The sequence below is a fragment of the Nonomuraea monospora genome, from assembly GCF_039531895.1.
Taxonomy (GTDB): Bacteria; Actinomycetota; Actinomycetes; order Streptosporangiales; family Streptosporangiaceae; genus Nonomuraea; species Nonomuraea monospora.
In genome coordinates, this window is sequence record NZ_BAAAQX010000008.1 from 115,344 (window position 1) to 173,014 (window position 57,671).

Annotated in this window: 46 protein-coding genes (2 of these 46 cut by a window edge); 32 read left to right on the forward strand and 14 right to left on the reverse strand. The window is 72.6% G+C overall.

Translation table 11 applies throughout. The annotated features are described in order from the left end of the window. From ABD331_RS17695 to ABD331_RS17715, 5 genes are all read left to right on the forward strand, one after another. Window positions 1–50, forward strand: partial view of an aldo/keto reductase gene (locus tag ABD331_RS17695; protein ID WP_344475952.1) — the final stretch only. Its footprint begins 925 nt before the window's first position; the window shows 50 of its 975 coding nt (coding positions 926–975); its start codon lies off the left edge, out of view; it ends in the stop codon at window positions 48–50. 472 nt (window positions 51–522) lie between these two features. Then, on the forward strand, window positions 523–729 hold the full coding sequence (locus ABD331_RS17700; protein ID WP_344475953.1) for a ferredoxin: 207 nt from the start codon (window positions 523–525) through the stop codon (window positions 727–729). Then, window positions 726–1,997: a cytochrome P450 gene (locus ABD331_RS17705; RefSeq protein ID WP_344475954.1), complete on the forward strand. Its 1,272-nt coding sequence runs from the start codon at window positions 726–728 to the stop codon at window positions 1,995–1,997. Before ABD331_RS17700 ends, ABD331_RS17705 begins: the two co-directional genes overlap by 4 nt. A 126-nt stretch (window positions 1,998–2,123) precedes the next feature. Further along, window positions 2,124–3,545: an aldehyde dehydrogenase family protein gene (locus ABD331_RS17710; RefSeq protein WP_344475956.1), complete on the forward strand. Its 1,422-nt coding sequence runs from the start codon at window positions 2,124–2,126 to the stop codon at window positions 3,543–3,545. Between the two features lie 20 nt (window positions 3,546–3,565). After that, the gene (locus ABD331_RS17715) at window positions 3,566–4,633 is read left to right on the forward strand and encodes a Zn-dependent alcohol dehydrogenase (RefSeq protein ID WP_344475958.1); all 1,068 of its coding nucleotides are present in this window, start codon (window positions 3,566–3,568) and stop codon (window positions 4,631–4,633) included. Between the two features lie 27 nt (window positions 4,634–4,660). Here the strand turns inward: ABD331_RS17715 and ABD331_RS17720 are convergent, their stop codons facing one another. Continuing rightward, window positions 4,661–5,335 carry a TetR/AcrR family transcriptional regulator gene (locus tag ABD331_RS17720; protein ID WP_344476493.1) on the reverse strand — a complete coding sequence of 225 codons (675 nt, stop codon included), beginning with the start codon at window positions 5,333–5,335 and terminating at the stop codon, window positions 4,661–4,663. 174 nt (window positions 5,336–5,509) lie between these two features. Between ABD331_RS17720 and ABD331_RS17725 the strand changes: the two genes are divergently transcribed. From ABD331_RS17725 to ABD331_RS17740, 4 genes are all read left to right on the forward strand, one after another. After that, a complete protein-coding gene (locus ABD331_RS17725) occupies window positions 5,510–6,724 on the forward strand; it encodes an oxygenase MpaB family protein (protein WP_344475960.1) in 1,215 nt (404 codons plus the stop codon). Between the two features lie 125 nt (window positions 6,725–6,849). Further along, window positions 6,850–8,073: an oxygenase MpaB family protein gene (locus ABD331_RS17730; protein ID WP_344475963.1), complete on the forward strand. Its 1,224-nt coding sequence runs from the start codon at window positions 6,850–6,852 to the stop codon at window positions 8,071–8,073. Further along, window positions 8,070–10,367: a molybdopterin cofactor-binding domain-containing protein gene (locus ABD331_RS17735; protein ID WP_344475965.1), complete on the forward strand. Its 2,298-nt coding sequence runs from the start codon at window positions 8,070–8,072 to the stop codon at window positions 10,365–10,367. The genes ABD331_RS17730 and ABD331_RS17735 overlap by 4 nt, the downstream gene beginning before the upstream one ends. A gap of 15 nt (window positions 10,368–10,382) precedes the next feature. Beyond that, on the forward strand, window positions 10,383–10,859 hold the full coding sequence (locus ABD331_RS17740) for a (2Fe-2S)-binding protein (RefSeq protein WP_344475967.1): 477 nt from the start codon (window positions 10,383–10,385) through the stop codon (window positions 10,857–10,859). 43 nt (window positions 10,860–10,902) lie between these two features. Here the strand turns inward: ABD331_RS17740 and ABD331_RS17745 are convergent, their stop codons facing one another. Further along, on the reverse strand, window positions 10,903–12,051 hold the full coding sequence (locus tag ABD331_RS17745; RefSeq protein WP_344475969.1) for an acyl-CoA dehydrogenase family protein: 1,149 nt from the start codon (window positions 12,049–12,051) through the stop codon (window positions 10,903–10,905). A 2-nt stretch (window positions 12,052–12,053) separates the two neighbouring features. Further along, on the reverse strand, window positions 12,054–13,859 hold the full coding sequence (locus ABD331_RS17750; protein WP_344475971.1) for an AMP-dependent synthetase/ligase: 1,806 nt from the start codon (window positions 13,857–13,859) through the stop codon (window positions 12,054–12,056). 173 nt (window positions 13,860–14,032) lie between these two features. On the opposite strand from ABD331_RS17750, the gene ABD331_RS17755 reads away from it, so the two are divergent. Next, window positions 14,033–15,211 (forward strand): TetR/AcrR family transcriptional regulator, encoded by a 1,179-nt coding sequence (locus tag ABD331_RS17755; protein ID WP_344475973.1) that lies wholly within the window; start codon window positions 14,033–14,035, stop codon window positions 15,209–15,211. 9 nt (window positions 15,212–15,220) lie between these two features. Here ABD331_RS17755 and ABD331_RS17760 read toward each other — a convergent pair whose 3' ends face one another. From ABD331_RS17760 to ABD331_RS17770, 3 genes are all read right to left on the reverse strand, one after another. After that, window positions 15,221–15,883 carry a TetR/AcrR family transcriptional regulator gene (locus tag ABD331_RS17760; RefSeq protein ID WP_344475975.1) on the reverse strand — a complete coding sequence of 221 codons (663 nt, stop codon included), beginning with the start codon at window positions 15,881–15,883 and terminating at the stop codon, window positions 15,221–15,223. Next, window positions 15,880–17,082, reverse strand: coding sequence for a cytochrome P450 (locus tag ABD331_RS17765; protein ID WP_344475977.1), 1,203 nt, complete (start codon window positions 17,080–17,082; stop codon window positions 15,880–15,882). Before ABD331_RS17765 ends, ABD331_RS17760 begins: the two co-directional genes overlap by 4 nt. A 223-nt stretch (window positions 17,083–17,305) precedes the next feature. Then, window positions 17,306–17,860: a quercetin 2,3-dioxygenase gene (locus ABD331_RS17770; protein ID WP_344475979.1), complete on the reverse strand. Its 555-nt coding sequence runs from the start codon at window positions 17,858–17,860 to the stop codon at window positions 17,306–17,308. Between the two features lie 128 nt (window positions 17,861–17,988). Between ABD331_RS17770 and ABD331_RS17775 the strand changes: the two genes are divergently transcribed. From ABD331_RS17775 to ABD331_RS17795, 5 genes are all read left to right on the forward strand, one after another. After that, window positions 17,989–18,225: a hypothetical protein gene (locus tag ABD331_RS17775; RefSeq protein ID WP_344475981.1), complete on the forward strand. Its 237-nt coding sequence runs from the start codon at window positions 17,989–17,991 to the stop codon at window positions 18,223–18,225. A 76-nt stretch (window positions 18,226–18,301) separates the two neighbouring features. Then, window positions 18,302–20,203, forward strand: coding sequence for an ATP-binding protein (locus ABD331_RS17780; protein ID WP_344475982.1), 1,902 nt, complete (start codon window positions 18,302–18,304; stop codon window positions 20,201–20,203). 11 nt (window positions 20,204–20,214) lie between these two features. Beyond that, window positions 20,215–21,372 carry a metallophosphoesterase family protein gene (locus ABD331_RS17785; RefSeq protein ID WP_344475984.1) on the forward strand — a complete coding sequence of 386 codons (1,158 nt, stop codon included), beginning with the start codon at window positions 20,215–20,217 and terminating at the stop codon, window positions 21,370–21,372. Next, the gene (locus ABD331_RS17790) at window positions 21,369–24,050 is read left to right on the forward strand and encodes an AAA family ATPase (protein WP_344475986.1); all 2,682 of its coding nucleotides are present in this window, start codon (window positions 21,369–21,371) and stop codon (window positions 24,048–24,050) included. Before ABD331_RS17785 ends, ABD331_RS17790 begins: the two co-directional genes overlap by 4 nt. Then, window positions 24,047–25,141, forward strand: coding sequence for a hypothetical protein (locus ABD331_RS17795; protein WP_344475988.1), 1,095 nt, complete (start codon window positions 24,047–24,049; stop codon window positions 25,139–25,141). The genes ABD331_RS17790 and ABD331_RS17795 overlap by 4 nt, the downstream gene beginning before the upstream one ends. A gap of 2 nt (window positions 25,142–25,143) precedes the next feature. Here the strand turns inward: ABD331_RS17795 and ABD331_RS17800 are convergent, their stop codons facing one another. Beyond that, window positions 25,144–25,518, reverse strand: coding sequence for an STAS domain-containing protein (locus tag ABD331_RS17800; RefSeq protein ID WP_344475990.1), 375 nt, complete (start codon window positions 25,516–25,518; stop codon window positions 25,144–25,146). An 83-nt stretch (window positions 25,519–25,601) separates the two neighbouring features. Between ABD331_RS17800 and ABD331_RS17805 the strand changes: the two genes are divergently transcribed. From ABD331_RS17805 to ABD331_RS17835, 7 genes are all read left to right on the forward strand, one after another. Then, on the forward strand, window positions 25,602–26,489 hold the full coding sequence (locus ABD331_RS17805) for an SseB family protein (protein WP_344475992.1): 888 nt from the start codon (window positions 25,602–25,604) through the stop codon (window positions 26,487–26,489). Beyond that, window positions 26,486–26,893, forward strand: a complete 408-nt coding sequence (locus ABD331_RS17810) for a hypothetical protein (RefSeq protein ID WP_344475993.1) — start codon at window positions 26,486–26,488, stop codon at window positions 26,891–26,893. Before ABD331_RS17805 ends, ABD331_RS17810 begins: the two co-directional genes overlap by 4 nt. Window positions 26,894–26,983: 90 nt before the next feature. Next, window positions 26,984–27,388, forward strand: coding sequence for a YbaB/EbfC family nucleoid-associated protein (locus ABD331_RS17815; protein WP_344475995.1), 405 nt, complete (start codon window positions 26,984–26,986; stop codon window positions 27,386–27,388). After that, entirely contained in the window at window positions 27,385–27,726 is a 342-nt protein-coding gene (locus ABD331_RS17820) for a hypothetical protein (protein WP_344475997.1), read from the forward strand. Before ABD331_RS17815 ends, ABD331_RS17820 begins: the two co-directional genes overlap by 4 nt. Window positions 27,727–27,737: 11 nt before the next feature. Beyond that, window positions 27,738–38,201, forward strand: a complete 10,464-nt coding sequence (locus tag ABD331_RS17825) for a WXG100-like domain-containing protein (RefSeq protein WP_344475999.1) — start codon at window positions 27,738–27,740, stop codon at window positions 38,199–38,201. A gap of 27 nt (window positions 38,202–38,228) precedes the next feature. Then, the gene (locus tag ABD331_RS17830) at window positions 38,229–38,753 is read left to right on the forward strand and encodes a hypothetical protein (protein ID WP_344476002.1); all 525 of its coding nucleotides are present in this window, start codon (window positions 38,229–38,231) and stop codon (window positions 38,751–38,753) included. Further along, window positions 38,746–39,294, forward strand: coding sequence for a hypothetical protein (locus ABD331_RS17835; protein WP_344476004.1), 549 nt, complete (start codon window positions 38,746–38,748; stop codon window positions 39,292–39,294). Before ABD331_RS17830 ends, ABD331_RS17835 begins: the two co-directional genes overlap by 8 nt. Here the strand turns inward: ABD331_RS17835 and ABD331_RS17840 are convergent. From ABD331_RS17840 to ABD331_RS17855, 4 genes are all read right to left on the reverse strand, one after another. After that, window positions 39,237–39,875, reverse strand: coding sequence for a hypothetical protein (locus ABD331_RS17840; RefSeq protein ID WP_344476007.1), 639 nt, complete (start codon window positions 39,873–39,875; stop codon window positions 39,237–39,239). The two genes, ABD331_RS17835 and ABD331_RS17840, sit on opposite strands and share 58 nt — an antisense overlap. A gap of 137 nt (window positions 39,876–40,012) precedes the next feature. Then, a complete protein-coding gene (locus ABD331_RS17845; protein ID WP_344476010.1) occupies window positions 40,013–41,179 on the reverse strand; it encodes a sensor histidine kinase in 1,167 nt (388 codons plus the stop codon). A 27-nt stretch (window positions 41,180–41,206) separates the two neighbouring features. Continuing rightward, a complete protein-coding gene (locus tag ABD331_RS17850; protein WP_344476012.1) occupies window positions 41,207–41,749 on the reverse strand; it encodes a hypothetical protein in 543 nt (180 codons plus the stop codon). 217 nt (window positions 41,750–41,966) lie between these two features. Further along, entirely contained in the window at window positions 41,967–42,389 is a 423-nt protein-coding gene (locus ABD331_RS17855; RefSeq protein WP_344476013.1) for a hypothetical protein, read from the reverse strand. 247 nt (window positions 42,390–42,636) lie between these two features. On the opposite strand from ABD331_RS17855, the gene ABD331_RS17860 reads away from it, so the two are divergent. Then, entirely contained in the window at window positions 42,637–43,317 is a 681-nt protein-coding gene (locus ABD331_RS17860) for a response regulator (RefSeq protein WP_344476495.1), read from the forward strand. Window positions 43,318–43,676: 359 nt separating this feature from the next. Here the strand turns inward: ABD331_RS17860 and ABD331_RS17865 are convergent, their stop codons facing one another. Next, window positions 43,677–44,246 carry a bactofilin family protein gene (locus tag ABD331_RS17865; protein ID WP_344476015.1) on the reverse strand — a complete coding sequence of 190 codons (570 nt, stop codon included), beginning with the start codon at window positions 44,244–44,246 and terminating at the stop codon, window positions 43,677–43,679. 277 nt (window positions 44,247–44,523) lie between these two features. Between ABD331_RS17865 and ABD331_RS17870 the strand changes: the two genes are divergently transcribed. Further along, window positions 44,524–45,018, forward strand: coding sequence for a hypothetical protein (locus ABD331_RS17870; protein ID WP_344476018.1), 495 nt, complete (start codon window positions 44,524–44,526; stop codon window positions 45,016–45,018). A 231-nt stretch (window positions 45,019–45,249) separates the two neighbouring features. Here the strand turns inward: ABD331_RS17870 and ABD331_RS17875 are convergent, their stop codons facing one another. Continuing rightward, entirely contained in the window at window positions 45,250–46,392 is a 1,143-nt protein-coding gene (locus ABD331_RS17875) for a phosphotransferase (protein WP_344476019.1), read from the reverse strand. A gap of 85 nt (window positions 46,393–46,477) precedes the next feature. Here ABD331_RS17875 and ABD331_RS17880 point away from each other — a divergent pair, with 85 nt between their 5' ends. From ABD331_RS17880 to ABD331_RS17895, 4 genes are all read left to right on the forward strand, one after another. After that, the gene (locus ABD331_RS17880; protein WP_344476021.1) at window positions 46,478–47,770 is read left to right on the forward strand and encodes an ABC transporter substrate-binding protein; all 1,293 of its coding nucleotides are present in this window, start codon (window positions 46,478–46,480) and stop codon (window positions 47,768–47,770) included. Further along, the gene (locus ABD331_RS17885) at window positions 47,767–48,597 is read left to right on the forward strand and encodes an ABC transporter permease (protein WP_344476023.1); all 831 of its coding nucleotides are present in this window, start codon (window positions 47,767–47,769) and stop codon (window positions 48,595–48,597) included. The genes ABD331_RS17880 and ABD331_RS17885 overlap by 4 nt, the downstream gene beginning before the upstream one ends. Continuing rightward, window positions 48,573–49,265 carry an ABC transporter ATP-binding protein gene (locus ABD331_RS17890; RefSeq protein ID WP_344476025.1) on the forward strand — a complete coding sequence of 231 codons (693 nt, stop codon included), beginning with the start codon at window positions 48,573–48,575 and terminating at the stop codon, window positions 49,263–49,265. The genes ABD331_RS17885 and ABD331_RS17890 overlap by 25 nt, the downstream gene beginning before the upstream one ends. A gap of 143 nt (window positions 49,266–49,408) precedes the next feature. Beyond that, complete coding sequence (locus tag ABD331_RS17895; protein ID WP_344476027.1) at window positions 49,409–50,746, forward strand: lanthionine synthetase LanC family protein; 1,338 nt, start codon at window positions 49,409–49,411, stop codon at window positions 50,744–50,746. Between the two features lie 30 nt (window positions 50,747–50,776). Here ABD331_RS17895 and ABD331_RS17900 read toward each other — a convergent pair whose 3' ends face one another. After that, the gene (locus ABD331_RS17900) at window positions 50,777–52,702 is read right to left on the reverse strand and encodes an Ig domain-containing protein (RefSeq protein ID WP_344476029.1); all 1,926 of its coding nucleotides are present in this window, start codon (window positions 52,700–52,702) and stop codon (window positions 50,777–50,779) included. Window positions 52,703–52,941: 239 nt separating this feature from the next. Between ABD331_RS17900 and ABD331_RS17905 the strand changes: the two genes are divergently transcribed. The 4 genes in view from ABD331_RS17905 to ABD331_RS17920 are tightly spaced (at most 14 nt apart) and all read left to right on the forward strand, a layout consistent with a single transcriptional unit that may run on beyond the window. Beyond that, window positions 52,942–54,819, forward strand: a complete 1,878-nt coding sequence (locus ABD331_RS17905) for a glycoside hydrolase family 127 protein (RefSeq protein WP_344476031.1) — start codon at window positions 52,942–52,944, stop codon at window positions 54,817–54,819. 14 nt (window positions 54,820–54,833) lie between these two features. Further along, window positions 54,834–56,204: an extracellular solute-binding protein gene (locus ABD331_RS17910; RefSeq protein ID WP_344476033.1), complete on the forward strand. Its 1,371-nt coding sequence runs from the start codon at window positions 54,834–54,836 to the stop codon at window positions 56,202–56,204. 1 nt (window position 56,205) lies between these two features. Next, the gene (locus ABD331_RS17915) at window positions 56,206–57,117 is read left to right on the forward strand and encodes a carbohydrate ABC transporter permease (protein ID WP_344476035.1); all 912 of its coding nucleotides are present in this window, start codon (window positions 56,206–56,208) and stop codon (window positions 57,115–57,117) included. Then, window positions 57,114–57,671: the 5' portion of a carbohydrate ABC transporter permease gene (locus ABD331_RS17920; protein ID WP_344476037.1), read on the forward strand. 339 nt of this gene lie beyond the right edge of the window; 558 of the gene's 897 nt are visible here — the first part of the coding sequence; the start codon lies at window positions 57,114–57,116; the stop codon falls past the right edge of the window. The genes ABD331_RS17915 and ABD331_RS17920 overlap by 4 nt, the downstream gene beginning before the upstream one ends.

A 57,671-nucleotide genomic window follows, 5' to 3' on the forward strand; every position in this document is an offset into this window, starting at 1 on the left:
GCGGCTTCGGCGCCCGCTACCCCGAGGGCATGCTCCCCACTTGGGACTGACCCCGCTGACCGGGCACGACCTTTCTCTGAAGCGCGGGCAGGCCGCAGCCGCGCCCGCGCCACCCGGCGGTCGGCAAGACCGTGGCGACGGCGGCAGTGGCCGCTATGGCGCTCGGCAGGGGTTCGAGCGCGCCGGCCTGGTCGAGTGGCGGGTGATCTGGATGAGGTGATCCGGCTGCCGGGGGTGATGACCACCGATCGCCCACGGCGGACATCCGTTCCGGAGGGCCATCCGATCAACCTGCGACGCGAACGACTCGCTGGACGCCGGTGCCACCACCAACGCCAGCCGCCGTGACCGGACCGCCGCCATACCGCCGGACAAGCCGGACAAGAAGCGGGTCCGCTCTTGACGCGACAAATGAACGCTTTTTTAATTCCCTCAGGGGACGGACCCTCCACCCCCCAAGCGCTTGCTCACCGCCCTCACCCCACCCCCGGACAAACCCCCAGCACAGACGGGAACGAGGCAATGAAGGTACGGATCGACCCCGAACGGTGCCAAGGGCACGGCCGCTGTTACGACCTCGCCCCAGACCTGTTCGGCGAGGACGACGAAGGTTACGGCACGGTGCTCGCCGGTGGCGAGGTGGCCGCGGGCCAGGAGACGGAGGCGCGGCTGGCGCAGGCCAACTGCCCTGAGCGGGCCATCGAGGCCGGGAACGGAGCCGCCCGATGAGCGTGGACGACCGCTTCGGCCCCGACCTCGAAGAGGCGCGCAAGAACCGTCCGCTGCCGACGGTCAGCGAGATCGTCACCGATCCGGTGTCCGACTGGGCGAGCGACTTCTCCCATGTGGATCCGGTCTGGGCCGCGGACCCGTACCCGATTCAGGATGATCTGCGGGCGCGGTGCCCGATCGCGCACACCGGGCGGTTCGGCGGGGTGTGGCTGCCCACCCGGTACGAGGACGTGGCGGCCATCGCCTACGACACCGAGCGGTTCTCCTCGCGGGCGATCGTCGTGAGCAACGTCCGGCCGCCGATCGAGCTGGCCCCCATGGGCAGTGTGCCGCCGATCTCGTCGGACCCGCCGTTCCACCACGACGCGCGCAAGCTGCTGCTGCCCGCGTTCACCAAGAGCGCGGTGCGCAAGCAGGAGGAGGCGACGCGGGCGTACTGTCACGAGCTGATCGACGCGTTCGAGGGCCGGGACGTGGTGGACGCCGCGCATGAGTACGCCCAGCACATCCCCGTACGGGTGATCGCCAACCTGCTGGGGCTGCCGCCCGAGGACGGGCCGCTGTTCCGCCGGTTCATCGAGACCTCGCTGGAGAGCGTGAACAAGCCGCCGGAGGAGCGGGCCGACGGGTTCGCCGCGCTGGCGGACTACCTGGTCGCGCAGATCCGCGACCATCTCGACCAGCCGCGCGACGACCTGATCACGTACCTGCTCGAGGCCGAGCTGTACGGGCAGAAGCTCAACCCCGACCACGTGCTGGGCACGATCATCCTGCTGCTGATCGCGGGCATCGACACGACGTGGAGCGCGATCGGCGCCTCGCTGTGGCACCTGGCAGGGACGCCGCGGGACCGGGATCGGCTGGTGGCCGAGCCCGCGCTGCTGCCGGCGGCGATGGAGGAGCTGCTGCGGGCCTACGCGCCGGTCACGATGGCGCGGCTGGTCAGGCAGGACATGCACTGGAACGGCGTGGACATGAAGGCCGAGGACTGGGTGCTGCTGTCGTTCCCGGCGGCGAACCGGGATCCGGCGCAGTTCGAGCGGGCCGATGAGGTGGTCATCGACCGGGAGGTCAACCGGCACGCGGCGTTCGGGCTCGGGATTCATCGGTGCGTGGGGTCGCATCTGGCGCGCATGGAGCTGCGGGTGGCGCTGGAGGTGTGGCTGGAACGGGTCCCGGTGTTCGAGCTGGCGGATCCGGAGGGGGTGACGTGGGCGGCCAGTCAGGTGCGGGGGCCGCGCACGCTGCCCTTGCGCATCGGCTGACAGGCGGGGTGGTGGAGTACGGCCGGCCGGGCCGAGGGTTCGGCCGGCCGGGGTGGTGGACGTCGCCGCGTCTCGGCTTCTAGAATTAAAATCTAGAATAATGCTCCTCCGAGCCGAGGGTGGGTCATGCCGCATCGCATCTATGTCGATGGTGAATGGGTACCGGCGAGCGGCGGCGCCGCGATACAGGTGGTGAACCCCGCCACCGAGGAGCCCTTCGACGAGGTGCCCCGCAGCGGCCCCAAGGACGTGGCGCGGGCCGTCGAGGCGGCCGCCGCCGCGCTGCCCGCCTGGTCGGCCAGGCCCGCCGCCGAGCGCGCCGGGCTGTGCGCCGCAGTGGCGGGCGCCCTCGGGGAGCGCGCCGACGAGCTGACCGAGACGATCGTGAACGAGCTCGGCATGCCGATCAAGCTGACCAGGGCCATCCAGGTCGGCTCGCCGATCCGGACGTTCCTGTCGATGCCCGAGGTCGCCGCGGGCATCGCGTTCGAGGAGCCGATGGGCTCCTCGGTGGTGTACCGGGACCCGATCGGCGTGGTCGGCGCGATCACCCCGTGGAACTACCCGCTGCACCAGATCGCGGCCAAGGTCGCCCCGGCGCTGACCGCGGGCTGCACGGTGGTGCTCAAGCCCAGCGAGGTGACGCCGCTCGACGCGTTCGTGCTGGCCGAGGTGATGCACGAGGTGGGGATCCCGGCCGGGGTGTTCAACGTGGTCTCCGGCACGGGGCCGGAGGCCGGGGAGGCGCTGGCCGCGCATCCGCTGGTGGACATGGTGTCGTTCACCGGATCCACCCGCGCGGGCCGGCGGGTCGCCGAGCTGGCCGCCGCCGGCGTCAAGCGCACCGCCCTGGAGCTGGGCGGCAAGTCCGCGAACGTGCTGCTCGACGACCTCGGCGACGCCGCGTTCGAGGACGCCGTGCGCAAGGGCGTGGCGGCCTGCTACCTCAACTCCGGCCAGACCTGCTCGGCGCTGACCCGGCTGCTGGTGCCGCGCGAACGGCTCGCGGACGCCGAACGCGTCGCCGCCGACGAGGCGGTCACGTACAGGCCGGGTGACCCGCGCGACCCGGCCACCCGGCTCGGCCCGCTGGTCTCGGCGGCGCAGCGCGAACGCGTACGCGCGCACCTGCGCTCGGCGGCCGAGGACGGCGCGACCGTCCTCACCGGCGGCCCCGACGCGCCCGACGGGCTGGACCGCGGCTACTACGTGCGGCCCACCGTGCTCACCGGCGTGACGCCCGAGTCGCGGATCGCGCAGGAGGAGATCTTCGGCCCGGTCCTGGTCATCCTGCCCTACGACGGCGAGGAGGAGGCGATCCGCATCGCCAACGGCACCGCGTACGGGCTGGCCGCCGGCGTGCGCGCCGAGGATCCCGAGCGGGCCCGCCGGGTGGCCAGGCGGCTGCGCGCCGGCCAGATCCGGATCAACGACGGCGTCCACAACGGCCTGGCGCCGTTCGGCGGCTTCAAGCAGTCCGGGTACGGCCGCGAGTACGGCCGTTTCGGCCTGGAGGAGTTCCTCACCACCACGTCCGTCCAGCTCTGAACCCGGGGGAGAGCACACACATGCGAGGCGTCATCCTGCGCGAGACGGGCAAGCCCGTCGAGGTCACCGGCGACCTGAGCGTCCGGCCGCCAGGCCCGGGAGAGGTACGGGTGCGGCTGCGCGCCGCCGGCGTCTGCCACTCCGACCTGTCGATGTGCGAGGGCCGCCTGCCCGCCCGGCTGCCGCTCGTGCCCGGCCACGAGGGCGCGGGGGAGATCGTCGAGCTCGGCCCCGGCGTGAGCGGCCCGCCGGTCGGGACGCACGTCATCCTGTCCTGGATCCCGCCCTGCGGCGACTGCCCCTTCTGCCTGGGCGGCCAGCCGAACCTGTGCGTCAGCGTCGCGCCGCCCGCCTCCACCGTGACGTTCGAGGGCGAGCCGGCGCACGCCGGGCTGGGCGTGGGCTGCTTCGCCGAGGAGACGGTGGTCGACGCGCGCGCCGCCATCCCGATCCCGGACGACGTGCCGTTCGAGGTGGCCGCCGTGGTCGGCTGCGCGGTGCTGACGGGCGTCGGAGCCGTGATCAACACCGCCCGGGTACGGCCCGGCTCGTCGGTCGTGGTGATCGGCTGTGGCGGGGTCGGGATCAACGTGATCCAGGGCGCCAAGCTGGCGGCTGCCGCCCCCGTGCTGGCCGTGGACCGGGTGCCCGAGAAGCTGGAGATGGCCAGGGCGTTCGGCGCGACCCACGTGGCCACGCCCGACGAGCTGCGTGAGGCGGGTCAGGAGCTGACCGGGGGGCGCGGGTTCGACTACGCCTTCGAGGTCGTGGGCCGCTCGGCCACGATCAGGCAGGCGTGGCAGGCCACCCGGCGCGGTGGCACCACCGTCGTGGTCGGCGCCGGGAGCCGTGATGACGTGGTGCCCTTCAACGCGGCCGAGCTGTTCGCCACCGAGCGGCGGCTGGTCGGTTGCCTGTACGGGTCCGGGGACGTGCGTACCGACTTCGGGCGGTTGCTGCGGTTGTGGCGGGCCGGGCGGCTCGACCTGGAAGGGCTGATCAGCCGGAGGATCGGGCTGGAGGACGTGGGGGAGGCGTTCGCGGCCATGGGGTCGGGTGATGTGATCCGGTCGCTGGTCGTGTTCTGACGGGCGACGGTCGTTCCCGTGCGCAGGTCACTGTCCCGCGGCTGAACCAGGGCCCGGGCCGGTGGCGTGCAGCATGGGCACGAGGAACCGCCTGGCCACGTCGGCGAGCCGGGCGTCGTCGTCGAGGTCGACGACCTGGCTGGGGATGGCGAGGAAGGACGCGGAGACGCGTACCATCATCTCGGCCACCAGGTCGGTGTCCAGGTCGGCGGGCACGTGCCCGGCGCGCTGCTCGCGGCGGAGCTGGCCCGCGACGAAGTGCCGCACGGTGGCGAGGGTCCGGCCGCCGTCGCTGAACATGGACGGCACGAGCAGGTCGGGCTCGGCGGCGATCAGCCCGCCGATCAGCGGGTTGGACCGGATGGCGCGCAGCGAGCTGACGAACCCCAGCACGACCCGGTCGGCGGCGGTGCCGGCCTGCTCGATCTCGCCGAGGAACTGGTCGAAGTAGCGCCGGAACTCCCGCCGCACCACGTGCTCGACCAGCACGTCCTTGGTGGCGAAGCGCCGGTAGACGGTGATGCGGGAGACCTTGGCACGCCTGGCCACGTCCTCCATGGTCGATCGCCGGATCCCCATGCGGCAGAACTGCTCGTAGGCCGCGTCGAGGATGCGCGTGCGGGGCTCGTCCATCTCCTCGACGCGTTCGACGGCGTCGAGGTAGGCGCGCTCCAGCAGCGACTCCGAATCCGACGGTGTCATGAGCACGGACAGCGCAGATTCCACGATCACCTCCGTTGACGTTCATTCTGCCCCAATCACCTAACGGCCGCTGCCGCGTCTTGTGATGGCCGTCACGTTGTGCTCTCATGATACGCAGAAGCATCCGGTGTTTCACCGTATCAAGCAGCCTCGGAAAAAGGAGGAGGCGCAAGCATGGGCGAACTCAGCAGACGCAACATGTTGAAGGCGGGTGGAGCGCTGGGCGCTCTCGGTGCGCTGAGCATCGCGACCCCCGCACACGCGTGGACGTGGTCCCCCGCCGGCTCGGTCGCGGGCACGGGGGCCGGGCTCGACCCGCGATGGGTCTGGGACGAGCAGGCCGACCCCCTGGTGGCGTCGCTGCTCGACCGGGGCGACGTGCCCAGGGTCAACGAGCTCTTACGCACCTGGACCAAGAACGGCCAGCCGCTCCCCGCCGGACTCCCCGCGGACCTGCGGGACTTCATGGAGGAGGCCAGGCGGCTGCCGGACTGGGCCGACGAGGGCAAGCTGGCCCTCGCGGTCGAGTTCAACAAGAAGCGCGGGCTCTACCTCGGCGTCCTGTACGGGCTGGCCAGCGGCATGATGAGCACGGTCATCCCCAAGGAGGCGCGCGCGGTCTACTACTCCCAGGGCGGCGCGGACATGAAGGACCGCATCTCCAAGACCGCCAAGCTCGGTTACGACATCGGCTCGACCGACGCCTACCGCCCCGAGGGCGAGATGATCGTGACCTGCGTCAAGACCCGGCTGGTGCACGCCGCGGTGCGGCACCTGCTGCCGCAGTCGCCGCACTGGCCGGACGTCGCCGAGGAAGAGATCCCGATCAGCCAGCGCGACATGATGGTCACCTGGCACAGCCTGCCCACGACCGTCATGCAGAAGCTGGTCGCCTGGAAGGTGCCCATCCCCGCCGCCGAGTCCGCGGCGTTCCTGCACTCCTGGCAGGTCGGCGCGCACATGCTCGGCATCAAGGACGAGTACATCCCCGCGTCCTGGGCCGAGGCCAACAGCCAGGCCGCGCAGACGCTCACCCCGGTGCTGGCCGCCACCCCCGAGGGCATCAAGCTGGCCGACATCCTGCTCAACCTGGGCTCCTCGGTCGACGCCGGCATCCTCAGCAAGCCCATCCTCGGCGCGTTCACCCGCTTCATGCTCGGCGACCAGATCGCCGGCTGGCTGAAGATCCCGAGGGAGCCGGTCTGGGACCCGCTGCTCAGGCTCTCCTGGGGGCCGTTCATCGCGGTCCGCGAGGGGCTGCTGCCCTTCCCGCTGGCGCCGGAGGCGTACTGGCTCTTCGACGAGTTCCTGCGCAAGGCGGCGCTGCTGTTCCTGTCGGAGGCCAAGCCGATCAGCATCGAGATCCCGCAGACCAACCGTCCGTCCTGACCGGTCCCGCGACCGGAGTCCCGGCCCGCGCGCAAGCGGGCCGGGGCCTGGCCGGATCCCGTCCGGCGGCAACCACCATCAGGCCGTTCATCGGCGTCGCAACAGGTCAGAAAGGAGTTCCGGCCATGACGGAGCTGAGCAGGCGCAAGATGTTGATCTCGGGCGGCGCGCTCGGGGCGCTGGGAGCGCTGAGCATGGCGACCCCGGCGCACGCGCGCCCCCTGCTGGAGTGGACGTGGGCGCCGAGCGGTTCCATCGCGGGATCGGGGGCCGGCGCCGACCCGCGGTGGGTCTGGGACGAGGAGGCCGACCAGCTCCTCGCCTCGTTGCTCGACCGCGGCGCCGTCCCCGAGGTCAACCGGCTGCTGTGGAACTGGACGCGCAACGACCAGCCGTTACCCGACGGGCTGCCGGCCGACCTGCGCGACTTCATGGAGCGGGCCCGGCAGCTCCCGTCGTGGGCCGACCCGGCCAAGCTGGAGGTCGCGGCCACCTTCAACAAGTCCAGAGGCATCTATCTGAACCTGTGCAACGGGGTGGGCGGCGGCATGCTGGCCACGGCCATCCCCAACGAGGCCCGCTCCGTCTACTACTCCAAGGGCGGCGCGGACATGGAGGACCGCGTCGCCAAGACGAGCATCTTCGGCTTCGCCGTCGGAGCCCTGGACGCCTACCGGCCGGGCGGCTCCGTCGTCGTCGAGTGCGTCAAGACCAGGCTGGTGCACGCCGCGGTGCGGCACCTGCTGCAGCAGTCGCCGCACTGGGGCGGCGACATCCCCATCAGCCAGGAGGACATGCTGGTCACCTGGCACACGCTGCCGACCTTCGCGATGCGCAAGCTGCTGGAGTGGCGGGTGCCGATGAAGCCCGCCGAGACCGAGGCGTACCTGCACGTGTGGCAGGTGACCGCGCACCTGCTCGGTATCAGGGACGAGTACATCCCCGCCACCTGGGACGCCGCCAACGCCCAGTCGGACCAGATCCTGCCGAGGAACATGGGCCCCACCCCCGAAGGCGTGGAGCTGACGGACATCCTGCTGAGCCAGCTCGCCGAGCAGACCAGCCCGGCCAGCATCAGCCGGCCGCTCTGCAACGCCCTGGCCCGCTACCTGGTCGGCGACCAGGTAGCCGACTGGGACGGCATCAAGCGCGAGCCGGTCTGGGACCCGTTGATCAAGGCCGTCTGGCCGAAGCTGGTCAGGTTCCGCGAAGGGCTCATCCCGCTGCCACTGGTGCCCGAGACCGCCTGGGTCATCGACGAGGCCGTACGGCAGTACATCCTGTTCTTCCTCACGAAGGGCCAGGAGACCAAGATCGAGATCCCGACGATCAACCGACCGGAATCATGACCGGTCCGCACGACGGCGTGCCGGGCGAGCCGATCGCGCGGCGGCGGTTCCTCGGGTACGTGGTGGCGGCCCCGACGCTGGTGGCCGCCGCCGAGCTGACGCCGCCCGCCCCGTCCGGCGACCTCCAGGTGCCCTCGCCGGAGCTCACCGAGCTGATCGACCTCAACGACGTCATGACGGCGGCGGCGCTGCCCACCTCCGGCCTCATCTCGGTCGAGGTCGGCAGGGACGGCACGGTGTCGTTCGCGCTGCCGAGGGCCGAGGTGGGGCAGGGCATCACCACCTCGACGGCCATGCTGATCGCCGAGGAGCTGGCCGTCCCGCTGGACCGGGTGCGCGTCACGCTCGCCGACGCCCGTCCCGAGCTGCTGTTCAACCAGCTCACCGGCGCCTCGAACACCACCATCTCCACCTACACCCCGATCCGGGTGGCGGCCGCCGTCGCCCGGCTCCGGCTGCTGGAGGCCGCGGCGGCCGACCTGGGCTCGCCGGTCGGCGAGCTGAAGCTGGCCGACGGGGTGATCAGCGACCGGTCGGGCGGCAGCGTCGGCATCGGCGCGCTCGCGGAGAAGGCCGCGAGCAGCCGGACCACGCGGGTGTCCGTGACGCTGGCGGCACCCGAGAGCTTCACCGTCATCGGGAAGCCGCACAACCGGGTGGACGCGCTGGACGCGGTGACCGGGCGCAAGAAGTTCACCATGGACCTCGACGTCCCGGACGCCAAGCCGGCAATGGTGTGCCGCCCGCCGACCATCAACGGCAAGGTCGGCTCGGTCGCCAACCTCGCCGAGGTGCGCGCCATGCCGGGCGTCACCGACGCCGTGGTGATCTCAACAGGTGTGGCGGTGCGCGCCGAGACGTTCGGCCAGTGCATCGACGCCGTGCGCGCCCTCAAGGTGACGTGGAAGCCCGGCACCGCGGCGGGCAAGTCCGACGAGAGCGTGCTGCGCGCGTTGCAGGCCGCCGAGCTGCCCCTCGGCCTCAGGCCGCCGACGCCGGTCGTCGAGGGCGCGTTCACGTTCTACTTCCGCGGCAACAGCGCGCTGGAGCCGAACTGCGCCATCGCCGACGTGCGGGCCGACCGCGCCGAGATCTGGTCGGCGCTGAAGTCGCCGATCGTCGCCCAGCAGAGCATCGCCGCCAGGCTCGGCCTGCCGGTCGGCAAGGTCACCGTGCACGTCACCGAGGGCGGCGGCTCGTTCGGCCGCAAGCTCTTCTTCGACGCCGCGCTGGAGGCCGCCGAGGTGTCGCAGAAGGTCGGCAAGCCGGTCAAACTCATGTGGCACCGCGCCGACGACGCCCGCCAGGGCCGCGCCCACCCGATGGCCACCTCCCGGGTGCGCGTCTCCTACCTCGGCGGCACCGTGCTCAGCTACAAGCAGCGGCACACCAGCGTCTCCACCGACCTCGGCCACGGGCTCGGCGAGATCTTCACCGCCCTGGCGGCGCGGCTCCCGGTGGGCGACGTAGGCTTCTCGCAGACGTTCTTCCACCTCAGCCAGGCGATGTCGTACGACTTCGGCGCCAGCAGCCAGCTCCTGGCCGAGACGGACAAGAGCTTCAACACCGGCAGCATGCGCAACGTCTACTCGCCCGACGTCACCTGCGCCCGCGAGCTGATCGTCGACCAGCTCGCCGCCAGGATGGGCAAGGACCCCTACCGGTTCCGGCACGACTTCCTGCGCGACGCCCGCTCACGCGCGGTGCTGGCGAAGGTCGCCGAGGCAGGCGGGTGGGGACGGGCGATGCAACCGGGCACCGCGCAGGGCATCGCCTTCCACGCCGAGTACAAGTCGGTGAGCGCCGCGCTGGTGGAGATCGACTGCCGTCCCGAGACGGTCAACCGGCCCATCCGGGACGGCGTGACGGGGCCGCGCGTCACCAAGGTCGTCTTCGCGGTGGACGCCGGCCTCGCCGTCAACCCGCGCGGCCTGGAGGCGCAGATGATGGGCGGCATCTCGGACGGCATCGCGCTCGCCCTGACCTCCAGCCTGCACCTGCGCGACGGCTACTTCCTGGAGGCGAGCTGGGACAACTACTTCTACACCCGCCAGTGGAACACCCCGCTCGACCTGCGGATCATCATCATGCCCGCCACCTCCGACGAGCCCGGCGGCGCGGGAGAGCTGGCCGTCGCCTCCTCGATGGCGGCCGTGGCCTGCGCCTACGGCCGCGCGACCGGGACGATGCCCACCAGCTTCCCGATCAACCACGGCACGCTCTCCTTCACCCCCAAGCCCACCGTCCCGCCCGTGCCGCCGTCCCCGACCGACGGCCTCGACCACGCTCGCTGAGCCGAGGAGACCCGAGTGCCCGAACACACCTTCCGCGTCAACGGCGAGCAGGTCACCGTGAACGTCGCCGACGACGTGCGCCTGCTGTGGGTGCTGCGCGACGTGCTGCGCATCACCGGGCCGAAGTACGGCTGTGGCATCAACGTGTGCAAGGCCTGCACCAGCCACCTGAACGGCAAAGCGGTCAACCCGTGCGCGATCCCCGTCAAGGATCTCCAGCCGGACGACGAGGTCACCACCATCGAGGGGCTGGCGGCCACGGCAGGAGCGGACCTGCACCCCATGCAGCGGGCCTGGCTCGACCACGACGTCGCCCAGTGCGGCTACTGCCAGCCCGGCCAGATCATGGCCGCGGTGGCGCTGGTCAACCGGGTCGCCGCCGAGGGCCGTACGATCACCGACGACGACCTGGACGGCATCCGCAACATCTGCCGGTGCGGCACCTACTTCCGCATCAGGGAGGCGATCCGGGCCGGCGCCCGCGACATGTGAGAAGGCGTGCCCCCTCCTGATCGATGAGGGGGCACGCCTTCACTCAGAGCCCGTACGTCTTGCCGATGATGTCGCGCTGGATCTCGCTCGTGCCGCCGTAGACCGTGGAGACGACCGTGGAGCGCAGCAGCCGTTCCATGCCGTACTCCGTGGCGTAGCCGTAGCCGCCCATCATCTGCATGCCGTCCAGCGCCATCGCCTTGGCCACCTCCGTGGCCTTCAGCTTCGCCATCGACGCCTCGCGCGGCAGCATCCGCGCCGGGTCGGCGTCGATCCGCCGCGCCACGTCGTGCACCAGCAGCCTGGTGCACTCCAATTCGGTGGCGTGGTCGGCGAGCCGGTGCCGCAGCGCCTGGAAGCTGCCGACCGGGCGGCCGAACTGGGTGCGCTCCCGCACGTACGAGACCGTGTCGTCGAACGCCCTGCGCGCGGTGCCCAGCATCAGCCCGGCCAGGATCATCCGCTCCAGGTTCAGCCCCGCCATGAGCTGGCGCCAGGCGTGGTCCACCTGGCCGACCACCGCGTCGTCCGGCAGGAAGCAGTCGGTGAAGTAGAGGTCGTTGACCTCCTTGCCGCCCATCGTCTCGATGCCGTGGATCTCCAGCCCTCCGGCGCCGGCCGGCACGGAGAACATGGTGAGCCCGTCGTGCCGGTCACCGGCCGCGGACGTGCGCGCGACGAGCAGGATGTGCTCGGCGATGTGCGCGTTGGAGCACCACGTCTTCTGGCCGTTGACCACCCAGCCGCCGTCCCGCCGCTCCGCCTTGCACGTCAGCGCGGCGACGTCGGAGCCCGCGCCGGGCTCCGACATCGACACCGCCAGCACCCCGCCGCGCAGGAAGTCGCCCAGCACGCGCCTCTTCTGCTCCTCGCCGCCGAACTTCTCGTAGGAGGCGGCGGTGATCGCGGACGTGGCGAAACCGCCGATCGGGACCTGCCAGTAGGCGGTGGTCTCCAGGAACAGCAGCAGGTCCACCATGCCCTGGCCGGCGCCGCCGTACTGCTCGGGCACGGAGACGCCCAGCCAGCCCAGCTCGGCCATCTTGCCGTACAGCTCCGCGTTGTGCGGCTCCGCGCCGCCGTCGGTCAGCTTCAGCCACTGCTCGCGGGTGCCCGCCTCGCGCCGGCAGAAGTCCTCGATGGCGGCGACGAAGTCGCGCCGCTCATCGGTCAGCGCCTCATTCTGGGTCAAAATCATGAGCCTTTCGCATAGAGTTCCTCGATCACCTCGGCGTAGCGCCGCTCGATCACCCGCCGCCGCAGCTTCAGCGAAGGCGTCAGCTCCCCGCTCGCCGGGCTCCACGCGTGGTCCAGCACCCGGAACGCCTTGACCTGCTCGGGCCGCGACAGCGCCGCGTTCGCCCGCTCGACGGCGGCCGTCACCTCTTCCAGCACGCGCGGCTCGGCCGCCAGCTCCTTCAGCCCGACGGCTCCCAGGCCCTGGGCGGCGGCCCAGGCGGGCGCGGCCTCCTCGTCCAGCATCAGCAGCGCCGTCAGGTACGGCCGCCGGTCGCCCACCACGACCGCGTAGCCGATCAGCGGGTGCGCCCGCAGCAGCGACTCCACCGCGCTCGGCGCGATGTTCTTGCCGCTCGACGTGATGATCATCTCCTTCTTGCGGTCGATGATCCGCAGCAGCCCGTCCTCGTCGAGGCTGCCGATGTCGCCGGTCGCCAGCCAGCCGTCCTCGTCCACGACCGGCTGGACGCGGCCGTCCGGCTGGAGGTAGCCCAGGAACACCAGCGGGCCGCGCACCAGCACCTCGCCGTCGTCGGCGAGCCTGATCTCCATGCCCGGCATGGGAAGGCCGACCGTGCCGGCCCGGTAGTGGTGGGTGAAGGTGCTGGTGGCCGCGCCCGTCGTCTCGCTGAGCCCCCACACCTCCATGATCGTCATGCCCAGGCTGCCGAAGAACTCCAGCACCTCCGCCGGGATGGGCGCGGCGCCGCTGCCCAGCCGGACCGCCTCCGCCAGCCCGATCCGCTCCCGCAGCGGGCGCAGCACCAGCCGGTCGGCCCGCTCCAGCGCCGCCGCCAGCTCGCCTGGCAGGGCGGCGCCGGTGGCGCGGATCCGGTACGCCTCGGCGGCCAGCTCGCGCGCCTGCCCGACCGCCTCGGCCTGGGGGCCGTCCAGGGCGGACAGCGCGTGCTGCAGACCGGCCGCGAACTTCTCCCAGACGCGCGGCACGCCGAAGAACGCCTGCGGGCGGACCTCGTTCAGCGTGGCCGGCAGGCGGGTGGAGTCGACGCAGATCGTCACGTGGCCCGCCGTGTAGAGGGGCAGGTAGATGCCGAGGACGCGTTCGGCGATGTGGGCCAGCGGGAGGTACGCGACCGTCCTGGGGTGGGCGGGGGCCGGCTGGACCAGCTCCTGGAGTGCGCACTGGTAGAGCACGTTGCGGTGGGACAGCACCACGCCCTTCGGGTCGCCCGTCGTGCCCGAGGTGTAGATCATCGTCACGGGGTCGTCCTGGCCCGTGGTGGCGTCCTTGTCCGCTGCTGGGCCCGCCGCTTCGCCGGGTCCCGTCGTGAGCAGGTCGGCGTAGCGCGTGTGCGGGCCGTCCGCGTCCTCCACCACGACCACGCCCTTCAACCCGGGCATGGCCGCCAGCGCCGCCTCCCAGCGCGCCAGCTCGGCGGGGCCTTCCAGCACCACCACGCCGGCCCCGCTGTGCACCGCGACCTGCCGGATCTGCTCGGCCGTCAGCGTCGCGTACGTCGTGCACGGGACCGCGCCCAGCTCGACCGCCGCCAGATCCACGATCCAGTGCTCGGGGCGGCTCGACATGCCGATGAGCATCCGCTCGCCGCGCCGCAGCCCCAGCGCCCGCAGCCCGTCCGCCGCGGCCAGCACGTCGTCGCGCAGCTCCCGCCAGGTCCAGGCACGCCCGTCGGCGCCGGTCAGCGCGGGCCGGTCGCCGTGCTCGGCGGCGTTGCGCCGCAGCAGCTCCGGCACCGTGTACGCCCCCACAGCCGCGCGCACGTCCTCCTCGGTCACCATCGAACGCTCCCTTCGCCGGGCATTGGGCGTCTCCATCAGAACCCGAACATCGTTCTACTGTCAATACATCCGAATCATGACTTACTTATCTACAAGTTCGCCCAGCTCGCAGCTTCGTTTCAGCGAAACAGGTAACGATTTGTGGATCACCGTGCGCCCGCTACACTCGCACCATGCCGACAACCCGGCGCCAACGGCCCAAAGACCGCAAGGAGACGATCGCGCTCGTCGCCGCCGAGCTGTTCTGCGCCCGCGGCTACCACAACGTCGGCATCGAGGACATCGCCCAGGAGATCGGCGTCACCGGCCCCGCGCTCTACCGGCACTTCCCGAACAAGCAGGCCGTGCTCGCCGCGGCCGTCGGGGAGCTGGGCGTGCGCTTCGCCGAATGCGTGCACTCCGGTGCCGGCGAGCCCGCCCCGCCCGACCGGCTGCAGGCCGCCCTGCGGGCGCTCGTCCGGTACACCCTCGACCGGCGCGCCGTCGCCCGGCTCTACCAGTGGGAGAGCCGCTACCTCGACCCTGAGCAGCGGGCGGAGCTGACCGCGCCGTTCGACGGCGCCGTGCGCACGCTGCGCGAGCTGCTGCTGGACGTGCGGCCCTCGCTGCCCAAGCAGGACGCCGCCCTGGTGATCTCCGCGGTGCTGAGCGTGATCGCCAGCCCCGCTACACACCGGGCGAGCCTGTCCAGGGGCAAGGCCGAGCGCACGATCCTCGACTGCGTCGCCGTCCTCACCGCCGTGAGCCTGCCCGCGCCGCCGCCCCGGACGTCCACGTGGCAGGACCGGGAGGATCGGTTCGCGCTGCTGCCGCGCCGGGAGCGGCTGCTCGCCGAGGCCATCCGGCTGTTCCACGAGCGGGGCTACCACCAGGTGAGCATCGCCGACATCGGGCAGGCCGCCGGCATCAACGCCTCCAGCGTGTACTCGCACTACGCGGGCAAGGCCGAGCTGCTGGCCGCCGCCTACCATCGTGCCGCCGGACGGCTGGCGGACACTGCCGCCGCGGCGCTGGCCGGTGCGTCCTCACCCGCGCAGGCGCTGGGGCGGTTGATCGACGCCTACGTCGAGATCACCTTCGAGCAGGCCGACCTCGCCGCCGTCTACGTCTCCGAGAGCGAGAACCTGCCGCCCGCCGACCTGCGGCGGCTGCGGGCCGCTCAGCGGCGGCACGTTGACACCTGGACGGGGCTGGTGGCTCAGGTCCGGGTGGGGGAGGAGGCGGCCGAGCTGCGGTTCCGGACGCATGCGGCGCTCAACATCGTGACCGACCTCGCCCGCGCGGCCGGGCCCTCGGTGACGGGAGCGCGCACGGCTGCCCTGCTGCGGCCCATGCTGGGGCTGCCGGGGTGACCCCGCCTGTTACCGCCCATGACCTTCACCGCCTGCCGCCTCGCCCAGGGCGCCGACGAGCCCGCTGACCGCCGTGACGAGGTCGGCGCCGAGCCTGCGCCAGGCCGCGGCGGCGTCCTCGGGGTCCGGCTGCTCCCGGGCCAGCTCCATCTCCAGCTCGGCCGACATGTGCACGATGAGCTGACGCGTCATGTCCTTCCTGCGCGCCGCACCAGGACCGGGCGAGGCGCCGGCGTCGTACAGGCGGCGCAACGACGGCGTGTCCAGGTGCGCCCGGACGGCGTACTCGCGCAGCGCGGGCTCCACCGTCACCTGGGCGAGGAAACGCCCGTACCAGGACGGGGTGCCCAGATCGATGTGGTGCTCGATGCGCGGCAGCACGATGCAGCCGATCCGCTCCGGCAGCGACATCCGGTCGGGGTCGCCGTGCCGGGCCGTCATCGCCAGCCGGTGCCGTTCGATGGCCTCGGCGTGCTCGGCCAGGATGGCCTTGATCAGGTCGTCCCGGCCGGAGAAGTGGTACTGCACCGCCGACTTGTTGCGCTGCCCCGCGGCCTCGCCGATCTGCCGCAGGGACACCGCGGCGAGCCCCCGGGTGGCGTACAGCCGCTCGGCCGTGTCCATGATCAGGCTTCTGGCGCCGACCGGCGCCGCCACCCGGGGCGGGGTCACCAGGTGACCCAGACGTCTTCCAGGCCGCCCGACAGCAGCCCCTTGCGCAGCCGCAGCCCGTCCACGCCGTCACACAGCGCGAGGCCGGGCAGGCGGCGGATCAGCGTGCCGAGCACGACCTGCAGCTCCAGCCGGGCCAGCGGCTGGCCCAGGCAGTAGTGCGCGCCCGCGCCGAACGACAGGTGCTGGGCGGCGTTGGCGCGGCGCGGATCGAACCGCTCGGGGTCCTCGAACCTGCGCGGGTCCCTGTTGGCGGCTGGCCTGCACGGGATGAGGGTGGAGCCGGCCGGGACCGTCGTGCCGCCGAGGTCGACGTCCTCGGCCGCGACGCGGGGGAAGCCGATCACGCTGAGCGTGGTGTCCAGGCGCAGGACCTCCTCCACGGCGCCCGGGATGAGCGACGGGTCGTCGATCACCGCCTGGTAGCGCTCGCGCTCCGACAGCAGCATCGCCGTCATGATGGCGATCATGTTGGACGTGGTCTCGTGCCCCGCCAGCAGCAGCGCCCGCACGGTGGCGATGAGCTCCTGGTGGCCGAGCCGGCCGTCCTCGGCGTCGGAGATCTGGGTCAGCTCGCTCAGCAGGTCGTCGCCGGGGTCGGCGCGGCGGGCGTCCACGAGGTCGGAGACGTAGGAGTCGAAGTCGCGGTAGGCCTGCTCGACCTCCTCCTGGCTGTAACGGGTCAGCGTCAGCATGACCTGCGACCAGTGGGCGAACTTGTCCTGGTCGCTGCTCGGCGCGCCGACCAGGGCGCAGATGACGCGTACCGGCAAGGGCAGGGCGAGCTGCGCCGACAGGTTCGCCGGGGAGCCCGACTTGAGCAGGTCGTCCACCAGCTCGTCGGTCATCGCCTGCACGCGGGGCCGCCAGGTCTCCATCTTCTTGATCGTGAAGGAGCGGGTCAGCAGCCGCCGCCACCGCAGATGGCCCTCGCCCTCCCGCATGTCCGTGCCGGAGGCGGCGCGGTTGAAGATGCCGCCGTCCTGGGTGGTCGAGACGCGGGCGGCGTCGGGGCCGCCGCGGCGGAAGCGCGGGTCGGTCAGGGCGGTGCGGACGTCGTCGTAGCGGGTGAGCAGGCCGGCGGTGTCGCCGCTGGGCAGGCGGACGTGGGCTACCGGGCACTGGTCGCGCAGTTCGGCCCATTCGCGGGGTGGGTCCATCGTGGTGTCGCGGTCGAAGGGATAGTTCGGCAAGGTCATCGCGGCCCCCATGTCGTTGACAGCTCGTGCCAACTTTAAGGCGGTCGCCTTAGTAAGGCCAGAGGCTTGGCGGGATTTCCGGTTTCGGGCCGAGGCGAAGGGCCGTGGGCTCGGCCCGCTTCCCGTGCGGGCTCTGGCGAAGGCGGGCGTGCGGGTGGAGCTACTCTCACGGGCTGGTCGCCCGGGACGCTCGTGTCGGCTGTGCCGCGCGGGAGGAGCGCGGTCATGCGCGCCACTCGTGATCGGGCAGGAACCGCACGTCGTAGCGCTGCGGCACGGTGCCGAAGCGTTCGGGCGCGGGCACGTACGGCGCGGCGGGCAGCCCCAGCTCGTCCGTGGCAGTGCCGAGCGACTCGAAGAAGCGCTCGAACGTGCCGCCGGGCCCCGCCGCGACGCCCACGATCTGGCTGGCGTGCCGCTCGATGCGGTAGGCGTGCGGGCAGTTCTTCGGCACGAACCCGAAGTCGCCCGAGGTGAGCAGCTTCTCCTGCTGCTCACCTTCGAGGTCCTCGACGAACAGCCGGACGGCGCCCTGGGTGACGTAGAAGACCTCGTAGGTGCCGGCGTGCAGGTGCGCGGGGATGATCTTCCCCTTGGGTCCTTCGCAGGTGAAGAAGTTGAACGTGTTCTCGGTCTGCTCGCCGCCCGCGTAGACCGTGATGAGGTCGCCGAACAGGTGGGCCCTGTCGCCCATGCCCTTCTCGACGAAGTACGGCTTGCCCGGGCCGGGCGGGAGGTGTGAGCGGGTGCGGTAGGAGGTGGCGTATTCCATCGTCATGAGGGGTCTCTCCCCAGGCAGCCGGCCCGAAACCTGCCGCAGCGCCTGGCCGAAGCCAAGCGCTGGTTCGACGAAGGGCTCCTGGCCGGCATGGAGGCCGCGGGCGAGCGCCCGTCGACGCGGGCCTCATGGAGCAGGTGCCCGACCCGTCGCCGGCGCGCGCCCGGCTGATCCGCACCACCGCCGGCGTCTCCAGCGCCACCCGCAGCGCGGCGGCCCCCCGCTCACCCAGCCGCCGCGCCAGCACGTCCTCCATGACGGCGATGCACCGCTGCGCCAGCTCGTGCGCCCGCTGCCCCTCGCCGTGGGGGGATCCGCCGATCGTGGCCGCGCCTGGAGAGGAATGGGTGGAAACGATCAGTTGAAAGGGCGAAGGAACGAATTGCTGGTGATTAGGATTCAGCGGAAGGACGGATAAACCCCTGGGGCGGGAGCGCACTTGTGATCGAAAAGGCGGAGGCCGTGGCCGGAGCGGCTGACGGGGCCACCGCGCCGCCCGCCACGAACGGCGAAAGGCTGCCGGACGCCAACCGCGAAGGGCTGCCGGGCGCCAACCGCGAAGGGCTGCCGGGCGCGAAGGGCGCAGGGCCGTCGGAGGCCAAAGGCGGAGCGTCGGCGGAGGCGGTGGGCCGGGTGCTGGGCACGCAGGCAGCCTCCCCCCTGTCGTTCTGGGTGGGCCTCGAACCGGGCCGGATCGTCCAGCTCGACGACGTCGTGGTCACCAGGCGCGACACCCCCGGCTTCGGCCAGGTGCTGGTCGCGGGGGTGGTCTCGGCGGTCGAGGCCAGGCACGAGGGGGCCGCCTTCGACTCCGACGTGTTCCTCATCGCCGAGGGGGCCCTGCCCGCCGCCGTGGTCGAATGCGCGGAGGTCCGGGTGACGAGGGTGGAGCCGGAGGTGTTCGTCCCGCCGCTGCCCGGCGCGCTCGCCTACCGGGCCGAGGGGGGCGACCGCGACCAGGCGCTCTACTTCGACGTGATGGACCGCCGCGTCCCCATGGGGCTGGGCCGCGACGGCCGCCCGATGTACGTGAATTTCGATTTCCTGGACGGCACCCGCGGCGCCCACGTGTCGATCTCCGGCGTTTCCGGAGTGGCGACGAAGACGTCGTTCGCCACATTCCTGGTGTATTCCATTTTCAACTCCGGAGTGCTCGGCGCGGAGGCCGCCAACACCAAAGCGCTGATCTTTTCCGTGAAAGGCGAGGACCTGCTCTTCCTCGACCACGCCAACACCCGCCTCGACGCCGCCGCCAGAGCCCGGTACGACCGGCTCGGCCTGCCCGCGGCCCCGTTCGGCAGCGTGCACGTGTTCGCCCCGCCGCGCCCCGGCGACCCCAACGGCGTGCCGAACGTCCAGGCCAGGACCCAGGCGGTCAGCGCCTACTACTGGACGCTGGCGGAGTTCTGCGCCGAGGAGCTGCTGCGGTTCGTCTTCACCGACGCCGACGACGAGCGCGCCCAGTACTCGCTGCTCGTCGGCCAGCTGGCGGCCCGGCTGCAGTCGTGGGCGGAGCCGGTCGGCGAGTCGGGCGCGGTGCGGGTGCGCCGCCCCGACGGCGAGGCGGGGCCGGTCTGCCGCACGTTCGCCGACCTGGTCGACTTCGTCGGCGGGCAGCTCGCCGACGAGGGCACCCGCGCCGCCTGGACGGGCGCGCCGACCCCGCTCGGCACCGTGAACGCGTTCCTGCGCCGGCTGCGCAGCGCCGTGCGGCCGCTGTCGCCGATCGTCCGCGGCGACCTGCCCGGCCGCCGCCCGCACTCGATCGGCGTGTCCGACGCCCAGGTGTCGATCGTCGACCTGCACAACCTGCCCGAGCGGGCGCAGCGGTTCGTTGTCGGCGTGACGCTGCGCGGCGAGTTCGCCCGCAAGGAGAGCGCGGGCACCGCCAGGCCGCTGCTGTTCGTGGTGCTGGACGAGCTGAACAAGTACGCGCCCCGCGAGGGCGAGTCGCCCATCAAGGAGATCCTGCTCGACGTGGCCGAACGCGGCCGTTCGCTGGGCGTCATCCTCATCGGCGCCCAGCAGACGGCCTCCGAGGTCGAGCGGCGCATCGTGGCCAACTGCGCCGTCCGCGTCGCCGGTCGTCTCGACCCGGCCGAGGCCACCCGCCCCGAGTACGGCTGGCTGCCCGCGACCGCCAGGGAACGTGCCACGATCGCCCGTCCCGGCACGATGTTCGTGACCCAGCCCGAGATCCCCGTGCCGCTCGCGGTCACCTTCCCGTTCCCCGCCTGGGCCACCCGCCCCGCGGAAGCGGCGCCGCCCCCTGTGAAGGTGTCCCGCGGTCCTGACCCGTTCGCCGGGCTGCCCGGCGCCGACGACGACATCCCTCCCTTTTAAGGACGCTTCGCATGAAGATCCTGCACACCGCCGACTGGCACGTCGGCAAGGTACTGAAGGGCCGCCACCGCCTCGACGAGCACCGCGCGGTGCTGCGCGAGCTGGTCGCGCTGGCCCGCGAGGAGGACGTGGACGCCGTCATCGTGGCGGGCGACCTCTTCGACACCTCCGCCCCCACCCCCGAGGCGCAGGCGCTGGTGCTGGACGCGGTGCTCGCCCTGCGCGAGGGCGGCCGTGACGTCGTGGTGCTGGCGGGCAACCACGACAACCCGCAGCTCCTGGAGGTGTACCGGCCGATACTCGGCAAGCTGGGCATCCACGTCGCCGGCACGTTCCGCCGCCCCGACCAGGGCGGCGCGCTCGCGTTCACGGCCCGCTCCGGCGAGCCCGTGCGGCTCGCCGTGCTCCCCTTCCTGTCGCACCGGTACGTCGTGCGCGCCGCCGACGTGCTCACCGGCACCCCCGCCGAGCACAACCGCGACTACGCAGCCCGCGTCGCCGAGCTCGTCCAGGCGCTCACCACCGGCTTCGAGGCCGGCACCGTCAACCTCGTCACCACCCACGGCACGCTGCCCAGCGGCCGGTTCGGCGGCGGCGAGCGCCGCGCCCAGTCGATCTTCTCCTACTACTTCGAGCCCACGGCGTTCCCCGCCACCACCCAGTACGCCGCGCTCGGCCACCTGCACCGCCGCCAGCAGATCCCCGGCCCGTGCCCCATCTGGTACAGCGGCTCGCCGCTGGCCGTCGACTTCGGCGAGGAGGACAACACGCCCGGCGCGCTGCTCGTCACCGTCGAGCCGGGCCGCCCCGCCGTGGTGCGCGAGGCGACGATCTCCTCGGCCCGCCCCCTGGCCACCAGGACGGGCACGCTGGAGGAGCTGGAGGCCATGGCCGCCGGCCTCACCGAGACCTGGCTGCGCGTGATCGTGGCCGAGAAGCCGCGCCCGGGGCTGGCCGACACCGTCCGCGAGATCCTGCCGACGGCGCTGGAGGTGACCGTGCACGAGCGCTTCCAGCCGGTACGCGACCCCCGCCGCACCCCGGCGGCCGGCGCCGCCGCCCGGGGGCCGCGCGAGCTGTTCCGCGACTACCTGACGGGCGCCGGACGCGACAACGACCAGGTCGCCGCCCTGTTCGACCGGCTGCACGAGGAGGTGACCGGCTCATGAGGCCGCTGCGGCTCCACCTGGACGACTTCGGCAGCTTCCGCGAGCCCGTCACGGTCGACTTCTCCGACGTCGACTACTTCGTCCTCGTCGGCCCGACGGGCGCGGGCAAGAGCACGCTGATCGACGCCATCTGCTTCGCCCTGTACGGCACCGTACCCCGCTGGGGCAGGGAGAACGTCATCGCGCACGCCCTGGCCCCGTCCGCCGTCGCCGCCAAGGTGGCGCTGGTCTTCGAGACGGGAGGCCGCCGGTACGCCGTGGTCCGCGCGCTGAAACGGGACGCCAAGGGCAAGGTGCACACCGCCGAGGCCCGCCTGGAGGAGCTGGTGACGTCCGTCCCGGCGACGGCCCCGCTGGACGAGCTGATGAGCGCCGTCGCCCGGCCGGTCGCGGAGGGCGCCGCCGTCACCGCCGAGGTGCAGCGGGTCACCGGGCTGGAGTACAAGTTCTTCACCCAGTGCGTGGTGCTGCCGCAGGGCAGGTTCGCCGAGTTCCTGCACGCTCAGCCGCGCGAACGCCAGGACCTGCTGGTGCAGCTCCTCGACGCTGAGGTCTACGAACGGGTCAGGCAGCGCGCCGTCCAGGAGGAGAGCGGCGCCGCGCAGGCCGCCACGCTCGCCCGCGAGCGGCTGGCCCGCCTCGCCGACGCCGATGAGGCCGCCGAACAGGCGGCCCAGGCCCGGCTGGCCGCGCTCCGCACCCTCGACGAGCAGGTCAGAGGCGACCTGGACGCGCTCAGGGACTCGGCCGAGGAGATCCGCCGCCTCACCGGGGAGCGGGAGGCCGCCCGGCTGCGGGTCGCCGCGCTGGCCGCGCTCGCCATGCCCGCCGAGGTGCCCACCCTGGCGGAGAACGTGCGCGCGGCGGCGGCCGAGGTGCGCGACCACGCGTCCGACGTCGAGTCGGCCGAGGCGGAGGAGCAGCGGGCCGAGGACGACCTGGCCGCGCTCGACGATCCCGACGTGCTGGTCGACCGGCTCAGGACCCTCGATGAGCACGAACGCGTCGTCGCCGAGCTGCGGGGCCTCCAGGAGCGGGCCGATCTGACGCGGGCGGGGCTCGAACCGCTCGCCGAGCGCGCCCGCGCCCTCGAAGCGGCGCTCGCCGAGGCCGAGGAGGCGGGGGAGCGGCTGCGTGACGCCCACGCGGGGGCCGGGCTGGCGCGGCGGCTGGTCGTCGGGCAGGAGTGCCCCACGTGCCTGCGGCCCGTCGAACGGCTGCCGCACCATCCCGCCTCGGCCGACCTGCGGGCCGCCGAACGGCACGTCAAGGCCTGCCGCAAGGAGGCGGAGCAGGCCCGCAACCGCCGCACGGAGGCGGCAACCGAGCTGCGCCACCTCGAACGCACGGCCCGCGACCTGACCGCACGCGCCACCCGCACGGCCCGCCACCTGGCGGCCGTCCTGCCCGAGCACACCACCGGCGACCCGGCGGGCGATCTGGCTCAGCAGGCCGAGGGCGACCGGGTGGGCGATCCGGCTCAGCACGCCGAGGGCGACCGGGTGGGCGATCTGGCTCAGCACGCCGAGGGCGACCGGGCCGCCCATCCGGCTCAGCACGCCAAGGGCGACCGGGCGGCCGATCTGGTCGAGGGCGCCGTTCCCGACGTGACCGCGTTGCCGCCAGGAGTCGATCGTGACGACCTGGAGGGGCGGCTCGCGGCCGTCCGGGCGGCGGAGCGGCGGGCCGCCAAGCTGCGGCAGGCCGCCCGCGACGCCCGAGCCCGCCTCACCACCGCCCACCGCCGCGCCGACGAGCTGACCCGCAGAACCGACCGCCTCTGGCGCGACCTGGAGTCCGCCCGCGACACGGTGGTCCCCCTCGGCGCGCCGCCCCTGACCCGCGACGACCTCCACCACGCCTGGACGAGCCTGCTCACCTGGCGCGACACCACCGCCGTCCAGGAACGGGCGGCACTGACCAAGGGCGACGAGCAAGTGGCGCAGGCGGAACACCACGCCCGCAAGCTGTGGTCCACCGTGGTCGAGCACCTGACGGCACACGGCGTGGACGTCCCGGGAACCACCGCCACCCCGGACGGCGCACGGCTGGGCGAGCTGGTGGTCGCGGCCACAGCCCAGGCGCAGGCACACCTGGCCAGGGTGCGGGAGAACCGCGCCACCGCCAGGGAGCTGGACGAGCGGGCCAGGACGGAGGAGGAGCGGGCCAGGGTCGCCAAGGAGCTGGCCCAGTGCCTGCGCGCCGACGCGTTCGAACGCTGGCTCTGCACGGAGGCGCTCGACCTGCTCGTCACCGCCGCCTCCGGTACGCTGCGCGAGCTGTCCGACGGCCAGTACGAGCTGGCTCTCGGCGCCAGGAACGAGATCGAGGTCATCGACCACGCCGAGGCGGGCCTGCGCCGCAACGCCCGTACCCTGTCGGGCGGCGAGACGTTCCAGGCGGCGCTCGCCCTGGCGCTGGCGCTGTCCGACCAGGTGGCGGGCCTGTCGGCGACGGCGGCGCGCAGCCTCGACTCGCTCTTCCTTGACGAGGGCTTCGGCAGCCTCGACCCGGCCACCCTCGACACGGTCGCCGCCACCCTGGAACGCCTGGCCGGTGGGCGCGAGCGCATGGTCGGCGTGGTCACGCACGTGCCCGCGCTGGCCGATCGCATCCCGGTGCGCTTCGAGGTGCGGCGGGACGCCAAGGGATCACACCTGCACAGGGTGATGGCGTGACAACCGCGTTCACGGTGGACCCGTGGGATCCCGGGTACACGGCCGCGCTTAACGCCGAGGCGCTGGCCGAGCTGGACGCCACCAGCGCGGAGCTGGACCTGGACGTCGAGCTGCCCGCCGCCGGGTGGCGCCCGGTCACGCCCGATCCCAGGACCGCCCCGCCCGAGGCGCTGCTGATCGCCGACGGCGTCCGCCGCATCGACGCCCGCCTGTGGACGTACGCGCCGGGCGACGCCGAGTCCGGCGCCGGGCCTACGCCGGAGTACGCCGAGTCCGGCGGCGAACCCACGCCGGCGTACGCCGAGTCCGGCGGCGAACCCACGCCGGCGTACGCCGAGCCCGGCGGCGGCGAACCCTCGCCCGGGATCGCCGCGTCCTGCGCCGCCGGGATCGTCCGCTGCGCCCCCGGCACCCCCGCCCGCCTGGCCGCCGTCGAGGTGAGCCACGCCCTGTTCAGCGCGTCCCCGCACGCGGCCGACATCACCACCACCGCCGCCCGCTACCGGGCCCGCCGCGCCCCGCGCCCCGGCATGGACGACCTGATCCTGGCGCTGCAGAGCCACCTCACCCAACTGGAGGTGGACCTGGCGATCCAGCACAGGGCCGAGTCGGCCGAGGACGACCTCCTCCTGGTGGACGGCCCGCTACGGGGCCGCACCCACCTGCCCCGCACCGTCGGCTACATCAAGACCCACCACACCGCCTACCTCCCGTCCCCGCAGGCCGCCACCGTGTCGCGGCTGGGACCAGGGCAGCGGACCCCGATCTTCCTCATGGGGACGAGCTGGCGCCGCCACGCCTGGTACGTCCGGCTGCCCGCCCCCTCAGGGATGCCGTGGTCGGGCGTCGTCCGCTGCGAGGCGAGCGCCGACCTGGGCCTCGACGCGCTGGTGAGCCTGGCCGACTCGGTCACCCACGCCCTGCCGCCCCTGGCGGGCGTCGACTACAAGGACCCGCGCGCCCCGCAGAACCTCGTCCCGATCGGCGGCCTGGAGCGGCTGCTGCGCCACCGGCTGGGCGACGCCCGCCTCCTCTACCGAGCCCTGCGCGCCGCCGCCGCCCGGCGGGGGCGGCCCGTGCCGGTGAGCTGATCTCACAGACCGCGGGCCGCCTGGATCGCCGCCTCCACCGACGCCTCGACGTGGAAGAAGTCGCGCAGCCCGCTGAGCGACAGGATGCGCTCCACCCGGGCGGGCAGGTTCGACAGGACCAGCGGGGAGCGTTGCGCGCGGCTCTGGTTGAGCAGCAGCACCAGCGCGCCGATCCCCATGGAGTCGCAGAACGTCAGGCCGCCGAGGTCGAGCACCAGCCCCACGGAGGGCGCGACCTGCCAGGCGTCCGCGACCTGCCGGTGCAGCAGGTCGGCGCATCGGTAGTCGAGGTCGCCGCTGGCGTGGGCCACGATCAGGCTGCCGTGCAGGCCGATCGAGACGGTGAACCGCCGGGCGGATTCGCGCTGTCCGGTCATGTCCTTCCATCGTCAGCCCGATGCGAACCGGGAGCAACCCTCCGGCGTCGCTACGTACGCGGCGAACAGGACAAAATGGGCGGATGACTGCCGATGATCAACCACCGGCCGGCCCGTTCGAGGAGCGGCTGTGGGCCGCGCACCGCGACGGGCGGCAGGCCCTGTGCCTGAGCCTGCTGCGTGAGACCGAGCTCGCGCTGCCGATCACCGCCGCCGCCGCGGAGGGGACCGAGGCGCCCGCCTGGGCGACGGCCGCCGCGGACGGGCGTACCTGGCTGCTGGCCTTCACCTCCGTCGAGGCGATGCGGCTGGCCTCCGGCGGGGCCGCGACGCACTGCCGGGTCGCCACGCTGACCGAGCTGGCCGCCGGCTGGCCCGACCCGCGCTGGGGGCTGGCCGTCAACCCGGGGCTGCGGGTGTCGTTCCTGCTGGAGCCGGGGACGGTGGCCCGGCTCGCCGTGCCCACGCTGGTGCAGGACCTGCGGCTCGCCCCCGGCTCGGGGGTGCCCGTGGTGCAGAAGCTGCTCGCGGCGGGCGACATCCCTGAGCTGCTGATGACCGCCGAGCCGAGGGTGTCCGGCTACTGCCACCACGCGCTCGACGTCTCGCACATCGCCACCCCGGCGGTGCTCGCCGCCGCCCTGGGCGGCCCCGGCCTGCTGACGGGGAGCGGGTCGCTGAACATCCTGCGCTGGCGTCCTGTCGGCCTGGAGCTCTACCGCACGCCGTACGGGGGGACCGACGAGCAGGGCAGGGACGCCGTCGCGGGCTGGGTGGTCGAGGAGCCGCCGTTCTTCGGCATGGGGCTGGCGCCCAGCGTCGACAACGTCATCCGCGAATACAAGGTCAACGGCGTCGGCCTGCCCCACGGCGCCGAGATCTGGGAGCTCACCCATGAGGGGACCGAGCAGCGCCGGGCCATCTACCACGGCGACCTGCGGCGCTGGCTGCTGATCGGAAGGCGTTCATGACCTCCTGGCACTCCTACCGCGCCCGCTGGCGCGGCGCCGACTTCCCCGCCAGCCCCGAGCCGCACGCCCTGGAGCTGTGGGTACGCCTGCGCAGCGCCGATCCGCTGGACGGCTTCGAGCCGGTCGAGCCCGGCTGCCACGTGCGCACCGTCCCCGTGACCGAGTGCGAGTGGCTGCGGTTCCTCACCGTGGTGTGCCGCTGGCGCGGCGAGCCGTTCCAGGTGCACGACGAGCGGGACGGGCTGCTGCTGCTCGAATACCTCGGCGGGTCCGTCAACACCGCGCGCGAGCTGGGGCTGCAACGGGTGGAGCGGGGCGTGTGGCGGGCCTGGGCGCCCCGGCCGGAGGTCACGGACCTCCGCGAGGAGAGCGTGCAGATCACCGCCCAAAATCATCACTTTTAGGCTAAGACCTTGTTTCCTGGTGTTCATGTGACGGAAACTGACACGTAAGGCAGGTGTGGCGTAACACGGCGGAAATGTCGCGAGGGGGTTATGGGGTCACCGGAGCGGCCCGATGTGGCGGCGATGCGGGCGTACGCGGACGAACTACGCGAGATGTTCACCCGGCTGCAGGACGACGGGCTGGAGCTGCATGCCAAGGCCAAAGCCGTCCAAGCCACCGAGACCTCCCGTGACGGCCTGGTCTCGGTCACCGTCGGAGCGCGCGGCGAGCTGATCCGGCTCGACCTCGACCCGCGCATCTACCGGCGCCCCGACGCACGCGCGCTGGCCGACACGATCGCCGAGACCGCGCACAGGGCCGCCGAGGCGGCCCAGCGGCGCGTCATCGAGATCTTCGAGCCGGTGATCCCGCCCGACGCCTTCAAGGCGCACCTCGACGGCGACGTCGAAACCGTCCTGTCGAGGCTCGCCGAGGACATGGGAGGCAGCCGGTGAACGGGAACTGGGACGGCGCCTTCATCGCCAAGTCCGTCGACCGGGGCATCTCCGCCTGGTCCACCACCGCCGAGGAGGTCAGCAGGGAGCTGCCCAAGCTGGCCGCCGAGATCGAGGAACGCCTGGCCGCGGCGCCGTGGGGCGTCGGCGCGGAAGGCGAGGCGTTCCTGCGTGCGCACTTCAGCGACGGGGGGCCCACCGAGATGATCGCGCAGTGCAAGCGGCTGGCCGAGGAGATCGTGGACGTCGGTGACCGGCTGCGCCAGGCCATCGACAACACCCGGCAGACCGACGCCGACATCGACCACGATCTCACGCGCATGACGCGCGAAGTCTGAAAAAGGGCTTCATGGCGCACCAGGGCGACGTCGGCCCCCGCACCAACAACAGTGCGGTTTCGGCCCAGCACGAAGTCGTCGGCATCGACGCCGACGTCCAGCCTGTCTGGGAGACCGAGCAACTGCCGGACTGGGTCGTCCGCTGGCTGATCCCCATGCTGTCCGCCGGCCAGAAGTGGCCGGACGCCACCGAGAGCGGCCTGTCCTCGCTGGCACGCTCGTACGCGGGGCTGTCCGACAACAGCGTCAAGTCGGCCGAGCCCGCCGGCACCGCAGCGCGCGCCATCGTGACCGGCTGGGCCGCCCCCGCCACCAGCAAGTTCGTCAACCGCGCCCGCGACCTGTACGGCGCCGACAAAGGCATCGCCGGCGTGAGCAGGAACGCCAGAGCCTTCGCGCAGCAGGCCAGCAACTTCGCCAGGGACACCCAGTACTCCAAACTCTCCATCAACGTGGCGTTCTGGGTGACCGTCATCGCCATCGCCATCGCGCTCATCGTCGCCTTCTTCAGCGCGGGCGCCTCCACCGCCCTCGTCGGCCCGTACGCGGCCGCGGCCAGAGCAGCGATCAGCCGCATCCTGGTCAGGCTCGCCGCCATGGCCGGCCGGGAGATCGGCGCGACCCGGCTGGCCAGGGTCGCCGCGCTGAGCGGCGCCACCGGGCGCGGCCTCATCGTGCGGCTGCTGGCCTCGCCGTTCGGCAAGGAGCTCATCGAGGAGATCGGCGAAGAGTTCGTCATCGACTTCTGGGCCCAGAAGCAGCAGATCGACATGGGCACCCGCAAGGACCTCGACTGGCGGCAGCTCGCCGCCACCGGCATCGGCGCCGGCGGCGGCGCGGGCGCCGGCACCGTGCTGGCCGGGCCCGTCTCCCGCGTCACCCAGGTCGTGCCCGGCTTCACCGGCCGCGCGCTGACGACCGGCCTGACGAACGTGATCGCCTCGCCGGTGGGCAGCTTCCTCGGCAACGCGGTGGTGTACGGGCAGTACCAGAACCCGTTCACCGCCGACTCCATGATGGGCGCCTTCATGGGCGGTGTGGGGCGTACCGGGAGCATCAGCCCGTTCAACCCGGACGTGGTCACGGCGCTGGCGCATCCGCTGTCCACGCTCGCCTCGGCGCACGACGCGGCGGCCCGCGCCGACGCGTCCCGCGCGGGTGGCGGGCCTTCCGGTGGTCCCTCCAACACGCCGGGCGGCGCTCCCGCCGGGCCGGACGGCAACCAGCCCGCCGCTCCCGCCACCGCCGTGCGCGCCCCCGAACCGGTCACCGTCTCGTCCGGGCGCACCTCGGCCGCTCCCGCCCCGGCGGGCGCCGCTGCTCAGGGCACCCGGCCTGGGATGCCGGACGTGGACGTCTCCACCCGCCGTCCGGCGTCGTCCCCGGACCAGCCGTCCGCCGGGCAGCCTTCGGACGAGGAGGTGGACGCGGACCAGCAGCCGGACGTGGAGAACCGGCGGGGCACGACGCCGCGCTCGGACACGGACACCGCTCCAGCCCCTCAAGCCGCGCCCTCCGACGCGCAGGCGGCCCCGGACGCCGCCCCGCAGCCGCAGGCGGACGCCACGCCCCAGCAGCAGCCCGACGCCGCCCCGGGCCAGCAGGCCGACGCCGCCCCGGGCCAGCAGGCCGATGCCGCGCCCGAGCCGGACACCGTCCCCCAGCAGCAGCCCGACACCGCGCCCGGCCAGCAGGCCGACACCACCCCGGGCCAGCAGCCCGACGCCGCCCCGGACCAGCAACCCACTGCCGCGCCGGACCAGCAGGCCGACACCACCCCCGGCCAGCAGCCCGACGCCGCGCCCGAGCCGGACACCGCCCCCGGCCCGCAGCCCGACGCCGCGCCGGACCAGCAGCCCGACGCGGACGCCGCACTCCCCACCCAGGCGGACGACACCACCGCGACCCAGACCGCCGACCTCCCCACCGACCCGGACCCCGGCACGTCCCCGGCGAGCAACCCCGTGCCAACGAGCGCCCCGGCCCCGCTCAGGGCGAGGGCGGCGCTGCTGGAGGCCCTGGCCACCACCTTCCCCCTCGCGGTGATCGGCCCCAACGGCCAGGTGATCATCCCCCGCTCCGACGGCCGCCACCGCGTCCTGTCGGACGCCACCATGACCGGCATCCGCAGGGCGCTCGACGCCCGCGCCACCCAGGTCGCGACCCAGGCCGACCTGACGGTGGACGCCGCCGCGCTCCTGCTGATCGCGGCGGCCGACGACGGGCTGTCGGCCGACACGGCCGCCGGCTTCCAACCCCCGTCGGCCCACACCAGCGCGCCCGGCACCGTGACGTCCCAGCAGATCCCCGGCACCCGCTACGTCACCGACGGCGGACGCCCGGCCGACCTCACCACGGACGAGATCAAGCAGGGCACGGCCGACGTCCGCCCAGCGCACTTCCAGCACGGCGTCCAGGAGGTGGAGGACGTCTCCTGGTCCGGCGACCTCCTGACGGTCCGCACCGCGAACGGCACCCACCACTTCCGCGCCGTGGTCGGCGACCGCGGCCAGCGGACGATGGCGCAGACCGACGTCAGGTCGGGCACCGCCACCGACCCGCACGTGGTGACCTTCGCGCCGCGCATCGCCGACGACCAGCTCGGCCGGGTCTGGCTGCACGAGATCACCGACACGCTGCAGCACGTGGCCGCCGACCAGGGCGGCCGCAGGCAGGGCGTGCTGCGCCGGATGCTGCCCGGCGCGGCCACCCGCCCGGCGGGCGACGAGTGCGTGGCCGCCCGGCTCAACGAACTGGTGTACCTGACGGAGAAGTGGCACCAGGCGCAGACGATGCCCGGCAAGCGCCTGCTGGCCGTGGACATCGACGGCGTCCTGCACGATCTGCGCGCCCGGGGCGTCACACCGCCGCCGCCACCCTGGGCGGCGGGCCCGCGGACCGCGCGGCCCAGCCTCCAGCCGCCCAGGCTCGGCGCCGACCCGCGCCCCGAGCAGGTGCGGGAGCTGGCCGCGAGGCTGGCGGACGCCGAGAAGACGCTGAAGGAGCTGCGGGACGGCAGGAAGAACAGCGCGAAGGAGGCCGGCGAGCAGGCCCGCGAAGCCGCCAAGAAGGCCAGGCAGGCACGCAAGGAGCAGGACAGCGGCGCGGCGCTGCGGGCCGACACGGCCGAGGCGGAGGCCGACAGCCTCAGGGACAAGCAGGGCAGGCACACCAGGATCACCGCCGCGTACAACGCCACGCTGCACGAGGCGACCCAGGCCAGGAAGGCGTACGAGCGGTACGCGCGGCTGCTCGCGGCGCTGCCGAACGCCCCCGCCCCGGCCCCCGGCGAGCTGGGCGTGGCCGCCCTCGCCGCGTCCGCCGCGAACGAGGTCAGGCAGGCGCACGATCGGTACCTGGAGGCCCTGGCCAAGGCGCTGCCCAGCGACTTCTCCCTGCCGGAGTCGATGCCCACCGGCCGGCTGGCCCACCTCGACGCGCTCACCGACCACGTCAACGAGCAGCTCCAGCGCAGGGGCGTCGCCAAGCGGTACACGCCGGACGAGCTGGAGAACCACATCCGCGCCGACTTCCACAAGGTCGTGGCGGGCGACGGGCTGGTGCTGAGCGCCGGCTGGGGCAAGAAGGCGGCCGAGGTGCGGCTCCAGCTCACCCTCTCCGACCTGGTCGAGGTGCTCGATCCGGGGGTGAAGGCGTCCCAGGTGACGGTCGGCATGTTCTACGAGACCGGCCAGGGCTACACCGCCACCGCGTCCGGCGGCGCCGGCGTCTCGGGCGACTTCAGCAGCAGCGTGCTGACGCCGCTGCTGCAGGAGGGCACCTGGGCCAGGGCGGCGGGCGACATGTTCGCCGTCGGCGTCGGGGCGAGCGCCGGGCGGAGCTGGTCGGCCTCCGGCGGCGGCAGCATGTTCGAGCAGGGCGGCTCCGTCGCCGACAACCGCAAGGAGTCCATGCTGTACGACGCCGCCGCCACCTGGACGGTGGAGGTGCGTACAGGAAAGAAGGGGGAGTGGAGCCCGGCGGGCACCGTCAGCTCCGGCGGCCCCGGCGACACCTCCACCCAGCGGATCTGGGTGTGGCACTCCTACGCCGACCGCACCTCGCGCGGCCCGGTCACGCTCGACGCGGACAAGCAGCGCCCCAAGCCGCCCAACCAGGAGGTCATCAGCATGACCGGCCTGGAGGCGGCGCTCGACGCGCTGGCCGCCGCGCTCGGCGGCGACTACACCGAGATCGGCACGAACGCGCGGCGTGACCTGCGCAAGTTCGTCACCCAGGAGATGCAGGCGCGCTTCCGGCAGGTGCTGGACACCGGCCTGACGGTGAACCTCGCCGTGAACGGCCGGCCCGACGTCCGCGTCACGGCCACCGCCGAGATCGTGACGCGGGAGACCCGGATGGTCGGCGGGTGGACCGCCGACGCGCTGGAGGAGGAGGTGCTCACCGAGACCGCCACGTCCCCGACCAGGACCGAGCACGGCGGGTCGCTGGAGGGCCACGGCTCCGTCGGGCTCAACCACACGGCGCTGAACGGCATGGACGTGCTCGGACCGGCGGGCGACTACCACCCCGACTCGGTCACGCCCGAGGTCAAGGGCAGCAAGCCGGCGGCGCAGTCGTCCTCGTCCTCCGCCAACGAGGTGGCCGTGCACCCGCAGGTGGACAAGCGGGCCGGGATCTCGCAGGCCTACCGCAAGGTGGCCATGGTCACGTTCACCGTGGAGCGGCCGGGCGAGCAGCCGCAGAAGCTGGGGCCCTACGACACGGAGCTGCTGCTGCGCCAGCAGGTGCTGGACGCCCTCCTGGCCGGCGACCCCGCCCCGGGCGACACGGTCGTCATGGAGAACGGCAAGCCGAAGCTCGACGCCGACGGCAACCCGGTGCTGCGCGACTCGCCCCGGCGGCAGTCCGTCCAGGGGCGCAGGACCGAGCTGCCGCAGTGGCTCGGCGACGGCGCCCAGCAGATGCGCGGCGCGGGCCCGACCGACGTGCGCGAGGTCGAGGGGCTGGACGGGCTCAAGGACGAGGTGCTGGACCAGCTCGCCGAGCTGGGCCTGGTGGCCAAGGTCGTGAACGGGGTGCGCCAGTACCACCGCAACGACCTCATCCGCGCCGCCCAGCAGATGAACGAGGACGAGGTCGCCGCCCACCTGGAGGAGAGCCCGGTCCGCAGCGGGTTCGACCAGATGGCGCAGAGCGGCGTGCTCATCCCGCTGCACCTGCACGGCGTCAACGCCACCCCCGGCCTGTACGCGCTGCAGATCGTGGTGCGGCAGGACTTCAGCAGCCGGGGCGTCCCCAAGGGCCTGGTCAACAAGGTGCGCACGCACCTCGACATCGCCAGCGACACCTCCGGGCGGGGCATCAACCGGTCGCGGACGTTCGCCGGCGGCGCCTCGGTCGTCAAGAAGGACGGCCCGGAGGAGGGGCACGACGGCGTCACCCACAAGACGGGCCCGAACGCCGGCGGCGACCGGACGTACTCGGCCGGCACCAGCACCTCCAGCATGGTCAACAAGGTCGGCATGGAGGAGGACGGCAAGGACAAGCTCACCGCGGGCCTCGCCACCAAGGCGACGATCGAGGTCAACCTGGTGCACAACGGCAAGGTCCGGCCGCTCGTCCAGCCGCGCGCCGTCAACCCCCTGCTGATGGTGCCCGGCGACATGATGCCCCGCGACGGCGGCCCGCGCTTCGCCGGGCCGATGGGCAAGCCGTCGCAGCAGCTCATGGAGCTGTCCACGCTGGAGCACTTCGACGGCGGTCGCGAACTCGGCGACATCAAGAAGATCTGGAGCGTGCTGCCGCGCGTCCTGCGGGGCAAGGTGGCGCCGCTGGTGCAGCTCTGGCCCGTCCTGAGCAGGCACCACCTCGCCGCCCACCTGTTCGAGGGCCCCGTCACCGACGACCTCGTGCTCGACCCCGGCGGCGTCGCGCCCACGCGCCTGTCCCTGGAGGTGCGCGGCGAGCTCGGCGAGGCCCGGTTCCTGGACGTCGTGGACTCGGTGACCGGCCGCATCCTGCTCGCCCTGCGCAGCGCCGGCGTGTCCTGGGGCGGCTCCAACAACATCGTGCTCGGCCTGATGAACAGCCTCGCCGACGCCGACGACGGCGGCACGACCAGCGACTCCGGCTCGCTCTCGCTGCCGTCCCGCTCCCGGGTCAAGGCGCTGGCGACCGCGCTCGTGGCCGTCTGGGGCACCGAGTTCCTGGGCATCTCCGTCGGCCGCAAGTACCGCTTCCACGTGCCGGTGGACGTCGTGGTGAAGCTGCGCGCCAAGCACGCCACCCCGATCGGGCAGGACGTCGGCACCTGGAAGGGCGGCCGGCTCCGCAGCCACGGCAACGGCCTGTTCACCGTCCCCGAGCACGACGCGCTGCGCCTGTACGCCGCCGGCGACCTGACGCTGCCGCTGCCCGTCGTGGCCGACGCGATGGAGCGCTTCCTGAACGGCACCATGAAGCTGCACCGCACCCTCGCGGTGCCGCTCGTCATGCAGTACGTCCAGGCCCGCACCGCGGCGCTGGCCCGCGGCGAGGACCTCGGACTCGGCACAGGACACACGCCCCAGAAGCTGCTCGAAGCCCTCCAGAAGGTCGCGGACCTCGGCCAGACCGTCACCGCCGCCACCGCGGCGGCGAACGCCGCCCCCGCCACCACGGTGAACAGGCTCCAGCGGGTGCTGAACGCCGCCAGAGCCCTCAACGACCGGCTCAGGAACGTCGTGATCGCCCCGCAGTACGAGGACGGCATGGGCATGAGCATGCCGCAGGCGTTCGTCGTCAACGACGCGCAGGGCAACGCGGTCAACGTCATGGACGAGGTGCTGAACGCGGTCGACGCCGCCGTGCCGGGCGCCGTGGACGCCACGCCGAACCTGCGCCGCCAGATCAGGACCGACCTCAACGGCACCAGGCCGCAGGTGCACATCGACGAGATGTGGTCGCGGCGCGGGTTCGAGCGCGAGTACGACGTGCAGACCGGAGCAGACCTCGACTCCGTCCAGGTGGTCACCGTCCGCGTGCGGCTGGAGCACGCCCCCGGCGCCGACCCGCGCAAGGCCGTGCTGGTGGACGAGACCGACGAGGACGGCGTCATCATCCAGCGCTACCGCGGCAAGGAGGCCTCGCACACCGAGTCGTACTCCGGCTCCTACTCGGTAGGCCTCGACTACAGCGACAGCGACAGCCAGGACGAGATGAAGAGCGGGCTGTCCACCAAGCGCACCCGCTCCTTCTCCAGCACCGTCAACGACAACAGGATGCGGCTGCAGCGGCTGGCCAGGTTCCAGGGCATGACCACCGTCGAGCAGGACATGCGGCTCGTCATCGAGGTCGAGACCAGGCCCGCCCGCGTGCGGCCGGTCCCGTTCGAACGGCGCCTGCCAGGCACGGCCTCCAGGGTCAGGTCGGCGACCGCCTGGATCCGGCGCAGGCGCGCCGCGGTCACCCGCGAGTACGGCGTCAAGCTGCAGCGCGGCCTGCCGAGCGACATGGTGCGCAGAGCCGACCAGGACCCCGGCAAGGCAACCGTCGTCATCGACCCGCGCCAGGTGGAGCTGGAGCCCGGCCACTTCCCCGAAGTGCTCACCGAGGACCCGGGCCGGCCCACGCTCTACGACGCCATCACCCGCCGGCTCACGAAGATGATCGGCCACGCCGCCGTCGCCGAGCGGGCGGGCGCGCTGTCCGCCTGGCTGTCGCACTCCGGCCTCATCACCGGCCTGGAACGGGTGGCGGGCCGCGACGGCGACGTCCTGCCGCACACCGTCCAGCCGGTGTTCCGCAACCAGGGCGTGGACGTCACCGTCAAGGCCCGCATGTCGGACCTCACCGTCGTGGCAGGGCCGTACGAGGGCGAGAAGGGCGAGGTGGACAGGAAGGCCGACGCGCAGAACATGTCCGTCTCCCGCGGCCACGTCCTGCCCGTCGGCATGTCCGCCGGGTCCGGCTTCAAGGTGCTCGGCTTCGGCTACAACGCCTGGGCGGGCGCGCAGTCGTCCCAGAGCGCCGGCGCCCACCAGGGCGCGCGCCGCGAGCGCAGCATGTTCGAGACCGGCAAGCTCTACACCGTGCGCGTCAGGGTGGACTACGACCTGACCTTCGAACGCGTCAAACGGCACCGCGACGGCAACGTCCGGCCGGGCAGCGAGGTCGTCCGCGTACCGGCCGCCACCGGCGGCACGGCCCTCATCGCCCTCTTCGGCGAGGAGCTCAACGAACTGCACGCCAGGATGGAGGCCGGCCTGCACACCCCCGTCTCCCTCGACGGGGTGCCCACCTTCCGCTTCCACCCCGGCTCCGGCCGCACGGGGCTCGTCCAGATCATGGAGGACGCGCGGGTCGCGGCCCGCGCGCGGGGCGAGGTCGCCAGGGTGCACGTGCGGGAGTCGGACGGGCTGCACCGGTACCTGGTCGGCTTCGACGGCAGCGTGCGCAGCGAGACGCCCGACGGCGGCTTCGCCGAGGCGTTCGCCACGCTGCCGCCGCACATCCTCGCGGCGGCCGATGAGCACAGGGTGGACCTGCGGGACGTCTTCCTGAACTCCACCGTGTCCGGCACCTTCACCGAGCAGGTGGCGGGGGAGCTCGCACGCAGGAACGCGCTGCCCGCGGACCCGCGGCCGGTGTGGGAGATGTCCGATGCGGGGGCGGCGCATGCGCCCGCCGGCGGCAGCACCTTCCAAGGCACGGGCCAGGGTCCGGCGGCGGGGACCGGCCCGGGGGCGGCGCCGGGCGCGCCGTCCGTCACCTCACCGGAGCTTCCCGACAGCCCGTTCTCCGCGTCGGCCCGCCCCGAAGACGTCCCGGACCTGACGGTCGCCGAGATCCGCGCCCAGGACGTCTCCGCCTCCGACTTCGGCGGCGCCGTCGCCAACCTCCGCTGGACGGGCCAGAACACTCTCGTCATCCAGCTCCCGGGGACGGTCGACCAGCACGTCAGCGTCCTGGCGGAGGACCCGGGGCCGGGGCTCGTCGGGCGCACCCAGCTCCGGGCGGGCACCGCGGAGGACCCGCACGTGATGCGCATCGGGCCGCGCGTGGACCCGCACGTGGTGTCGTCGGTGCTGGTGCACGAGATCTCCCACCTCGCCCAGGAACGGGCCGCGCAGGTGGCGGGCCGGGCACAGGGCCCCGTCCGGAATGCCCTGTCGCCACTCGAGGAAGGCACCGATCACTGCCTGACGCCGCGGCTGGACGAGCACGCGCATCTGTCGCGGAAGTGGCGGGGGAGCGCCGATCCGCAGGCCAGGGAGCGGATCGCGGCGGCCATCGACGCGCTCGCCGCCGACATCGAACGCCGCGGGCACACCCCGCCGCCTCCGCCGTGGCAATCCCGCCCACCGGCCGCTCCACCGGGCTCGACGGGTGGAGTGGGCGCGTCCGGGGGTGCGACGAGCGCTGCAGGCATGCCCGCAGGTGCGACGGACGCCACCGGCTTGCCGGATCCGGCGACGCTGGCCAGGCTTCGCGGCCTCATCGACGCCCTGTCCGGTGTGCCGTCCACCCCCACTCTCGCGGAAGCGCTCAACGGCGACCCGGCCGCCCCGGCCGCACACAACGGCCACCCGGCCGCAGTGGGCCCGATCACCGAGGCGCTCAACGGTCACCCGGCCGCACCGCGCACCCTCGCCGAGGCTCTCAGCGGTCACCCGGTTGCACCGCGCACCCTCGCCGAGGCCCTCAGCGGCGCACGGCCCACCACCGCCGACCTCACCACCGCCATCCGGGCCGAGGCCGAGAAGGCAGGCCTGGCCGAGGGCCAGCCGGGTGCGGCGGCGAAACTCGTCGCGCTGGCCAGAGCGGGCGACCTGGCCCCCGAGCACCTCGCCGCACTACGCACCAGACCGACGCTCCCCGAGGTGGCCGCCGCCGACGCGGTCGCAAGGGCCGCCGCGCTCATGGGCGCCCGCGCCCGCACGTACGGCCCCGGCCTGCTCGACATCGAGATCCCCGGCCGCCCGCCCATCCCCGTCGAGATCCGCCCAGCCACCCCCACAAGGCAGGAGAACGGCCGGGTGGGTCAGGAGAACGCACACCTCCTGACGTTCCAGGTGAACGAGAGCCGCACCATCGGCGCGAACGAGCGCACCGCAGCCGCCACCGCCGCCGGCGCCCTGGCGGCGGCGCTCGGCCTCAACCCCGAGCAGCACGCGGCCGTCGCCGCCCTGCACGAGACCGTCCGCCAGGTCCGCGCCGCCACACACGCCCAACGCCCCGCCCGGCTCGGCGTCCTGCACGACGTGGCGGCCACCGTCCCCCTGCACCTCGTCCCCGCCCCCCTGGCCGCCGACCTGGCCCGACTGCTCGCCGACCCCAGACCAGGAGCCCGGCAGGCGCGCTGGAACCGCGCCCGCACCCTCGCCAACGGCACCGGCTGGCACCCGCCCGAGCGGGAGGAAAAGTGCCTGTGCCCCGAGGACGGCCCGTGCGTGTGCGGCCGCCGCAAGAAGACGGGCACAGACGGCCCCCGCACCGGAGCGGGCACCGACCGCCAAGCGGCGTGGGCATGATAAGAACCTTCGAGTGAGAGGACGGACATGACCTTCGCGGTAGCGCGGACGAGGGATGAAGCACATCTCTACCTCGACCTGCACCCGTGCACGTGCGGCTCGGTCGAGACGACCTGGGACAGCGGCCTGGTCAGCGCCGGCGGCGGCCTGGCCAACCGCTACTCCGGCACCTGCGAGACCTGCGGCAGCCCGCGCGAGTACCTGTTCGGCGTCCCGGACCGGCCGGTCATGCCGTCGGGCTACCCGACGTTCGGCGGCACGGAGCCGTCGCAGCTGCTCGACGCGGGGGAGTGGCTGTGGGTGGCCGACCTGACGGCGGGCAACGTGCCGGTGGACGACGAGGCCGAGGCGCACCGCACGCTGTCGGTGGCGACGGCGGCGGTCGAGGAGGTCGTGAAGTTCATCCCGCCGGGCGCCGACGAGGTGCCCGACGACGGGTTCTGGTCGCAGCGCGGCCGCGAGGTGCGGGCGGCCGAGCCCGGCCGGTTCCAGCTCGAACGGCTGCTCATCGTCCGCGACACCTACCGCGACCTGGCAGCCCGTCATGCCTGACCCCGGCCGGGCGCGCTCCCTCATCGAGGCGCACCTGTACCTCGACCTGGTCGTCCCCGACGGGTCGGCACAGGCCTCGGTGTCCGAGTCCCCGGACGGCTGGCTGGTGCAGGCAGGTGGGGTGGAGGTGCTGGTTCCGTACGAGGCGGAGCAGACGGCCAAGCGGGCGGGTGCGACGTTCGGCACGGGTGTGTCCGAGCTGCTGGACGCCGGCCAGTGGGTACTGGTCGGCGCCACGTACGCGAGCCGGGCCCTGGAAGGCGGCCTGCTCTTCGCCGCCGACCCGTCGCCGGACCAGGAGCGGTTCCACGCCGTGGTCGCCGACTGGAGCTTCGCCGCCGACGCCGTAGCCGAGGCGTTGAAGTTCCTTCAGGAAGGAGGCGAGCCGCCGCCGGACGCGTTCTGGACGGAGCTGGGCACGGCGGCGCGTGACGCCGAGCCGGGCCGCTTCACCAGGGCGAAGCTGGAGAGCGACCTCGCCTTCTACCGCCAGAGCCTGGCCGGCTTCCGGCGCCTGCACGCCGGTGACGCCGCCTCCTGACCGTCCCCACGGCGGGCCAGTCCAGCCCCATGGCCTTCTCCGCCTGATCGGCGTAGACCACGTGCACGAACGCGAACCCGGCCACGGCGACGACCGCCAGCCACACCCGCCGGCTCCACCGCGTGAGCTGGTAGCCGTCGAGGAAGCGCGAGTGCCACCCGGGCGGGCGCGGTACGGTCGTCCGGGCAGAAGAACCCCCTGCCGCGCAGTTTCAGCTCGCCTCCCGCCTCCGCCATGGTGCGTGCCGCCGTCACCTCGACCAGCATGAACGTCCGCTCGCCGGTGAGCTTCTCCGACGGGCACGACAACGTGACGAGGTGCCGCCCGTAGGAGGCGGCCTTCGGCACCGTGAAGCGCGCCACCCCCGAGGAGGCCGGTTCCAGCAGGTCGAGCTCCGTCCTGTCCCATCGGACGGTGTGGCCGGCGGGGCAGCTCCCCTTCGTGAAGGCGGCCTTGACCACCGTGCCGGGCGTCCCCCAGACCTGGCTCAGCGTCACCGCCTCCGCCCCGGCCGGGCCGGCCGAGGCGGCGAGCGCGACGAGTGCCACGGCGAGGGCGTACCCAAGGCTGCGCAGTCTCATCAGCAGTCTCATCATCGGTCCCGTCTCTGGAGGTCTCGGACGGGTCCGATGGTGCGGGACCGCTGCCGCCGCGTCGTCCTTCACCGAACGGACCTTCCGCGTACACCCACAGGGGGACCCGGGACGGCGGCGGGAGGTCAGGAGGGCATCGCGGGCTGCCGCGCGAGGGGGAGCAGCGCGCGTACGCGGAAACCGCCTGACGGGGTGGGGCCGGACTCCAGCGTGCCGCCGACGGCGGCGGCGCGCTCGCGCAGCCCGATCAGCCCGTGCCCGCCCGGCGCCGGCCGCGCCCCGGCGCGCGCCGCCCCGGAGACGTCGTTGCTCACCTGCACGCACAGGCGCTCGCCGACGCGCGACAGCTCGACGCGGGCGTGCGCGTCGGGGCCCGCGTGCTTGGACACGTTGGTCAGCGCCTCTTGGACGATCCGGTACGCGGCCAGCCCCACGGCGGGGTCGAGCCGGCCGAGGTCCCCGCCGGCGTCGAGGGTGACCGGGAGCCCGGCCCTGCGCACCCCGTCCAGGAGCGTCGCGACGTCGTCCAGGCCCAGCCCGCCCGCGTCCTCGTCGCCCGTCCCGTCGGCGCGCAGCACGACCAGCATGTTGCGCAGCTGCTCCATCGTCTCCTGGCCGAACTCGTCCACCTGCGCCAGCATCCGGCCGGCCTGCGGCTGGTCACCGGCGAGCAGCTTGCGGGCGTTGGCGGCCTGCAGCAGCATCATGGTCACGGAGTGGGCGACGACGTCGTGCAGCTCGCGGGCGATGCGCATGCGCTCGTCGATGACCGCCTGGAACGCCTCGGCGCGGCGCAGGAAGTCCAGCTCGGCGATGCGCAGCCGGCTCACGCGCGCCCACCTGCCGGTTCCCCAGGCTCCCGTGAACCACATGAAGTAGTAGGTCAGCATGACGACGAGCAGGACCGGATTCTGCTCGGGAAGCGCGAGGAACTCCCGCAGGACGGCGGCGACGTTGGCCGTGTAGGCCAGGACCAGCGCCACGAGAGCGGCCCTGAGAACGGTGCGCGCGGCCAGCGTGAACAGCGCGAGCATCAGGCCCAGCAGCGGCGAGTAGTCGGAGACGAGGAACTGCAGGAGGTTGTGCACCCAGGTGAGCCCGAACACCGCTACGGGCGCCCGGCGGCGCCAGGCCAGGATGGCCGCGCCGGACGCCGCGTAGAGGGCCATGGCGGGTCCGGGGATCACCGCCGTCGAGAAGAGCTCGATGTCGACGACGGTGATCACCACTGCCAGCGAGGCGTCCTGCAGAAGGACGGGGAGCGCGCGGATGCGTTCGGCCGGGCTCTTCACATCGGATCGCCTCGCCTTCGGGAGGTGTCAGTGCTTGCCGCTCGGGCACTTCGGCAGCCAGGGGCAGACGCCCCAGGCCACCGACTCGTAGGTGTGGGACAGGTAGTGGGACGGCCTCAGCCGCCGCTGCAACCGCTCCAGCCTGTCGGCCTCCCGCAGCAGCTCGTCCGGGATCGTCCGGATCCCCCGGGCGATCGCCCCGGTGACCTCCAGCGCGTCCCAGAAGTCGCCGCCCTCCTCCAGCACGCGAGCGATCGACGGCGGGTCGTAGCGGTGGATCTGACCGGCGTGACGCGACCGCTCGGCGAGCATGACGACGGCCACGATGACGCGCTCGCGCCGGTCCAGCGCGAAGGTGGCGATCCTGCTCGGCGCGATGCGCTCGATGAGCGTGTGCTCCGTCGGCGGGTTCGGGATGATCAGCGCCTCGATCTCCCGGTCCGGGTCGGTCAGCTCCGCCGGCGGTTCCGGCACCAGCACGACGCCGGAATCGGCCAGGACGCCGACGGCGATATGGCCGGCCACCCGATCGGTGGCCTTTCTGAGCTGCATGGAGACCCGGAGATCCATGGGCCTGCAATTACTGTCGCACATGATCTGGACGGCCTTTCCGTTCCGATCTTTCGATGGCGGTCCGAAGAGGCCACAGATCTTTTCGCTGGACGGGCCTCATACATTGAACACCTGGTGATGTGGGCTGTGAAGCAGCATTTATCAGCGGAAATGCGGAGGCGGCGGAAAGATTCCGGCCGCCTCCGCTGGAATTACCTTGAACGCGGTGCGGGAATCAGCCCTGCACCATGACCCGGCCCAGTTTCACGAAGCCGCCCAGCGGGGACGGCGCGCCGATCGCGTCCGTGTACGTGAGGTTCGCGACCAGCTCGTAGTTGCCGGGGGCGAGCACGTTCTGCATGACGAACTGCTCGGTGTAGAGGCCGTTGGCCGGGGTCAGCGGCCTGGCGACCGGCGTCGCCGGGTGCTGCGACTCGACCCCGCCCCCGCTGGGGTCGATGTCGAGCTGGACGTGCCAGGTGCCGGCCAGCGACGGCACCAGCAGTCCGGTGATCTCCCACTCCAGGTCCACCCGCCACGGCTGACCGGCCCTGACGATCTCGGTGGGGGCCGAGCCCGGGTCCACCACGGTGGCCTCGAACCGGCCGGAGAGCACGGCCGGCGGCACGTCGTACGGTTGGAACGATCCGGTGGTCATGGCAGCCTCCTCGCTTGTCTTTTCGTGCCCGATGGCATTTACGGTCTCGATGCTGCGCTGTTTGGAACGTCGCGTCGTCAGCCGGGGAGCGGACTTTCTGCCGTCCCCCTGCGGGATTACCTGCCGGGCGGAAATCCGTTTTCCGGAGTAGTGGGAACCGGGCGCTCCGGGGCTGCGTTTAATCCATGGAGCCGGGGGTGCGTCAGCATTTATGATCGACCCCGAAAAGAGACAGGGGGGCGTGGCGATGATTCGCGTGCTTCTTGCCGACGACCAGTCACTCTTCCGGGCCGGCCTCGCGATGCTGCTGGAGGCCGAGCCCGACATCAAGGTCATCGCGGAGGCGGGCGACGGCGGCGAGGCCGTCCGGGAGGCCAGGCTGCTGCAGCCGGACGTCGTCGTGATGGACGTGCGCATGCCCGGCGTGGACGGGGTGGAGGCCACGAGGCTCATCACCGAGGACGTGTCGTCGCAGGACCCGGACAAGCCGATCAGGGTCCTCATCCTGACGGCGTACAACATCGACGCGGCGGTCGGCGCCGCGATCCGCAACGGCGCCACCGGCTTCCTGCTCAAGGACGCCGCGCCCGCCACCCTCGCCGACGCCGTCAGGGCGCTGGCCGCCGGTGACGCGTGGCTGGCCCCGCCGGTGACGCGGATGCTGCTCAGGGAGTTCGCCGCGCGGCCCGTGCTGAGCGCCCTGACGCCGGAGGAGATGCGGGCGCTCACCCCGCGCGAGCGTGAGGTGCTGTCGTGGGTCGCGCGCGGCCTGTCGAACGCCGAGATCGCCGGTGAGCTGGTGATCGGTGAGGCCACGGTCAAGACCCACGTCGCCCGCGTGCTGATGAAACTCGGGCTGCGCGACCGCGCCCAGGCCGTCGCCGCCGCGTACCAGTCGGGGCTGGTCGAGTGCGGCGGCGACGCCTGAGCGCGGGTCAGCGCGAATCAGCGGTAGTCAACGCGGGCGCGCGGGCGTCAACGCGGGCCAGCGGCGGTCGACGCGGGCCTGCGGGGGCAAGCGAGTGTCGACCCGGGCCTGCGCGCGCAAGCGGGTATCGACCCGGGCCTGCGCGCGCAAGCGGGTATCGACCCGGGCCTGCGGGGGCAAGCGGGTGTCGACCCGGGCCTGCGGGGGCCAGCGGGTGTCGACCCGGGCCAGCGGGGGCCAACGCGGGTTTGCGGGGCAAGCGGGGGTCAACGCGGGTTTGCGGGGCAAGCGGGGGTCAACGCGGGTTTGCGGGGCAAGCGGGGGTCAACGCGGGCCCGGGGGCCAGTGCGGGGAGGCGGTCAGAAGCGGCGGCACTGGCCTTCCTTGTCGCCCCGCACGGAGTTCTCGCCGCCGCTCACCTTCGAGCGGTTGCCCTCGCACTCCAGGTTGCCGCCCACCTTGTTGCGGTGCGCCTGCAGACCCCTGCGGTTGTCCTTGAGCTGGATGTTGCCGTCCACCTTGGTGCCGTTGACACGCACATACCGCCGGTTGTCCTCCAACTGGACGTCACCGTCGATCCGGGACGAGGTCACAGTCACGGAGCCGCTGTCCTCCACCTGGATGTTGCCGCCCACCTTCGAGCCGCCGGTGACCGAGACCGCGCGGGCGCCCTCCGCCTGGACGTCGCCGTCAACCCGGACACCGCGCGCCACCAGGGTGCCCCCGCCGCCGACCTTGACGTTGCCGTCCACGCGGGTGCCAAGGAGGGTGCAGGCGGCGCCCTTGGGGACGTGCACGTCGTCAACGCTCGCGGCCCGGATCGTGCCCTCGCAGGCACGCGAGTCGGCGGCGGCGGGGGTGGCCATGGCCAGGCCGCCGAGCACCGTGCCGAGGAGCGCGCCGGCGACGGCCAGCTTGATCGCCTTCATGTCGTGCCTTTCGTCAGTTGACCGGGGCGGGTCGTCCGCCCTGGCATGAATGAGCATCCCGGCCGGCCGTGGCTGCCACGTGAGAGGGACATTAGGGGCTTCTCATCTGGTTCGGTACGCGATCCGCACCCCTTGGCACGGCCCTGGAACGGGCGTCCCAGAGGGCGGAACCGATTGTCACGCCTGGTGGGCAGGCGCCGTTCCGCTCGACTCGGGGACACAATGCGTCGACCGGCGGCGCCGGCCGGAGAAGCACACCCAGGCAAGGGGGAGACTCATGGAACACCTCACCAGGTCGTCGCGCGGCCGGATCGCGGGCGCGGCGGCGCTCGGCGCCGTGTCGCTGGTCGCGGCGGTGGTCACGTCCGTACAGCCCGCCGGGGCCGTGCCCGCGGCGCAGGCGGGCTGCCAGGCCGGGTCGTTCGGCGTCACACCGGCGCTCGGCTGGCTGGCGCTCACCCCGCCACGCACCGTCACCGTGACGTCGTCGCAGCTCATCAAGGCCGACGTCACCGCCGACGTCGGCGTGGACGCCGGGGCCGAGCTGCGGCTCGGCTGGGCGGTCAACGGGTCGGCGCCGTTCGAGGGGACGTTCGGGCCGGCCAACTTCGCCAACCATCAGGAGTTCTTCGAGGCCCGGTCGACGTTCGCGCTGATCAGCGTCGGGGCGGGGACGACCACCGTGCAGCCGTTCGTGCGGCTGAGCGGCGCTTCCACGAAGCGGGCCACTGTGCTGCACCGCTGCTCGTCGGCGGAGGGGAACACGAGCTGATGGGTGGCTTGGGGCGAGGCCTGCTCAAGGGAAGAGAGCCCTGAGGGGCAGAGGGAGAAAGCCCTGAGGGGCAGAGGAAGAGAAGAGGGCCCTGAGGGTCGGGGGAGAGGGCCCTGAGGGTCGGGGCGGTGGCGTTCGGGTCGCCGTCCCGATCCGGGCGTGAGGCCGGTCGGACCGTCGCGGGGTGCGGGGCGGGAGGCCCGGTCGGCGGGGTGCGGGGCGCGGTTCGGGTCAGCGGCCTCGCGGTGTGTACGGGCTCAGCGTCGCGACGTCGATGTCCGCGTCCGGCCAGCGGCGGCGCAGGGCGGCGGCCAGGTGGCGGCACCATCCGGCCAGGTGGGGCAGCGCCCGGCGGGTGTCGGCGGTGCGGGCCGTGGCCTCCATCGTCGCCACGAGCTGAGCCCGGCTGTCGTCCCCGGCCGGGCGGGCGTCCAGGACGGGCAGCCGCGTCAGGCGGCTCAGCGCGTACGCCACGCACGCCGCCACCAGCCCGCGCCCGTAACGCCGCTCGTCCTCGGCCTCGGGAACCCCGGCGGCCAGCGCACGCCGGTAGACGTCCCCTGAATCCGGCAACGCCGCCCACATCCACGCCGGCCCCGGCACGTGCAGGTACGCCGCGTCGTGCAGCGCGTGCCTGTACCCGGCGAACTCGAAGTCGATCAGCCTCGGGTCGGGCGGGCCGCTCTCGCGTACCAGGACGTTGTTGGTGTCCGGATCTCCGTTGCTGAACACCAGGAACGGCCCCGGATCGGCCAGTTCGTCCAGCGCCGCCTCCAGCTCCCGCGCCACCCCGCCCCTGGCGGGCACCTCCAGCGCGTCGGTCTGGGGCGTCCCCGACGCTCGCAGCCGGCCGACGTGGCCGAGCAGGTCGGCGGTGGGGTCGACGGGGCCGAGGGTGCTGCGCCGCCGATAGTACAGGCTCGCGTGTCCCGCCGTGATCGCGCCCAGCTCGCCCCGGGCGTGGGCGAACGCGGTGAGGCGCGCCGCGTGGGCCTCGGCGCCGTCGCGGCGCAGCAGGCCGTCGAGCGGGGTGCGGGGTGCGAGGTCCTCCAGCACGACGTGCCCAGCGCCCAAGCCCTCGGCCAGGACCGCGGACGCCTCCAGCTCCGCGGCCGGCACGAAGGAGGTGGCCCGCGCCTTCAACTTCTCGGCCGGAATGTGAGAGGTGGTCAGCACCCGTGGCGCCACCCGCACCCCCAGGTCCTCCGCCAGGAACCGGAGCGCGGCCACCTCCGTCCGCAGCCGCCACTCCTCGCTGTGCGTACGCGCGGCGTGCGGCCCCGACCACTTGACGATCACCGTCTCGCCCCCATCGGTGCGGACGCGGGCCACCCGCCAAGGCTCCAGCCGTGTCCACTCCACCACGTTGATCACCGCCACAGCCTACGCGTCCAGCAAATACCCTAAAAGCAGGTAGGAAAAGTTGACTTCACGGCGATGGGTCCGTACCGTCAAGGCCATGAGCCAGGCCCCCCGCCCCACCCTGCGTCCCCGCTCGGTGCTCGCCGCGCTCCTCCTGCTCGTCCCGCTGGCCGCCTGCGCGTCGCCGGAGGGATCGGAGACGGGCGCGCCGGCGCTGGCGGCGGACGCGCCGCTGCCCACCACCGTGCCCAAGGGCACCAAGCTGATCGTCGGAGACCCGCCGACCAAGGTGGCGCTCCAGCTGTCCGGCGAGATCGGCAAGTTCTCGTTCGACATCGAGTGGGCCAACCTCAGCGGCGGCCCGCAGACGAGCGAGGCGTTCAGGGCCGACGCGCTGGACGTCGGCGCCGTCGCGGAGATCCCGCCGATCCACGCCGTCTGGACCGACCTGCCCGCCAAGATCGTCGCCTCCAAGTTCCGCCAGGACCCGCTCGCCCACCCCACGTACGAACTCGGCGTCGCCCCCGGCGTCAGCGTGCGGGCCCTGGCCGACCTGCGCGGCAAGAAGATCGCCTACAGCCCGGGCCAGGCCCAGGGCGCGCTGGTACTCAAGGCGCTCAAGAAGGCCGGCCTCACCAAGGACGACGTCACCCTGGTCGAGCTGCCGAGCACCGGCGACGTCTACCCGAACGCGCTGGCCTCCAAGCAGGTGGACGTGGCCCCCATCGGCGGCGTCAACATCAAGCGGTACCTCACCAAGTTCGGCCGCGACGGCGCCACGACGATCGCGCACGGCATCCGCGACGACCCCGGCCATCTCTACGTCCGCACCACCACGCTGCGGGACCCGGCCAAGGCCGCCGCCATCCGCGAGTACGTCGCCGCCTGGGCCAAGGCCGCCCGCTGGGTCTACGAGCATCCCAAGGAGTGGATCGAGGGCTACTACGTCAAGGACCAGGGCCTGACCGCCGCTGACGGGGAGTATCTCGTCAAGCAGGCGGGCGAGCCCGACATCCCGGCCGACTGGGCGGACGCCATCCGGCGGCACCAGGAGACCATCGACATCCTGGCCGCCGAGACCGGCAACCCGCCGCTCAGGGCCGAGGATTTGTACGACCTGCGTTACGAGGCGGTCGGCGCGCAGGCGGTCGAGGGCCGGTCGGGGGCCGGGGCCGCGGGCGGCTCAGGAGACGTGACGCAGGGCGAATCCACCGACGCGGCCCCCCAGGCCCCGTCCGCGAACACGGTTGCGGGTCGGTCGGCGGGCGCGGCGCCCCAGGCAGGTCTCGCGGGTGCCGGTCGGTCATCGGACGCGATCGAAGGCCGGTCGGCGGGCGGCGCGTACCAAGTCCGGCTCACGGCCACCGGATCCCAGGGAGCCCCCCGATGACGCTGCTCACCTCGCCCCCCACGTCCACCCCCACCACCCGCGCACAACCCCGCCGCCGCCTCAGACCAGGCCGCCCGATCAAGCTGGGCTTCCTGCTGGGCCCGTCCCTCCTCCTGGCCCTCTGGACGATCGCCTCGGCCACCGGCTGGCTCGACCCCCGCTTCCTGTCCGCCCCCTGGACCGTCATCACCACCGCCGCCGACCTGACCGAGTCGGGACGGCTCCAGGACAACCTGCTCACCTCGGTAGGCAGGGTCGCGTCGGGGCTGGCGATCGGTGTGCCGCTCGGCACGGTGCTGGCGCTGGTGTCCGGGCTGAGCCGCTGGGGCGAGGCCGTCATCGACGGCCCTGTGCAGATCAAGCGCGCCATCCCGTCGCTGGCGATCATGCCGCTGCTCATCCTCTGGCTGGGCATCGGCGAGGGCATGAAGATCACCGTAATCGCCGTCGGCGTGCTGGTGCCGATCTACATCCACACGCACAACGGCCTGCGCGGCATCGACAGCCGCTACGTGGAGCTGGCCGAGACCGTCGATCTGGGGCGGGGCGCGTTCATCAGGAAGGTCGTGCTGCCGGGAGCGCTGCCCGGGTTCCTGCTCGGGCTGCGGTTCGCGGTCACGACGGCGTGGCTGTTCCTGGTGGTGGCCGAGCTGATCAACTCGACCAGCGGCATCGGCTACATGATGGACCTGGCCCGCACGTACGGGCAGACCGACGTCATCCTGGTCGGCATCGTCCTGTACGGGCTGCTCGGCCTGTTCTCCGACGCCGCCGTCCGCCTCGTGGAAAGGAGGGCGCTGTCGTGGCGGCGCACACTGGCGAGCTGATCAGGGTCAAGGGCCTGACCCGCAGGTACGGCGACCGCAAGGTGCTCGACGACCTGGACCTGGAGCTGGCACCCGGAGAGTTCGTGGCCCTGCTCGGCAGGAGCGGGTCCGGCAAGAGCACGCTGCTGCGGGCGCTGGCCGGGCTGGACGCGGACGTCGAAGGAGAGGGGGAGCTCCAGGTCCCCGCCGAGGTGTCGGTGGTCTTCCAGGACGCCCGGTTGCTGCCCTGGCAGCGCGTCCTGCCCAACGTCGTGCTCGGCCTGACGGGCGCGGAGCAGCGCGGCCGCGACAGTCTCGCCGAGGTGGGGCTGGAGGGGCGGGAGCGGGCGTGGCCGAACGAGCTGTCCGGCGGCGAGCAGCAGCGCGTCGCGCTGGCCAGGTCTCTGGTACGCGAGCCGCGCCTGCTGCTGGCCGACGAGCCGTTCGGCGCGCTCGACGCGCTGACCCGGTTGAAGATGCACGCCCTGCTGCGCCGGTTGTTCGAGCAGCACCGCCCCGCCGTGCTGCTGGTGACCCACGACGTGGACGAGGCCATCGCGCTGGCCGCCCGCGTGCTCGTGCTCGATCACGGCCGGATCGCCGCCGAGCTGCGGCTCGACGCCGGCTCCGACCCCGCCGCCGCCCGGGCCGAGCTGCTGGGCGCCCTCGGCGTGACCGCCGGCGCCTGACCATGGGACGGGTGCGGCGTGACCGGCGATGCCGTGTTGCCGTGTGGTGCCGTGTGGTGCCGCCATAATGGAAGGGCGGTTTCCAGTGGGTCGATTTTCCAAGATTCCGAGTATTCCTACCAACCGTATGGGAAAATAACAGCATGAGCCTGGACGAGATGCGCGCGTCGAGCGCACGTGCCGACTCCCCGCTGACCGCCGCCATCCTGGCCGGCCGGTGGATCCGATCGGCCGCGACCGACGACGAGCACGGACGGCGCTGGCAGGCGAACCCCGACATCCGCGGCGCGTCGGCGGTCACCGCCGAGCCCTGGTCGCTGTACTCGGGCGCGGCCGGAGTCGTGCTGTTCTTCCTGGAGCTGGCCGCCGCCACCGGGCACGAGGCGTACCTGGAGGACGCCAGAGCGGGAGCCCGCCGGCTGGCCACCACCTGGCGCGAGCAGGACGACCTGTCCCTCTACCACGGGCTGACCGGCGTGATGGTCGCCCTCATGGAGGCGGGCTGGACACTCGGCGAGCCCGAGTTCGAGTCGGAGGCGGCGGCCATCGCCGACTTCATCGTCCAGCGGGGCCGCGGCGGCGGCGACGGGGTGACCTGGTCGCGCGACCCGGCGCAGCGCGGCGAGGGCGGGATCATCCTGGGGCTGCTGCGGGCCGCCACCCATCTCGGCACGCCGGCGTACGAGGAGGCGGCGGTGGAGGCGGGCCGGCGCATCGCCCAGCTCCCCGTGCCGGGCCACCGCTTCGGCGACTGCGCCGACCTGCCCGTGGACGCCGTCACCCCCGGCTTCCTGGCCGGTACGGCCGGCACCGCGTTCCTGCTCGCCCGCCTGTACGGGGTGACGGGCGACAAGCAGTTCCTGAACGCGGCCCGCAGTGGCGCGGCCTTCGTCCGTGAGGTCAGCGTCGTGACCGGCGCGTGCGCGGTCGTCCCGCACCACGTGCCGCACGCGCGCAGCCTGCACTACCTCGGGTTCTGCTCCGGGTCGGCGGGCGTGGCGCGGATGTTCTACGAGCTGCACCGGGTGACGGGCGACGCCGGCGACCTGGAGTGGGTGGAGCGGCTGGCGCGCGGCATCGTGCGCAGCGGGGCGCCGCGGCGGCGTACCGAGGGGTATTGGAACGTCGCCTGCCAGTGTTGTGGCGCGGCGGGTGTGATCGAGTTGTTCGTCGGGCTGTGGGCGGCGACCGGGGACTCATCGCACCTGGAGTACGCGCGGACGCTCGCCGCCGACCTCATCGGCCGCGCCACCGACCCCAACGGGCAGGGTTATCGCTGGTACCAGGCCTACCGGCGGCTGCGGCCCGGTGAGGTCACGGCCGACACCGGGTACATGGTGGGGGCGGCCGGCATCGGCGCGGCCCTGCTTCACCTGGATGCGGCGGGGCAGCCGAAGCAGGCGCGGCGGATCATCCTCCTGCCCGACAACCCGTTCCCGGCCATCCCGCTGCCGCCTCCCGCGACCGCCGGTGAGGTCTGAGGGGGAGGCGGTCGGCCGCCCCTCGCGGGCTCAGCCGTAGGCCTTGACCTCCAGCAGCCCGACCGACCCGGCCCCGCTCTGCAGCACCACCCGGAGCCGGCTGGTGCTCACCGCCCCGAACGTCACCCGGTTGTAGCCGTTGACCGCTGTCGGATAGGTCCCGGGCACATCGACGTAGGCACTCCCGTTCCAGTACTGCAGCCGCCACGAGGCAGGCACCCGCACCCCTCCGTTGTCATCGAAGAAGTACACCTCGGCCGCCCGCAACGGTTGCGCGGAAGCCCAGCTCAGCTCGGCCCACTGCGTCCCCGTCTGCGGCCACGTCCCCCACCTCCGGTTGACGGTGTCGTTCGAGGAGGGCGGGTCGATGCCGTCGTTGAGTGCCGCGACGCTCTCCCAGGGCGAGGTGTAGGAGGCCGAAGGAGTGGCGCTCAGGGCGAGGTTCGCGGCGGGCGCGCCGCCGACGGTGAGGGTGAAGGACCGGGTCACGGGGGTGCTGAGCCGGTCGTAGTCGCGGAGCTGCACGGTGAAGGTTGACGTGCCGGCCGCCGCCGGGGTGCCGGTGATGGCGCCGGTGAAGCGGTCGAGGGTGAGCCCGGCGGGCAGTGAGCCGCCGGTCACCTGCCAGTCGTAGAACGGCACCCCGCCCCGGGCCGCCAGCGTGTGCTGGTAGGCGGCGCCCGGCGTCGCCTGGGGGAGTGAGGTGGTGGTGATGGACGGCGGCAGGAACGGGGTGAGGTTGCGGTTGAGCTTCCACCCGGCGTTCTCGGCCACCAGGAGCGCCAGCTTGGTGAGCATCCAGCGGCGGGTGGGGAACAGGTGGGTCCAGCCGCCGCTCTGCCCGCTGAGGCGGTCCCAGTTGGGCTGGTCGCCGGGGATGTGGTAGCTGCTGTCGAGCGGGACGGCACGGCCCTGGTAGGCGACCACGTCGGGGTCGTTGCCGCCGCCCGCCACGTAGGAGCGCATCCCGGCCCAGTCGCTGTGGAAGGCGACGGCGTGGCCATACTCGTGCATGACCAGGCCGTGCACGTCGAGCACGGAGCCCTGGATCTCGGTCCGGTACCAGTCCTTGTCGGCGAGGGACGTGAAGAGCTGCTTGTTCGCCTCGTCGTACTCGAGGATCATCGCGGTCGAGCGGTGCAGCGGGCCGGGCACCTGCTGGCCGCCGCGCGTGCTGTAGCGGCCGTTGCTTGCGGGGTAGCCGGTCGAGTACGGGGTCTGGATGCCGCGGAAGAAGACGTACATGCCGTTGTAGGCGGCGTTGTTGGTGACGTTGACGGTGTTCTGCCAGTCGTTGCCGGGCAGGTGGTTGGGCTCGGCGCCGGCCGCCACGGTGTCGAACGGCTGCAGGTCGAAGAAGCGGAACCAGTCCTTGACCGCCTCCTCGGCCGCCGTGCGCACGCCGGTGTCGGAGAAGTAGCCGGTGATGGTGTCGTAGCGGTAGTCGAAGGCGATCGGGATGGTGGGCTGGAGCGCGCTCTTCTCGTCCTGCTGCACGTGGATGGGCAGGGAGTGCTGGTACGTGGCCCCGCCCGCGTCCCTGATGGACAGCCGCAGCGTGTGCTGCTCGTCGGCGCCGGGCCCGCGCCTGGAGTGGATGGCCAGGCGGAAGACCTTCTGCTCCGAGGCGCTCGCGAAGGTCAGGGTCTTGGTGGCGCCGGTGGCGGTGAGCTGGCTGGGCAGGTCCATCATCAGCCTGGACGTGCCCTCGGCCTTCAGGTCGATCGTGAGCGGGAAGCGCATGTCGGCCGGCGGCCTGACGGTGAGCTCGACGTACGGGTTGGCCAGGTAGCCCTGCCAGTCCACGAGCTTGACGCCGTAGGAGTTGACGGTCCTGCCGAACAGGTCGACGAGCTGCGCGGGACCGGCCGCGTGGGCGGGCCCGGCGGGGCCGGTGAAGAGCGACGCGACGAGGGACGCGAGGAGGAGGACGGCGGCGACGGCCGGTCGTCTCATGGCGGAAACCTTTCGCCAGGGGGTGCGGGCACCCGCCGCGAGGGCGGGGATTGCGAAAGATCTAAAAGGTTTTCGGAAGCACAACCCATCCGTAGCCGTCTGTCAAGGGCGCTCTGCTCCGCTTGCAGCAATGCAACGTTCCGATAACGAAGAAAAGGTTTTCGGGCAGTGCAGGTTGCAATCCACGGCGCGGTGCGGGAGCAAGGGAGGGCAACCGTTTGCCTCGGACAGGGAGCACGATGTCTGACCTCACGGGCCGCGTCCGCGGCCCGCTGGCGCCCTCCACCGCGGCCCTTCGGCCGCTGAGCATCGACGACGTCGAGATCCACGCGGGCCCCTTCGGCCGCTGGCAGCAGATCAACCGGCAGGCGAGCATCCCGCTCGGCCTCGAACAGATGGAGAGGTCCGGCGCGGCGCCCAACCTGAGGCTGGCGGCGGGGGAGGCGGAAGGCGCCTTCCAGGGCTACCGGTTCCAGGACTCCGACCTGTACAAACAACTGGAGGCCGTCGCCTGGGAGCACTGCAGGCACCCGGACGACGAGCACGACGCGACCTACCGCGCGTTCGTCGCGGAGTCGGCCGCGCTGCTGGCCCGCGCCCAGCGCCCCGACGGCTACCTGAACTCCCACTACCAGGTCGTCAAACCGGACAAGATCTTCACCGAGCTGGAGTACAGCCACGAGATGTACTGCGCCGGCCACCTGATCCAGGCGGCCGTGGCAGCGTCCAGAGCCGGGCTCGGCGACGACCTGCTCGCCGTCGCCCGCCGCTTCGCCGACCTGCTCGTCCGGCGCTTCCTCGTGGACGGCGACGACGGCATCGACGGGCACGCCGAGATCGAGACGGCCCTGGTCGAGCTGTACCGGCTCACGGGGGAGCGGAGCTACCTGGAGCTGGCCCGCAAGCTCATCGACAACCGCGGCAAGGGCCTGATCAAGAACACCGGCATGGGCCCCCTGTACGCCCAGGACCACCTGCCCGTCCGCGAGGCCCCCACCGCCGTCGGGCACGCCGTGCGCCAGCTCTACCTGGAGTCGGGCGTCGTGGACGTCGCCGTCGAGACCGGCGACGCGGAGCTGCTGGCCTCCTCCGTGCGCCGCTGGGAGGACCTGGTCGCCAGCAAGACCGCCATCACCGGCGGCCACGGCTCCCGCCACGACGGCGAGGCGTTCGGCGAGCGGTACGAGCTGCCGCCCGACCGCGCCTACAACGAGAGCTGCGCGGCCATCGCCTCCGTGCACTGGAACTGGCGGCTGCTGCTGGCCACCGGGCACGGCCGCTACGCCGACCTGATCGAGCGCACCCTCCACAACGCCTTCGCCGCCTCCACCAGCGCCAACGGCACCCGCTTCTTCTACGTCAACCCGCTGCAGCGCCGCGCCGACCTGTTCGAGGACTCCTACCTCGGCAGGCGGCGGGAGTGGTTCGCCTGCGCGTGCTGCCCGCCGAACATCATGCGGCTGGTCTCCTCGCTCGGCCACTACGTCGCCACCACCGGCGACGACGGCGTCTCGGTGCACCAGTACGCGCCCGGCGTCATCCGCGCCGGCGGCGTCACCCTCGACGTCGAGACCGGCTACCCGTGGGACGGGCGGGTGCGCCTCACCGTCCGGTCCGCGCCGGGCGGCGAGTGGACGCTCCGGCTCCGCGTGCCCGCCTGGAGCACCACCACCACCCCGGCCCCCGGCCCGGACGGTTACGCCGCCATCCGGCGCGAGTGGCAGGCGGGCGACACCTTCACCCTCGACCTCGACCTGACGCCCCGCCTCGTCCGCCCGCATCGCAGGATCGACGCCCTGCGCGGCTGCGCGGCCGTCGAACGCGGCCCCCTCGTCTACTGCTTCGAGCAGGTCGACCAGGACACCGACCTCGGCGACCTGGCCCTCGCCCCCGGCGCCGCCCTGCGCACCGTCGAGCGCGACCTGCCCGGCATCGGCAGGACCGTGCTCATCGAGGCCGACGCCGTCCGCCTGCCGCCCGCGCCGCCGCACGGGCTGCCCTACACCACCGGCGCCGGCGAAATCCCCGCCGGACGCGCGACCGCCACCGCCGTCCCCTACCACCAGTGGGACAACCGCGACGGCGGCCCGATGCGGGTCTGGATGCCCCTCACCTGAAGGACACACCCCCCATGAAGAGAAGAGATCTGTTAAGGATGGGCGCCCTCGCCGCGCTGGGCGCGGCCGGCACGGCGGCCTGCGGCTCGGGCGGCGGCGGGGCCGCCGGCGCCACCGAGCTGCAGTTCATGTACTGGGGTTCGACGTTCGAGAAGGCCGCCGTCGAGAAGATGCTCAAGGCCTTCGAGCAGCAGAACCCCGGCATCAAGGTGAAACCGGTCTTCACCCCCGACGAGTACGACGTCAAGCTCAACAGCCTCGTGGCCGGCGGGAAGACACCCGACGTGGGCTACGTGCCGATGTCGATGTCGTTCCGGCTGGCGGAGCAGGGCAACCTGGTCAACCTCTTCCCGTACCTGCAAAAGTATCCGCAGCTCGCCGGCTACCTGCCCGACGCCTACCTCTGGTACGGCCAGGACAAGCTGCACGGCGTCTCCACCGCCAACGAGATCGAGCTGCTGTGGTACAGCAAGTCCGCGATCGCCGCCGCCGGCCTGGCCGCGCCACCGGCCGTGGCCGCCTCCGCCTGGTCGTGGGACCAGCTCGTGGAGAACGCGTACAAGCTGACCGTGGACCAGAACGGCAGGCACCCGGACGAGCCGGGCTTCGACCCCGGGCAGGTCCGCCAGTTCGGCATCTCGATCAGCCTCACCTACGCCGCCGCCTGGTACGGCTTCCTGCGCAGCAACGGCGCCGACTTCGCCGACGAGGCCGGCAGGAAGTGCCTGCTGGACAGCCCCGAGTCCATCCAGGTGTTCCAGAACCTCCAGGACCTCATCCACAAGCACCGCGTGGCCCCCGGCCCCGGCCAGCTCGCCGCGACCGGCGACGACGTGCCGGGCACCAACATCCTGCTCAAGACCAAGCGGGTGGCGATGGTGGTGGACGGCCACTGGTCGCTGCTCGACATGAACGAGAGCAAGGTCGACTACGGCATCGGCGTGCTGCCGAAGTACGCGGAGCCGTTCACCACCTCGCAGGTCGCGGGCGCCTCCTCGGTGTTCGCCGCGACCGGGCACGTGGAGGAGGCGGTGGAGCTGTTCGCCTTCCACATCGACCCCCGCTATGTGGACCTGTACGAGCAGGGGCTGTGGATGCCGCAGGAGAAGAAGTACTACGAGGACCAGGCGGCCATCGACTCCTGGACCGGGAACGACGGCCACCCGCCCGAGTTCCGCACGGCGGTCGTGGACTACGCCCGCGACCACGGCGTGCCCGACCTGCGCAACCGGGTCAAGAACCTGTCGGCCATCTCCAGCGACGTCCTCACCCCTGCCCTGCAGGAGCTGGAGTCGGGCGAGCGGCCCGCCGCCGATGTCCTCAAGGCGGTCACCCCCAAGATCACCGGCATGCTGCAGGGGTGGCAGCACACCCAGGAGCCGTGAGGTGGCTCGCGACGGGACCGGCCTGTCGGGGCAGCGCCGCATGGAGCGGCGCTGGGGCGTGCTCATGGCGCTCCCGGCCATCCTCGGATTCGTGATCTTCACGGCGGGGCCGATGCTGGCCTCGTTCGTGTTCAGCCTGACGGACTGGCAGGTGGGCGGCACGCCGGCGTTCGCCGGGCTCGGCAACTACGCCGAGCTGGCCCGCGACGAGCTGTTCTGGACGTCGCTGAGCGCCACCACCTACTACACGCTCGGGGCCGTCCCGCTGGTGCTGATCGTGTCGTTCGCGGTGGCCATGCTGCTCAACCAGCGGGTGCGCGGCCTGCCGGTCTGGCGCACCGTCTTCTACCTGCCGACGCTGGTGCCGGCCATCGCGAACGTGGTGCTCTGGATCTGGATCTTCAACCCCGACTTCGGGCTGCTCAACTCGCTGCTGCGCCAGGCCGGGCTGCCGGCCGGGCAGTGGATCTATGACGATTCGACGGCCATCCCGTCGCTGATCGTCATGAGCACCTGGGGCTTCGGCAACACCATGGTGATCTTCCTGGCGGGGTTGCAGGGCGTGCCCCGGCACCTGTACGAGGCGGTCTCCATCGACGGCGGCGGCGCGTGGCGGCGCTTCTGGCACGTGACGCTGCCGATGATGACGCCGACCATCTTCTACAACCTGGTGGTGGGCGTGGTCGGCACGTTCCAGGTGTTCAACCAGGCGTACGTGATGACCGAGGGCGGGCCGGACAACGCCACGCTCTTCTACGTGTACTACCTGTTCCGGGTGGCGTTCAGGGAGAGCGAGATGGGGTACGCGAGCGCGCTCGCCTGGGTCCTGTTCATGATCATCGTGGTGATCACGTTCCTGCTGTTCAGGAACGCGCGGCGGTGGGTCTACTACGAGATGGCGGGCGCCCGATGACGGCCGTGCAGGCGCCGCCGCGCGCGGCGAAGGCGCCGCCCGCGGCCGGCCCGCGCAAGCCCCGCAGGTACGGCAAGGCCCTGCTCTACCTGGCGCTGGCCGCCGGGGCGGTGCCGACGCTGCTGCCGTTCGTGTGGCTGGTGCGCAGCGCGCTCATGCAGGACGCGCAGATGTTCGTCGCGCCACCCGAGTGGATCCCCTCGCCGTTCCAGTGGTCGAACTTCACCGAGGCGCTCACCGCGCAGCCGTTCTGGCTGTACTTCGTCAACACCGTGATCATCGCGGTGATCAGCGTGCTGGGCACCGTGCTCACCTGCTCGGTGGCCGCCTTCAGCTTCTCCCGCCTGCGCTGGCGCGGCCGGAACCTCACCTTCGCCGTGCTGCTCAGCGCCGTCATGCTGCCGTACGCGGTGACGCTGATCCCCACCTTCGTCATGTGGCAGGAACTCGGCGCGCTGGACACGTTCGTCCCGCTGACCGTGCCGAGCTGGTTCGCCGGGGCGGGCGGCGGGGTGTTCAACGTGTTCCTGCTGCGGCAGTTCTTCCTGACGATC

Coding starts and splice junctions, on each gene's coding strand:
- ABD331_RS17700 (WP_344475953.1), top strand. CDS start 523: ATGAAGGTACGGATCGACCCCGAACGGTGCCAAGGGCACGGCCGCTGT.
- ABD331_RS17705 (WP_344475954.1), top strand. CDS start 726: ATGAGCGTGGACGACCGCTTCGGCCCCGACCTCGAAGAGGCGCGCAAG.
- ABD331_RS17710 (WP_344475956.1), top strand. CDS start 2,124: ATGCCGCATCGCATCTATGTCGATGGTGAATGGGTACCGGCGAGCGGC.
- ABD331_RS17715 (WP_344475958.1), top strand. CDS start 3,566: ATGCGAGGCGTCATCCTGCGCGAGACGGGCAAGCCCGTCGAGGTCACC.
- ABD331_RS17720 (WP_344476493.1), bottom strand. CDS start 5,335: ATGACACCGTCGGATTCGGAGTCGCTGCTGGAGCGCGCCTACCTCGAC.
- ABD331_RS17725 (WP_344475960.1), top strand. CDS start 5,510: ATGGGCGAACTCAGCAGACGCAACATGTTGAAGGCGGGTGGAGCGCTG.
- ABD331_RS17730 (WP_344475963.1), top strand. CDS start 6,850: ATGACGGAGCTGAGCAGGCGCAAGATGTTGATCTCGGGCGGCGCGCTC.
- ABD331_RS17735 (WP_344475965.1), top strand. CDS start 8,070: ATGACCGGTCCGCACGACGGCGTGCCGGGCGAGCCGATCGCGCGGCGG.
- ABD331_RS17750 (WP_344475971.1), bottom strand. CDS start 13,859: ATGGTGACCGAGGAGGACGTGCGCGCGGCTGTGGGGGCGTACACGGTG.
- ABD331_RS17755 (WP_344475973.1), top strand. CDS start 14,033: ATGCCGACAACCCGGCGCCAACGGCCCAAAGACCGCAAGGAGACGATC.
- ABD331_RS17765 (WP_344475977.1), bottom strand. CDS start 17,082: ATGACCTTGCCGAACTATCCCTTCGACCGCGACACCACGATGGACCCA.
- ABD331_RS17770 (WP_344475979.1), bottom strand. CDS start 17,860: ATGACGATGGAATACGCCACCTCCTACCGCACCCGCTCACACCTCCCG.
- ABD331_RS17775 (WP_344475981.1), top strand. CDS start 17,989: ATGGAGCAGGTGCCCGACCCGTCGCCGGCGCGCGCCCGGCTGATCCGC.
- ABD331_RS17785 (WP_344475984.1), top strand. CDS start 20,215: ATGAAGATCCTGCACACCGCCGACTGGCACGTCGGCAAGGTACTGAAG.
- ABD331_RS17790 (WP_344475986.1), top strand. CDS start 21,369: ATGAGGCCGCTGCGGCTCCACCTGGACGACTTCGGCAGCTTCCGCGAG.
- ABD331_RS17800 (WP_344475990.1), bottom strand. CDS start 25,518: ATGACCGGACAGCGCGAATCCGCCCGGCGGTTCACCGTCTCGATCGGC.
- ABD331_RS17805 (WP_344475992.1), top strand. CDS start 25,602: ATGACTGCCGATGATCAACCACCGGCCGGCCCGTTCGAGGAGCGGCTG.
- ABD331_RS17810 (WP_344475993.1), top strand. CDS start 26,486: ATGACCTCCTGGCACTCCTACCGCGCCCGCTGGCGCGGCGCCGACTTC.
- ABD331_RS17815 (WP_344475995.1), top strand. CDS start 26,984: ATGGGGTCACCGGAGCGGCCCGATGTGGCGGCGATGCGGGCGTACGCG.
- ABD331_RS17825 (WP_344475999.1), top strand. CDS start 27,738: ATGGCGCACCAGGGCGACGTCGGCCCCCGCACCAACAACAGTGCGGTT.
- ABD331_RS17830 (WP_344476002.1), top strand. CDS start 38,229: ATGACCTTCGCGGTAGCGCGGACGAGGGATGAAGCACATCTCTACCTC.
- ABD331_RS17835 (WP_344476004.1), top strand. CDS start 38,746: ATGCCTGACCCCGGCCGGGCGCGCTCCCTCATCGAGGCGCACCTGTAC.
- ABD331_RS17840 (WP_344476007.1), bottom strand. CDS start 39,875: ATGAGACTGCGCAGCCTTGGGTACGCCCTCGCCGTGGCACTCGTCGCG.
- ABD331_RS17850 (WP_344476012.1), bottom strand. CDS start 41,749: ATGGATCTCCGGGTCTCCATGCAGCTCAGAAAGGCCACCGATCGGGTG.
- ABD331_RS17855 (WP_344476013.1), bottom strand. CDS start 42,389: ATGACCACCGGATCGTTCCAACCGTACGACGTGCCGCCGGCCGTGCTC.
- ABD331_RS17860 (WP_344476495.1), top strand. CDS start 42,637: ATGATTCGCGTGCTTCTTGCCGACGACCAGTCACTCTTCCGGGCCGGC.
- ABD331_RS17865 (WP_344476015.1), bottom strand. CDS start 44,246: ATGAAGGCGATCAAGCTGGCCGTCGCCGGCGCGCTCCTCGGCACGGTG.
- ABD331_RS17870 (WP_344476018.1), top strand. CDS start 44,524: ATGGAACACCTCACCAGGTCGTCGCGCGGCCGGATCGCGGGCGCGGCG.
- ABD331_RS17880 (WP_344476021.1), top strand. CDS start 46,478: ATGAGCCAGGCCCCCCGCCCCACCCTGCGTCCCCGCTCGGTGCTCGCC.
- ABD331_RS17885 (WP_344476023.1), top strand. CDS start 47,767: ATGACGCTGCTCACCTCGCCCCCCACGTCCACCCCCACCACCCGCGCA.
- ABD331_RS17895 (WP_344476027.1), top strand. CDS start 49,409: ATGAGCCTGGACGAGATGCGCGCGTCGAGCGCACGTGCCGACTCCCCG.
- ABD331_RS17900 (WP_344476029.1), bottom strand. CDS start 52,702: ATGAGACGACCGGCCGTCGCCGCCGTCCTCCTCCTCGCGTCCCTCGTC.
- ABD331_RS17905 (WP_344476031.1), top strand. CDS start 52,942: ATGTCTGACCTCACGGGCCGCGTCCGCGGCCCGCTGGCGCCCTCCACC.
- ABD331_RS17910 (WP_344476033.1), top strand. CDS start 54,834: ATGAAGAGAAGAGATCTGTTAAGGATGGGCGCCCTCGCCGCGCTGGGC.